The sequence below is a fragment of the Paenibacillus sp. RS8 genome, assembly GCF_041956825.1.
Taxonomy (GTDB): Bacteria; Bacillota; Bacilli; order Paenibacillales; family Paenibacillaceae; genus Paenibacillus_AQ.
Genome location: NZ_CP168131.1, coordinates 2182123 through 2239793, shown reverse-complemented (window position 1 = coordinate 2239793; position 57671 = coordinate 2182123). Strand labels below are relative to the sequence as shown.

57 protein-coding genes and 1 pseudogene (2 of these 58 only partly in view) are annotated in these 57671 nt (G+C 45.0%); 11 read left to right on the top strand and 47 right to left on the bottom strand.

Features of this window, described 5'->3' with window-relative positions:
• The 5 genes and pseudogenes from folE to ACDZ28_RS11425 form a co-directional block, all read right to left on the bottom strand.
• Positions 1 to 388: the 5' portion of a GTP cyclohydrolase I FolE gene (gene folE, locus ACDZ28_RS11445; protein ID WP_375104712.1), read on the bottom strand. The gene continues 206 nt to the left of window position 1, outside the view; 388 of the gene's 594 nt are visible here — the first part of the coding sequence; its start codon is at positions 386 to 388; its stop codon lies beyond the left edge, outside the window.
• A 45-nt stretch (positions 389 to 433) separates the two neighbouring features.
• Positions 434 to 685: a YneF family protein gene (locus ACDZ28_RS11440; RefSeq protein WP_042123938.1), complete on the bottom strand. Its 252-nt coding sequence runs from the start codon at positions 683 to 685 to the stop codon at positions 434 to 436.
• A 144-nt stretch (positions 686 to 829) separates the two neighbouring features.
• A pseudogene (queG, locus tag ACDZ28_RS11435) lies at positions 830 to 2011 on the bottom strand (tRNA epoxyqueuosine(34) reductase QueG); the annotation flags it as partial.
• A gap of 36 nt (positions 2012 to 2047) precedes the next feature.
• A complete protein-coding gene (lepB, locus tag ACDZ28_RS11430; RefSeq protein WP_042123934.1) occupies positions 2048 to 2656 on the bottom strand; it encodes a signal peptidase I in 609 nt (202 codons plus the stop codon).
• A 190-nt stretch (positions 2657 to 2846) separates the two neighbouring features.
• Positions 2847 to 3266 (bottom strand): GNAT family N-acetyltransferase, encoded by a 420-nt coding sequence (locus ACDZ28_RS11425; protein WP_042123932.1) that lies wholly within the window; start codon positions 3264 to 3266, stop codon positions 2847 to 2849.
• A gap of 479 nt (positions 3267 to 3745) precedes the next feature.
• Between ACDZ28_RS11425 and ACDZ28_RS11420 the strand changes: the two genes are divergently transcribed.
• On the top strand, positions 3746 to 4354 hold the full coding sequence (locus tag ACDZ28_RS11420) for a superoxide dismutase (RefSeq protein ID WP_042123931.1): 609 nt from the start codon (positions 3746 to 3748) through the stop codon (positions 4352 to 4354).
• A 427-nt stretch (positions 4355 to 4781) separates the two neighbouring features.
• Here ACDZ28_RS11420 and mutY read toward each other — a convergent pair whose 3' ends face one another.
• Together mutY and acpS are read right to left on the bottom strand one after the other, a co-directional pair.
• Complete coding sequence (mutY, locus tag ACDZ28_RS11415) at positions 4782 to 6065, bottom strand: A/G-specific adenine glycosylase (protein ID WP_341115814.1); 1284 nt, start codon at positions 6063 to 6065, stop codon at positions 4782 to 4784.
• Positions 6066 to 6201: 136 nt separating this feature from the next.
• Positions 6202 to 6600 carry a holo-ACP synthase gene (gene acpS, locus ACDZ28_RS11410; protein ID WP_375104711.1) on the bottom strand — a complete coding sequence of 133 codons (399 nt, stop codon included), beginning with the start codon at positions 6598 to 6600 and terminating at the stop codon, positions 6202 to 6204.
• 208 nt (positions 6601 to 6808) lie between these two features.
• Here acpS and ACDZ28_RS11405 point away from each other — a divergent pair, with 208 nt between their 5' ends.
• The gene (locus tag ACDZ28_RS11405; protein WP_375104710.1) at positions 6809 to 7630 is read left to right on the top strand and encodes an alpha/beta hydrolase; all 822 of its coding nucleotides are present in this window, start codon (positions 6809 to 6811) and stop codon (positions 7628 to 7630) included.
• A 120-nt stretch (positions 7631 to 7750) separates the two neighbouring features.
• Here the strand turns inward: ACDZ28_RS11405 and nadE are convergent, their stop codons facing one another.
• The 3 genes from nadE to ACDZ28_RS11390 all read right to left on the bottom strand — a co-directional run bounded on the left by nadE (position 7751) and on the right by ACDZ28_RS11390 (position 11002).
• A complete protein-coding gene (gene nadE, locus ACDZ28_RS11400) occupies positions 7751 to 8560 on the bottom strand; it encodes an ammonia-dependent NAD(+) synthetase (RefSeq protein WP_042123925.1) in 810 nt (269 codons plus the stop codon).
• A 169-nt stretch (positions 8561 to 8729) separates the two neighbouring features.
• Complete coding sequence (locus ACDZ28_RS11395) at positions 8730 to 9164, bottom strand: BrxA/BrxB family bacilliredoxin (RefSeq protein ID WP_042123923.1); 435 nt, start codon at positions 9162 to 9164, stop codon at positions 8730 to 8732.
• 116 nt (positions 9165 to 9280) lie between these two features.
• On the bottom strand, positions 9281 to 11002 hold the full coding sequence (locus tag ACDZ28_RS11390; protein WP_375104709.1) for a nitrogen regulation protein NR(II): 1722 nt from the start codon (positions 11000 to 11002) through the stop codon (positions 9281 to 9283).
• A 178-nt stretch (positions 11003 to 11180) separates the two neighbouring features.
• Between ACDZ28_RS11390 and ACDZ28_RS11385 the strand changes: the two genes are divergently transcribed.
• Positions 11181 to 12449 carry an NAD(P)/FAD-dependent oxidoreductase gene (locus ACDZ28_RS11385; protein WP_375104708.1) on the top strand — a complete coding sequence of 423 codons (1269 nt, stop codon included), beginning with the start codon at positions 11181 to 11183 and terminating at the stop codon, positions 12447 to 12449.
• A gap of 67 nt (positions 12450 to 12516) precedes the next feature.
• On the opposite strand, the gene ACDZ28_RS11380 is transcribed toward ACDZ28_RS11385, so the two are convergent.
• From ACDZ28_RS11380 to ACDZ28_RS11370, 3 genes are all read right to left on the bottom strand, one after another.
• Complete coding sequence (locus tag ACDZ28_RS11380; RefSeq protein ID WP_375104707.1) at positions 12517 to 13779, bottom strand: ABC transporter permease; 1263 nt, start codon at positions 13777 to 13779, stop codon at positions 12517 to 12519.
• Complete coding sequence (locus tag ACDZ28_RS11375; RefSeq protein WP_156114712.1) at positions 13776 to 14516, bottom strand: ABC transporter ATP-binding protein; 741 nt, start codon at positions 14514 to 14516, stop codon at positions 13776 to 13778. The genes ACDZ28_RS11380 and ACDZ28_RS11375 overlap by 4 nt, the downstream gene beginning before the upstream one ends.
• Before the next feature lie 202 nt (positions 14517 to 14718).
• Positions 14719 to 16062: an MFS transporter gene (locus ACDZ28_RS11370; protein ID WP_375104706.1), complete on the bottom strand. Its 1344-nt coding sequence runs from the start codon at positions 16060 to 16062 to the stop codon at positions 14719 to 14721.
• Between the two features lie 344 nt (positions 16063 to 16406).
• Here ACDZ28_RS11370 and ACDZ28_RS11365 point away from each other — a divergent pair, with 344 nt between their 5' ends.
• The gene (locus tag ACDZ28_RS11365) at positions 16407 to 16874 is read left to right on the top strand and encodes a MarR family winged helix-turn-helix transcriptional regulator (RefSeq protein WP_042123913.1); all 468 of its coding nucleotides are present in this window, start codon (positions 16407 to 16409) and stop codon (positions 16872 to 16874) included.
• A gap of 114 nt (positions 16875 to 16988) precedes the next feature.
• On the opposite strand, the gene ACDZ28_RS11360 is transcribed toward ACDZ28_RS11365, so the two are convergent.
• From ACDZ28_RS11360 to ACDZ28_RS11350, 3 genes are all read right to left on the bottom strand, one after another.
• A complete protein-coding gene (locus tag ACDZ28_RS11360; protein ID WP_339289055.1) occupies positions 16989 to 18497 on the bottom strand; it encodes an MDR family MFS transporter in 1509 nt (502 codons plus the stop codon).
• 24 nt (positions 18498 to 18521) lie between these two features.
• Positions 18522 to 19064: a GNAT family N-acetyltransferase gene (locus ACDZ28_RS11355; protein WP_375105338.1), complete on the bottom strand. Its 543-nt coding sequence runs from the start codon at positions 19062 to 19064 to the stop codon at positions 18522 to 18524.
• A 192-nt stretch (positions 19065 to 19256) separates the two neighbouring features.
• Positions 19257 to 19529 carry a hypothetical protein gene (locus ACDZ28_RS11350; protein ID WP_042123906.1) on the bottom strand — a complete coding sequence of 91 codons (273 nt, stop codon included), beginning with the start codon at positions 19527 to 19529 and terminating at the stop codon, positions 19257 to 19259.
• 227 nt (positions 19530 to 19756) lie between these two features.
• Here ACDZ28_RS11350 and ACDZ28_RS11345 point away from each other — a divergent pair, with 227 nt between their 5' ends.
• On the top strand, positions 19757 to 20236 hold the full coding sequence (locus ACDZ28_RS11345; protein WP_042123904.1) for a GAF domain-containing protein: 480 nt from the start codon (positions 19757 to 19759) through the stop codon (positions 20234 to 20236).
• Positions 20237 to 20438: 202 nt separating this feature from the next.
• Here ACDZ28_RS11345 and ACDZ28_RS11340 read toward each other — a convergent pair whose 3' ends face one another.
• The 3 genes from ACDZ28_RS11340 to ACDZ28_RS11330 form a co-directional block, all read right to left on the bottom strand.
• The gene (locus ACDZ28_RS11340; RefSeq protein ID WP_339289052.1) at positions 20439 to 22871 is read right to left on the bottom strand and encodes a glycogen/starch/alpha-glucan phosphorylase; all 2433 of its coding nucleotides are present in this window, start codon (positions 22869 to 22871) and stop codon (positions 20439 to 20441) included.
• A gap of 97 nt (positions 22872 to 22968) precedes the next feature.
• Positions 22969 to 24072 (bottom strand): glucose-1-phosphate adenylyltransferase subunit GlgD, encoded by a 1104-nt coding sequence (glgD, locus tag ACDZ28_RS11335; RefSeq protein ID WP_042123900.1) that lies wholly within the window; start codon positions 24070 to 24072, stop codon positions 22969 to 22971.
• A 122-nt stretch (positions 24073 to 24194) separates the two neighbouring features.
• Positions 24195 to 25358, bottom strand: a complete 1164-nt coding sequence (locus tag ACDZ28_RS11330) for a glucose-1-phosphate adenylyltransferase (protein ID WP_042123898.1) — start codon at positions 25356 to 25358, stop codon at positions 24195 to 24197.
• 464 nt (positions 25359 to 25822) lie between these two features.
• Between ACDZ28_RS11330 and ACDZ28_RS11325 the strand changes: the two genes are divergently transcribed.
• The 3 genes from ACDZ28_RS11325 to ACDZ28_RS11315 all read left to right on the top strand — a co-directional run bounded on the left by ACDZ28_RS11325 (position 25823) and on the right by ACDZ28_RS11315 (position 28829).
• The gene (locus ACDZ28_RS11325) at positions 25823 to 26506 is read left to right on the top strand and encodes a response regulator transcription factor (RefSeq protein ID WP_042123896.1); all 684 of its coding nucleotides are present in this window, start codon (positions 25823 to 25825) and stop codon (positions 26504 to 26506) included.
• Complete coding sequence (locus tag ACDZ28_RS11320; protein WP_375104705.1) at positions 26503 to 28086, top strand: sensor histidine kinase; 1584 nt, start codon at positions 26503 to 26505, stop codon at positions 28084 to 28086. Before ACDZ28_RS11325 ends, ACDZ28_RS11320 begins: the two co-directional genes overlap by 4 nt.
• Positions 28087 to 28262: 176 nt before the next feature.
• Positions 28263 to 28829, top strand: coding sequence for an FAD-dependent oxidoreductase (locus ACDZ28_RS11315; RefSeq protein WP_042123891.1), 567 nt, complete (start codon positions 28263 to 28265; stop codon positions 28827 to 28829).
• A gap of 293 nt (positions 28830 to 29122) precedes the next feature.
• Here ACDZ28_RS11315 and ACDZ28_RS11310 read toward each other — a convergent pair whose 3' ends face one another.
• From ACDZ28_RS11310 to ACDZ28_RS11255, 12 genes are all read right to left on the bottom strand, one after another.
• Complete coding sequence (locus tag ACDZ28_RS11310; RefSeq protein ID WP_375102427.1) at positions 29123 to 30304, bottom strand: IS256 family transposase; 1182 nt, start codon at positions 30302 to 30304, stop codon at positions 29123 to 29125.
• A gap of 310 nt (positions 30305 to 30614) precedes the next feature.
• On the bottom strand, positions 30615 to 31526 hold the full coding sequence (galU, locus tag ACDZ28_RS11305; protein WP_375104704.1) for a UTP--glucose-1-phosphate uridylyltransferase GalU: 912 nt from the start codon (positions 31524 to 31526) through the stop codon (positions 30615 to 30617).
• A gap of 23 nt (positions 31527 to 31549) precedes the next feature.
• Complete coding sequence (locus ACDZ28_RS11300) at positions 31550 to 32527, bottom strand: glycosyltransferase family 2 protein (protein ID WP_339289047.1); 978 nt, start codon at positions 32525 to 32527, stop codon at positions 31550 to 31552.
• Between the two features lie 78 nt (positions 32528 to 32605).
• Positions 32606 to 34732 (bottom strand): glycosyltransferase family 39 protein, encoded by a 2127-nt coding sequence (locus ACDZ28_RS11295; RefSeq protein ID WP_375104703.1) that lies wholly within the window; start codon positions 34730 to 34732, stop codon positions 32606 to 32608.
• A gap of 206 nt (positions 34733 to 34938) precedes the next feature.
• Positions 34939 to 35484: a DUF1697 domain-containing protein gene (locus ACDZ28_RS11290; RefSeq protein ID WP_375104702.1), complete on the bottom strand. Its 546-nt coding sequence runs from the start codon at positions 35482 to 35484 to the stop codon at positions 34939 to 34941.
• 25 nt (positions 35485 to 35509) lie between these two features.
• Positions 35510 to 36328, bottom strand: coding sequence for a phosphotransferase family protein (locus tag ACDZ28_RS11285; protein ID WP_042123877.1), 819 nt, complete (start codon positions 36326 to 36328; stop codon positions 35510 to 35512).
• A 14-nt stretch (positions 36329 to 36342) separates the two neighbouring features.
• Entirely contained in the window at positions 36343 to 36639 is a 297-nt protein-coding gene (locus ACDZ28_RS11280) for an antibiotic biosynthesis monooxygenase (protein ID WP_042123875.1), read from the bottom strand.
• A gap of 19 nt (positions 36640 to 36658) precedes the next feature.
• Positions 36659 to 37285 carry a hypothetical protein gene (locus ACDZ28_RS11275; RefSeq protein WP_042123874.1) on the bottom strand — a complete coding sequence of 209 codons (627 nt, stop codon included), beginning with the start codon at positions 37283 to 37285 and terminating at the stop codon, positions 36659 to 36661.
• Between the two features lie 124 nt (positions 37286 to 37409).
• Entirely contained in the window at positions 37410 to 38516 is a 1107-nt protein-coding gene (locus ACDZ28_RS11270) for an endospore germination permease (protein WP_375104701.1), read from the bottom strand.
• 25 nt (positions 38517 to 38541) lie between these two features.
• Entirely contained in the window at positions 38542 to 38745 is a 204-nt protein-coding gene (locus ACDZ28_RS11265) for a hypothetical protein (RefSeq protein WP_042123872.1), read from the bottom strand.
• A gap of 8 nt (positions 38746 to 38753) precedes the next feature.
• Positions 38754 to 39908 carry a Ger(x)C family spore germination protein gene (locus ACDZ28_RS11260; RefSeq protein WP_375104700.1) on the bottom strand — a complete coding sequence of 385 codons (1155 nt, stop codon included), beginning with the start codon at positions 39906 to 39908 and terminating at the stop codon, positions 38754 to 38756.
• Positions 39905 to 41455 carry a spore germination protein gene (locus ACDZ28_RS11255; RefSeq protein WP_156114710.1) on the bottom strand — a complete coding sequence of 517 codons (1551 nt, stop codon included), beginning with the start codon at positions 41453 to 41455 and terminating at the stop codon, positions 39905 to 39907. The genes ACDZ28_RS11260 and ACDZ28_RS11255 overlap by 4 nt, the downstream gene beginning before the upstream one ends.
• Positions 41456 to 41678: 223 nt before the next feature.
• On the opposite strand from ACDZ28_RS11255, the gene ACDZ28_RS11250 reads away from it, so the two are divergent.
• Positions 41679 to 41996 carry an MGMT family protein gene (locus ACDZ28_RS11250; protein ID WP_042123868.1) on the top strand — a complete coding sequence of 106 codons (318 nt, stop codon included), beginning with the start codon at positions 41679 to 41681 and terminating at the stop codon, positions 41994 to 41996.
• Here the strand turns inward: ACDZ28_RS11250 and ACDZ28_RS11245 are convergent.
• The 8 genes from ACDZ28_RS11245 to ACDZ28_RS11210 form a co-directional block, all read right to left on the bottom strand.
• Positions 41993 to 42694 (bottom strand): DUF1361 domain-containing protein, encoded by a 702-nt coding sequence (locus ACDZ28_RS11245; RefSeq protein WP_042123862.1) that lies wholly within the window; start codon positions 42692 to 42694, stop codon positions 41993 to 41995. The genes ACDZ28_RS11250 and ACDZ28_RS11245 overlap by 4 nt on opposite strands.
• Positions 42695 to 42925: 231 nt before the next feature.
• Positions 42926 to 44704: a SulP family inorganic anion transporter gene (locus tag ACDZ28_RS11240; protein ID WP_375104699.1), complete on the bottom strand. Its 1779-nt coding sequence runs from the start codon at positions 44702 to 44704 to the stop codon at positions 42926 to 42928.
• A gap of 99 nt (positions 44705 to 44803) precedes the next feature.
• Complete coding sequence (locus ACDZ28_RS11235; RefSeq protein ID WP_042123860.1) at positions 44804 to 45130, bottom strand: metalloregulator ArsR/SmtB family transcription factor; 327 nt, start codon at positions 45128 to 45130, stop codon at positions 44804 to 44806.
• Positions 45131 to 45203: 73 nt separating this feature from the next.
• Positions 45204 to 45581, bottom strand: coding sequence for a hypothetical protein (locus ACDZ28_RS11230; protein ID WP_375104698.1), 378 nt, complete (start codon positions 45579 to 45581; stop codon positions 45204 to 45206).
• Positions 45582 to 45642: 61 nt separating this feature from the next.
• Positions 45643 to 47211, bottom strand: coding sequence for a phosphatidylserine/phosphatidylglycerophosphate/cardiolipin synthase family protein (locus tag ACDZ28_RS11225; RefSeq protein ID WP_375104697.1), 1569 nt, complete (start codon positions 47209 to 47211; stop codon positions 45643 to 45645).
• A gap of 173 nt (positions 47212 to 47384) precedes the next feature.
• Positions 47385 to 47678 (bottom strand): putative quinol monooxygenase, encoded by a 294-nt coding sequence (locus ACDZ28_RS11220; RefSeq protein WP_042123857.1) that lies wholly within the window; start codon positions 47676 to 47678, stop codon positions 47385 to 47387.
• Positions 47679 to 47705: 27 nt separating this feature from the next.
• The gene (locus tag ACDZ28_RS11215) at positions 47706 to 48347 is read right to left on the bottom strand and encodes a nitroreductase family protein (protein WP_042123855.1); all 642 of its coding nucleotides are present in this window, start codon (positions 48345 to 48347) and stop codon (positions 47706 to 47708) included.
• A gap of 36 nt (positions 48348 to 48383) precedes the next feature.
• Positions 48384 to 48812, bottom strand: coding sequence for a MarR family winged helix-turn-helix transcriptional regulator (locus tag ACDZ28_RS11210; RefSeq protein WP_042123853.1), 429 nt, complete (start codon positions 48810 to 48812; stop codon positions 48384 to 48386).
• Positions 48813 to 48975: 163 nt separating this feature from the next.
• Between ACDZ28_RS11210 and ACDZ28_RS11205 the strand changes: the two genes are divergently transcribed.
• On the top strand, positions 48976 to 49755 hold the full coding sequence (locus ACDZ28_RS11205; protein ID WP_375104696.1) for a carbon-nitrogen family hydrolase: 780 nt from the start codon (positions 48976 to 48978) through the stop codon (positions 49753 to 49755).
• A 69-nt stretch (positions 49756 to 49824) separates the two neighbouring features.
• Here the strand turns inward: ACDZ28_RS11205 and ACDZ28_RS11200 are convergent, their stop codons facing one another.
• On the bottom strand, positions 49825 to 50754 hold the full coding sequence (locus ACDZ28_RS11200) for a hypothetical protein (protein WP_052414440.1): 930 nt from the start codon (positions 50752 to 50754) through the stop codon (positions 49825 to 49827).
• A gap of 178 nt (positions 50755 to 50932) precedes the next feature.
• Between ACDZ28_RS11200 and ACDZ28_RS11195 the strand changes: the two genes are divergently transcribed.
• On the top strand, positions 50933 to 51817 hold the full coding sequence (locus tag ACDZ28_RS11195) for a CHAD domain-containing protein (protein WP_375104695.1): 885 nt from the start codon (positions 50933 to 50935) through the stop codon (positions 51815 to 51817).
• Between the two features lie 21 nt (positions 51818 to 51838).
• On the opposite strand, the gene ACDZ28_RS11190 is transcribed toward ACDZ28_RS11195, so the two are convergent.
• The 7 genes from ACDZ28_RS11190 to ACDZ28_RS11160 all read right to left on the bottom strand — a co-directional run.
• Positions 51839 to 53050 (bottom strand): Ger(x)C family spore germination protein, encoded by a 1212-nt coding sequence (locus ACDZ28_RS11190; protein ID WP_375104694.1) that lies wholly within the window; start codon positions 53048 to 53050, stop codon positions 51839 to 51841.
• Positions 53047 to 54138, bottom strand: a complete 1092-nt coding sequence (locus ACDZ28_RS11185) for a GerAB/ArcD/ProY family transporter (RefSeq protein WP_375104693.1) — start codon at positions 54136 to 54138, stop codon at positions 53047 to 53049. Before ACDZ28_RS11185 ends, ACDZ28_RS11190 begins: the two co-directional genes overlap by 4 nt.
• Before the next feature lie 27 nt (positions 54139 to 54165).
• Complete coding sequence (locus tag ACDZ28_RS11180) at positions 54166 to 55911, bottom strand: spore germination protein (RefSeq protein WP_375104692.1); 1746 nt, start codon at positions 55909 to 55911, stop codon at positions 54166 to 54168.
• A gap of 117 nt (positions 55912 to 56028) precedes the next feature.
• Complete coding sequence (locus ACDZ28_RS11175; protein ID WP_375104691.1) at positions 56029 to 56355, bottom strand: thioredoxin family protein; 327 nt, start codon at positions 56353 to 56355, stop codon at positions 56029 to 56031.
• A 38-nt stretch (positions 56356 to 56393) separates the two neighbouring features.
• Positions 56394 to 56786, bottom strand: coding sequence for a MerR family transcriptional regulator (locus ACDZ28_RS11170; protein ID WP_375104690.1), 393 nt, complete (start codon positions 56784 to 56786; stop codon positions 56394 to 56396).
• A 144-nt stretch (positions 56787 to 56930) separates the two neighbouring features.
• Complete coding sequence (locus ACDZ28_RS11165) at positions 56931 to 57566, bottom strand: ThuA domain-containing protein (protein ID WP_375104689.1); 636 nt, start codon at positions 57564 to 57566, stop codon at positions 56931 to 56933.
• A 43-nt stretch (positions 57567 to 57609) separates the two neighbouring features.
• Positions 57610 to 57671 carry the final stretch of an SDR family NAD(P)-dependent oxidoreductase gene (locus ACDZ28_RS11160; RefSeq protein ID WP_375104688.1) on the bottom strand. The gene runs 661 nt beyond the window's last position, so 62 of the gene's 723 nt are visible here — the last part of the coding sequence; its start codon lies beyond the right edge, outside the window — the gene reads right to left on this strand; it ends in the stop codon at positions 57610 to 57612.

Sequence of the window (57671 nt, the reverse complement as noted above, 5' to 3'; positions counted from 1 at the left end):
CTTGCACCTGCAAACGCCGACTCACTGCTTCAACAAGGCGAGCTAGTTTGCTGAGTCCAGCAATACGTCCGCTCGGAACGTATCCAATATGCACTTTACCAAAGAAAGGAGCCATGTGATGCTCACATTGGCTGTAATAGACGATATCCTTCACGATCACTAGCTCTTCATGAGACTCATCAAAAGTAACACCGAGCGCCTCGCGGGGATCTATCGAATAACCGCCGAATATCTCCTCGTACATCCGCGTAACGCGGGCTGGTGTTTCAAGCAGTCCCTCGCGGCCGGTATCTTCACCGATTAATTCTAATATTTTCTCAACGTGATACTCGATTTGCTCACGGTTCTCTGATACTTTACCGTTCACGTATTCATTGATGTTCCCCATGATGTCTCCCCCTTCCGCACCCGTATAAATTCTATCCGGACCCGGTTACTTACTTCTACGTTTATTCCCTTTAGCTGCTCCTGGGCGGGCGCCTGTCTGGTTCTGATTCTTCATCATCTGTTGGGCACGTTGCATTTGTTTCCCATTCAGGTTATAACCCATTTGTTTTGCAACCTTTTGCAGCATTTCAGGATCATTCTGCATAGTTGTCATTTGTCTGCGCAGATAATATACACCGATGAAAAAACCACCGATGAGACCTACGACCAATGTAATAATAGGTAATGCGATATTCATCTAAAGCCCACCTCTACACTCTATTGTCTACATCGCCAAATGGCGCGCGAATCTATCATAGCATTTCGAGAACTGTACAGCAATTGGGAATATGCATCCTGTCTATGATCTTTTTCCTTCATTAACTTCACTGTCCTCTCATGCCTGCTTCGCAGTTAGGAGTACATCCTGTGCCCGGTTCAGCATTTGCCTTACTGTGTCATGCTCCTCGCGTTCTAAAGCCGATTCAACAGCAGCTAGAGCCTGCTCACCACCGATACGTCCCAGCGCCCAAGCAGCAGTGCCTCGCATCTCTGGACGCGGCTCTTTCAGAACAATATCTGTTAGCTTTGGCACAGCCCCCACTTCCTTAAAATTGCCGAGGGCGATGATCGCATTTCGTTGCATCGGCTTTTTGCCTCTCCAGGCAGCCGAGCTATTGCCGAATCTCTCTTTGAATTCACGATTGCTAAGATCCAGGATCGGCATTAACAATGGCTTCACGATCTCAGGATCTGGTTGCATCTGAGGGCGATGATTCCAGTTCTTCCCCCTATTCTTAGGACATACAATCTGGCAGGTGTCACAGCCGTATAGACGGTTCCCAATCTTGGTCATGTATTCGTCGCTCAGAAACCCTTTAGTCTGCGTCAGAAAAGAAATACAGGCCTGCGCATTCAATTGACCCGGACCCACCAGCGCGCCGGTCGGGCAGGCATCAATACACTTGGTACAATCCCCGCAGCCTTCTTCGACAGGCTCGTCCGGAGCAAAAGGAATATTCGTAACCATCTCCCCTAGATAAATCCAAGATCCCCATTTAGGTGAGATGATAGAACAGTTTTTGCCGCTGAAGCCTATTCCCGCTCTTTCCGCGACCGCTCTATCCACCAGTACGCCGGTATCCACCATACTTTCCAGCACAGCCTCCGGTACACGTTCATGGATAAAGTCCTCTAGCTTACTTAATGCCTCTCTCAGCACATGATGATAATCCCTGCCCCATGATGCCCGGGCGAGAATGCCTCTACGCGCACCCGGTTCAGATTTCGGAGGATCCACCATTTTGGAGGGATAGGCCACAGCAATCGAAATAATAGACAAGGGCTTGTCCCCAGAGCTCAGTGCGGGGATCGTCCTTTTATCCAAATCCGGTTCCTCGAAACCAGATTCGTAACCTTTGTCACGATGGTCTTGCAGAATATTTTTTAAATATAAAAAAGGCTCCGCAGTTGTAAACCCGATATCATCAATACCGAGTGATGACGCAGCCTCCTGAATTTCCGCTTTAAGCTGTGCCCACTTGGAAGGCGGGGGAGCATAAGGTGACTGAGATGTATCGTTCATTTCCGCCTTCTCCTTTACTAATAATCTATAAATTCCCTATAGTCCTTTCAGTTTAGACAGCGGCCACCAAATATAATCCGCTCTGCCTACAATCATGTCCTGTGGAATAGATCCGAAATAACGACTGTCCTTGCTTGCTGAAGCATGCCGGTTATCTCCCATGACAAAATAGCTTCCGCTCTCCACAGTTAACGCCGCGAAATCAGGGTCTTCAATTTCGGTATCTATATACGGCTCATTCACTATTTTTCCATTCACATATAACTGGTGATCCTTCACTTCTATGATATCCCCAGGTATACCGATGACTCGCTTCACTAAAAAGTCCTTACGACTGGGCCCCGTGCTCGGATCATGAAGAATGACGACATCCCCGTGTTTCGGGTTTACAAATATCAATGAAAGCTTATTAATAAAAAGCCTTTCACCTTCCAAAAGCGTTGGCTGCATAGACTGACCTTTAACCGTTGATATATTAAATACAAAAATATTAAGAACCGACATCACCGCAAAAACAATTACCGCTGTAAGCAACCAATCCTTCAATTCCGCTACCACTCGACCTCCAAAGCTCTTCTTTGATCTGGAGGATCTATGTCTTTGCTTCCGATTACGCATAAACTCTACTTGGGGCTCCTGGCTCAATATGTCACCTCTTATTCTCGATTATTGATGTTTATACTTGCAAATATTATAACAATAAAAAAGCATATCTCCCAGCCATTAGTAATGGACTTCTGGAAAATACGCTTGAGTATGAATGAAACAGACTATATCATCAACTATAGTTCTTTATTTAGTAAATGTTTCCGCTTACGCATCTGGATGATCAAAATTACCCAACAATGCTCAGCTTCCGGACAGATTTAAAAATTTGATTCTCGTTATATCCCATAGCTTCGTACAATGGCAATGCAAAAGAATTATGCTCATCGACGGCTACAAAGATACCACTAACTTTACGAGCTTGAAACCTGGATTCCATAGCCGATACCAGACTTCTTCCGACTCCTCTGCGGCGATAATCAGGATGTACAGCAATCCGGAAATAACAACCGTGGTTTTTCTCAATCGTACCAATCAGTGCTCCAACAATCTCTTCTTCATCTTCAGCAACTACAATGAGATCGGAATCCCATGAAAGCTGCCTGGAGAAAGGCTCGATAGTGTTCTCGAAACATTCTTCCGATAATGCAGTTTGCAGCAAATCAGTCACAGGGCTAACGTCGCTTAATTGAAAGGAACGAACGTGCATTCTTTAAAATCTCCCTTGTCTATGGCTTATGAATTTAACAAAAAGAAGGGGTTCCCTTAACATTGAGAAAATAAAAAAAGCATCAAATACCGAGGAATACCTGCTTTTAAATCTATTAAAGCACACTTTTCTCGCGATATCATCACTTTTCTTTTGAAAGCGCTTAATATCAAGCGTTTACATTTTGAGTCAGATTCATTGTTTCATTATAAGGGTAATTATAAAGGGTTATGTCTATAGGGTGAAGACTCACGCTTTTTACATTTTAAATACAATTGATATTTCTGTTTACATTCCAATCATACTTTATAAACATTTATGTTTGTTTAGTGTTGCATTATTGATCCAGATACTGTTTAATTAAAGTATCCTATTGGGCGATACCCTATAGTACATATCAACAATAAAGAATTTTGACGATAAACCGCCGAAGTTCTTTATCTATACAAAATTCTAATATACTCAGGAGGGATTTTTCCATGGCATTTCAATTACCAGCACTTCCTTACGCAAACAACGCACTTGAACCACACATCGACGCATTAACGATGGAAATTCACCATGACAGACACCATAACACATATGTGACTAATCTGAACGCAGCTTTGGAAAAGGCACCTGAATTGCAAGGCAAAAGCATCGAAGAACTTCTTACAGATCTGAACGCTGTACCAGAAGCTATCCGTACTGCTGTTCGTAACAATGGTGGCGGACACGCTAACCACACCCTTTTCTGGGAAGTTATCGGACCAAACGGCGGTGGCGCACCAACTGGCGCTCTTGCAGCAGCTATTGATAGCGAGCTGGGCGGATTTGAAAAATTCAAAGAAGATTTCGCAGCAGCAGCAACTACTCGTTTCGGCAGCGGCTGGGCTTGGCTAGTTGTTAAAGATGGCAAACTGGCAGTAACAAGCACACCTAACCAAGACAACCCAATCAGCGAAGGCGCTACTCCAATCCTCGGACTTGATGTATGGGAGCACGCTTACTACCTGAACTACCAAAACAAACGCCCTGATTACATCAAAGCGTTCTGGAACGTAGTAAACTGGGAAGAAGTTGGCAAACGTTACGAAAGCGCGAAATAAGGAATTAAATTTGGCTTGAGCTTATAGCTTAATAGCCTATTTAAAAAGGTATTCCCTAGCCGAATAGGCTGTGGAATACCTTTTTTTATGTTGCTCTACTGGGCAGAGTCCCCAAATAGCCTTGTCTTACTATAATTGAGGAATAACTCCCTAAAATTCAGCGATATGCTCCATAAACACTAGCAATAAGGGAAAACCTCCCTAAAAACCAGCGGTTCTGGAGCATATATAAGATATTCACCGAATTTTTAGGGAGGTTTTCCCTAAAATGATTAAGAACAGGCGGAAAGGGCATGATTTCAGGGAAGAATTCCCTAAAAACAAATTTTGATCACTCTTGAAGTCATAAAACAACAGAACCAAATAGATGTAAGCATAGTACATTCCATACTTTGCTTACATCCCATACTTCTACATCAAACAATCTCTACTTCCCCGACTTCGCCTGCTCTTCCTGCTCATCGAAATAAAGATTCAGCAGCTTCAAGAAGACATTAGGGAACGCATAATTAGCCATATCCTCACGGCTAATCCAGCGTACAGCTCCGCCGTCCTCAGGACTAGCGTTACCGTCCTCGAATCTCTCTACGGGTATGCTGCTGTCCATCTCTGGGAACAGCCCCGTATCCGTGTTATACACTGCTCGTCCTTCTGCCGCCATCGGCAGCGGAAGGGCGTCCTCCTCCCTGCAGCGATACACCTGCAGGGTCCACACAATATGGCTGAAGATATGCTCGGCAGCCATCCAGTGCTCCTCAGGCCGGGCGGAGATCCCGGCCTGCCGCAGTGACCGGCGCAGCCGGTCCAGCGCCGCGGCCTCCGGCAGCCGCGCGCTCTTGGCGCCGCCTTCTGCTGGCGGCGCCTGCCAATGCGGCAGCTCCCACATGCGGGCTAACAGCCCGCTTTGTGGCCGCTGCCGGATGAGCACTTGGCCCGCGTGGGCACCGCGGCCCTCGATTAAGGCCGCCAGCCGCTCCTCAGGGCGCGGCGGCTTGGCCTTGGTCTTAACGGGCAGCGAAGTCTCGCAGCCCGCCAGGCGCGCAGCGCAATGCTCCATCACCGGGCAGGTTAAGCAGCTCGGTGATTTCGGGGTGCATACGAGCGCCCCAAGCTCCATAAGCGCCTGATTAAACGATGCAGCTTCTCCCTCCGGGATCAGCTCAGCCGCCAGGCGCTCCATTTTCACGCGGGTGGGTCCCTTGGCGATATCATCCTCGATGAGGAAATATCGAGACAGCACCCGCATCACATTACCGTCCACCGCGGGCTCCGGCCTGTTAAACGCAATGCTGAGGATAGCCCCAGCAGTGTAAGGTCCCACTCCCTTTAAGCTGAACACCGCCTCGCGATCGTTCGGCACCTGCCCACCATATAGCTCTTTTACCTGCTTGGCTGCATGCTGTATATTACGTGCTCGAGAATAATAACCCAAGCCTTCCCAGCACTTAAGTACATCCTCCTCAGGGGCGTCAGCGAGGGACTCCACCGTCGGAAAGCGTTCAATAAAACGATTAAAATAAGGGATCACCGTATCTACCCTTGTCTGCTGCAGCATGATCTCGGAAATCCAAATATAATAAGGATTGCGATGCCTGCGCCATGGCAAATCCCGCTTCTGCCCTTGATACCACTCCAGCAAATGATAACTGAAATATTGCTTGGCCTCCCGCAGCTCCTGATCTTGTTTATCTTGTCCTTCCTTTAAATCCATCTGATCTTTGCGTTCACACTGGTCTTGTTTTTCTTGTCTCTCTTTTAATTCTTGTCCTTCTTCTCGTTCCTGTAAATCCTGTCGTTCTAGTTGTTTCATTGTAATTCTCCTTGCCCTTCTATAATCATGGTTCAATTCATGAACCTAGCCCCTCTACTACTGCAAAAGCTGAAGCCAAATCACGGCCATGTGTTATCGTAAGATGAATGGTATACTTCTGCCCTTCAGGTAGATCCAGTCTACCCCAGGCTTCACATGATAAGATTACTTCTGGCTTACCTTTAGGGTCAGGTAATATCTCAATATCGTGAAAACCAACTATATTGCCGATGCCGCAGCCTAAAGCCTTCACAACGGCTTCCTTGGCAGCAAAGCGCCCCGCTACGAACTCAGCCAACCTCCCGCCTCGTTGCTCGGCAAGTAGGTACTCTTGCTCCGTTAGGATGCGCTGATTAAATTTTTTCCCCTGTCCCCTACGCATTACTTCTGAGATTCGTTCAATTTCTAACACATCATGTCCGATTCCGTAAATCAAAATTTCACGCTCCTTATGGACGTGTATCCTATATTACTTCAATAATGGTATGATCATTATACAGGTCATTCATTTCAATTTTAAATTATAGTCCTATAAGATTCTTTCTGCTATCTTAAAAGAAAATGCTTTGGAAGTCCATTCAGACGCCTTCGTGATGGACTTACTGATTTACTTCATTTATATATTAGAAAGAGGGGATTACCCTATGCAGCATCGTAATTTCGAAATACCAGCTGGTGAAGACGCTGTAATCCGCTGCTCGCATTTTCCTGCTCAAGGCGTGCCTAAGAGTCTTATCGTTATTGCACACGGTTACAAGGGCTTCAAAGATTGGGGGATGTTTCCTTACATAGCCACTGCTCTCAGCCAAGATCATGAAGTGATCACCTTCAATTTCTCTCATGCTGGAATCGGAGAGGATCTGCTACATTTTACTGAGCTTGAGAAATTCGCCCGCAACACTTTTCGTCGTGAGCTGAAGGACATGGAAATACTGTTGTCCTATCTTAGCCAGCACCCGAAATTTGGCAGCCTGCCATTATTCCTTCTTGGGCATAGTCTTGGAGGGGGAATTTGTCTGGTCTATACACTTGACCATCCCGATGAAGTTAGAGGGGTCATCTCCTGGAACGGGGTTACGAAGCTCGATTTGTTGACGGAAGAACAAAAGCAGGAGATGAAGGAAACTGGGCGTACCCATGTCCTTAATGGACGTACTGGCCAACAAATGCCGTTGGATGCTGTTATTTTAGAAGATATGGAGAACCATAAAGAGCGCTATAACATCCTTGAGCGCATGAAGACAGCGTCTTTCCCGGTAGTCCTTATTCAAGGCAGTCAGGATGGCGCACACCTCCGGCAAGGGTCTGAACAACTCACCATAATTCGACCGGATATTAACTGGGTGCAGATTCCTGAGGGAAATCATACCTTCTGCACTGTGCATCCTTTTGCTGGAACCACTCCACAATTGGAGCTTGCCATTGCTGCAACCATTAATTTTATCACTCAGACGCTTGCCGACTAATTCTTCTTATAGTCTACCAATCTCCCAAGGGGGCCCCAAATATTCTTTCTGATATGTTAAAAACCGCCACGAGTACTGCAACTACGCAGTCCCTGTGGCGGTTTCTAGTTCAACCTATTCTTAAATTCCAGGAATGACATTGCGCTTATGCGCCGTTCTCCGATAATAATTTTCGAGTTTCTCCGCTACCTCAGGGTTAACCTGTTTGCCTTCCAGATAATCGCTATTATCATCATAAGTAATCCCCAGCTCGGTTTCATCCGTCTGCCCCGGCCATAAGCCTGCCGTAGGTGCTTTAGTGACAATATCCGCAGGTACACCGATATGAGCAGCTAATTGACGAACCTGACGTTTGTTAAGCGTGGATAGAGGTGTAATATCTACTGCCCCATCCCCCCACTTGGTGTAGAAACCCGTAATAGCTTCAGAAGCATGATCCGTTCCAACTACAATCAGATTGTTCTCAAAAGAGAGCGCATATTGCATAACCATACGTGTTCTTGCTTTAACATTACCCTTGCCTTGATGCGTCATATGGCGATGTTGTCCCAAGGACTTCAGACCATGTTCAACCTCAAGTGCAATTTCATTTACAGCTTCCTCAATATTAGTCTCCACTGTATGGGTCAGATTAAAAGCTTTAGCGACATCGTAACTGTGCTGGATATCCTCTTGAACACCATATGGCTGGAATACGCCAAGCGTAATATACTCTGTGCCTTCCTGTGCTGACAGCTCGTCCGTAGCCTGCTTACATAGACCTGCTGCTACCGCGCTGTCCACCCCGCCGCTAATAGCGATCAATAATCCTTTGGCACCTGCCTTGAGCACGTACGACTTTAAGAAATCAACCCGTTTACGAACCTCTGCTTCTACATCAATCGTTGGCTTCACGCCAAGATCAGCAATAATTTCTTTCTGTAAACTCACAAACCACACCCCGTTCCATCAGAAATGGTTCCATATCCATCAAAATATCCATACCAAGTGAAGCACTATGCTTCTAAGTATATTCTATCCCATTATCGCTCTTATATTTTGAAAAATCCCGCAACAGCCGAATTACCGACTGATGCGAGATTGTATGGAATAACTTTTTTTACTGGCAAAAACGTTCAAAGACTTCTTTCAATTCAGCAGAAATTTCAGCAGCCGAACGATTCTCAACACTATGACGTTCAATAAAATGAACGAGCTCTCCATCCTTCATCAATGCTATGGAAGGGGAAGACGGCGGATAAGGAGCAAAATATTCACGTGCTTTAGCAGTGGCTTCTTTCTCTTGACCTGCAAACACTGTGAACAAGTGATCCGGAGTAATCTCATTTTGCAGTGCCTCAGCTACACCAGGACGACATTGTCCAGCGGCACAACCACAGACCGAATTCACAACTACAAGTGCCGTACCTTTTGCAGTAGGAAGAGTGGCTTCCACCTCTTCTGGAGTCATAAGCTCCTGAAACCCAATGCTTGTAAGGTCATCACGCATAGGCTGAATTGAATCTCTCATATATTGATTAAAAGACATGGACATTTCTCTGCACTCTCCTTCACTAATTACTGTTTTGTCAGATAACATTACAGCAGTACTTACTAACTTTATTATACATTCATACTCTGTGAAAGCAAGAGATGCTACAGTAACCTGATTCAATCTGTAAGCGTGGCTCCGCTATATTCTTCCTTTACTAAAGGGAATGAGATGGTAAACACTGTACCCTCTCCTTCTACAGACTCTACATTTATTTTTCCGTTATGTCGCTCCACAATACTGAGACACAAGGATAAACCTAGACCCGTTCCCTCCCTTTTTGTTGTGAAAAAGGGTGAAAACAACTTCTCTCGTTGACTTTCCGACATGCCGATACCCCTGTCCCTTACAATCAGCTCCACTTTATCCTGAGTACTGTGTGTTTCCAGTGTTAGAATCCCCTTGGGTCCCATAGCTTCCATGCCGTTTCTTCCTAAATTAAGTATGAGCTGTTTTATTTCCCGAACATTTAATTCCATTTCATGAATGGATGCGTTCAGCTTTAGCTCAACACTTTGACCGCGAAGATTAGCATCCGCCCACAGCAGCGGACTGACTTCTTCTATAATACGATGCAATAGCACCTTCTCTTTATCTGAAATCCGGCTCTGGGCCAGTGATAGGAAATCGTTAATAGTACTATTCGCCCGATCCAGCTCCTCTAACACGATCTGATAATAAGAATCCAGATCATCTGAACTCTTTTCTCTCATCAGCTGCAAAAATCCACGAACTACCGCCATAGGATTACGAATCTCATGGGTAATTCCAGCAGCCATCTGTCCTACTAAGCTTAGACGTTCTACATGATCCAGCTCTGAGCGGAGTTTCACTTCATCCGTAATATCCTGCGCAATGAGTACAACCCCACCAGATAATGCTGTGTTGGTATTCACTAGCGGTGCTGAATAAATTTGATAAACTCGCGACTCATGAGTCATTCGCTCATGGGAACGTCGTTTTCCGCGGATGTTATCCCCTACACGCTTATACGCCTCAGCATCCACCGAACCATTAAAAAATGCCCTCACTGGCTTGTTAATGATATCCTCTCTTCTCAAATGAGGATAATGAGTTCTTATCATTCCCAACATACAATCGTTTAGTTCGGTCACGACTCCGTAATCATCCAGAGACATAATACTTATAGGGACTACGTTTGTAATCTGCTGCAGCTTCTCAGACTCCCACTGAAAATTATCACTTTTAGTTTCCATATGTACCTTAGCCCGCCACCTACTCCAGACCATTTCAACAAAATAAACAAAAATACCACCAAGTGCGATGGTGAAAAACAGATACAAAGTAATCAAAAGTGACTCGCTAGAATTAGACTCATATATATTTTTACCGCCTATAATAGGTACAAGTGCAATGAATAACATATTTGGACAAAGAACCATCCATAACATCCCTATCTTCTCTACCACTGTGCCCTTCTTAAAAGGCTTAGCTAGCCCAAACAGCAACGGATATAATAATATTCCTGAATTTAATATCATATTACTTATTCCTGTCGGCTCTGCGATGAATATATTACAGACGAGCAAAAAGATGGACAGCAAAATACCTGAACGTACAGTTCCATATAAAATACCGATATAAGCAGGGATCATCCCTAAATTCAAATAAGCAATACCGAATAAAGTCGTCGAAAGAAGAGTGCACAGAATAAGGCTTAATGTACAAGCCATAACCAAAAAAGTTTGATTATCCGGGAAACTACCTTTTTTTCGAGCCACAAGCCCTTGGTCTACCCACCATTGAATTAGAAAAAGAAAGGAGCATGCTGCCGATATTTGCAAAAATATATCCTTGATTGCGCCAATAATTACAATCACACCCCAAAATGGACAAATTCCCCTACATGTCTAGATTAAAGCACAGGTTTACTCTCCTGACAACGATAATCACTAAGCAGAAGGAGAAGACTGGTTACATGAGAGTCAGAATGGTATGATTCCGTTAGGAAAACACGGAGCAATACCCGTGTCTTAACATGTAAAGGAGTAAAATTTCATGAGCAACTACGATGTGATCGTCATAGGTGGCGGCCCTTCAGGATTAATGGCAAGCGTGGCTGCAGCAGAACACGGGGCATCCGTACTACTGATTGATAAAGGAGCTAAGCTTGGACGAAAGCTTGGCATATCTGGTGGTGGACGCTGCAATGTAACGAACGTCAAGGAGAGAGATGAGTTGATCTCCCATATTCCCGGAAACGGGCGTTTCTTGTATAGCGCCTTCGACCATTTTAATAATCAAGATATCATCGCCTTTTTTGAAGGCTTAGGCATTGCATTAAAGGAAGAAGACAACGGACGGATGTTTCCAGTTTCCGATAAGGCCTCCAGCGTCGTCTCCGCCTTAATTAACAAAGTACGAAGTCTGGGCGTGCAGATTATGACGGACAGTCCTGTCTCACATGTAATATATGCAGAAGGGACTGTTAAGGGCGTTCAGCTGAGCTCGGGTAAAACGATTTCCACTGCTGCTGTCATCATCGCCACCGGTGGGAAGTCCGTGCCTCAGACCGGCTCTACTGGAGATGGGTATCCTTGGGCGGAAGCCGCAGGCCACACCATTACTGAGCTGTTCCCGACAGAGGTACCGATTATTTCACGGGAAGAGTGGATTAAATCCGGTGAACTGCAAGGATTGTCGCTACGCGATGTGGCACTTGCTGTTTGGAATCCTAAAGGAAAGAAGGTTATCTCTCATCGTGGAGATATGATTTTCACTCATTTTGGATTATCTGGACCAATTGCTCTGCGGTGCAGTCAATTTCTGAGACAAGTCCAACGTAAATCCGGCACAGACACTGTCGAGATGTCCATCGACCTCTTCCCTGATCTGAACGCACAAGAAGTGGAAGCTATGGTGCAGGACAAGTTGGAGCAGGAACCGAAGAAAGCGATCCGCAACTCGTTGAAGGGGCTGCTGCCAGAACGTCTCATCCCTCTCTTATTAGCTAAAGCTGACCTAGATGGAGATATAACGGGCCATCATGTATCCAAGAATGGGTTGCTTACTCTAGCAGGTATCTTGAAACGGATGCCCGTCTATGTTCACGGTACCCGTTCCCTGTCCGAGGCCTTTGTTACCGGAGGCGGGGTAAATCTGAAGGAGATCGATCCCAAAAGAATGGAATCTAAGCTTATGCAAGGACTATTCTTCTGCGGTGAGGTGCTTGATATCCATGGCTATACCGGTGGCTACAATATAACAGCTGCCTTCTCTACCGGTTATACAGCAGGCAAACATGCCGCAGATCTAAGACTTAACTAAAACGATGCAACTAAAAACAGCGTGATTTGAGAGGCTTCTCAATTCACGCTGTTTTTATGTCTATCTATCATTCTTTCCCTAAACGGAACGTACCAAATATTCTGCTAATAAAGAGTCCTACCATGTATCCAACCGGAACAAACAGGATGATCCCCCACCATCCATACAAAGAGAGACAGATTAGTGCGGAGGAAACCATTGTAAAGGGAAGCAATAGAATAGGGACCGCATGCATCCCCGCTTCAGCCTTTTGTTCTTTCGTAAATGGTAGTATCCCAATGTAATCATCACCAACAAACAACGACCAGAACGAGAACAGCCAAAAAGTCATGAGTGATGTTAACACTACAAATCCCAGCCATTTGAAACCCGATGGAATAATAAGAATCGCTACGGCGGACACGGCTGTAAAAGCTAAGTAAAGCTTCAAATGGGCCGGATTCCGTACGAGTGCCTTAATCGCTGCCGCAGAGAAACGACTCTCGGCAGTCTTTGATTTAAGCAAAGGCTGTGACTTCCGGAAAATCCACGGCTTATGACGAGTCGGACGAGGTTTATCCAGAACATTGCGGAGCAGAATGGCTGCAATCTTCATCCGCTGCTTGTAGTCTTCGCGCACATCGTTCATAAATGTCCCGCGCATCAATAAGCGCCAACGGAAAGCGATAATCGCAACGACTGTAAATACAACCGCACTCAGCAATATGAAGAGCGGGCGATCATTCCAAAGGCTAGCTACTCTGAAATAAATAGCGTTTGGGACGGAGATCGCCAGGAATAGCCACAACCAGCGCCGCCAACCTTGCTTCTGTACTTTTACAAGATGCCCAAGTAGCTTAACACACCAGCTGCACGCCAAGGTCAGAGCGAAGAGCGACCATACCTCAAATGAAGTCATTTCAAATCCCCGAATCAGAAAGGGCAATAGCAGTGCAAAAGCAACACAGAATTTAAGCGAGGTTACAAACAGACTGTAGAGCAATCCGCGAAATACGATCGTATTAACCCATCGCTGCCGTTGTCTAAGAAATAATAGGTCCCCTTCCTGCAATAATAGCACCAATCCCCCATTGCAGATCAGGAGCACTAATAATGAAGGAATGAACATAAACGGCAGATTCACACTCCAAGCCGGTAGCGCCTCATTCCAGAAACCATAATACAAACGCCCTCCCAGCAATCCCCCGGGAATAAGAATATATAAGAGAACGGTCCAATCAGCCGCTGTACGAATAATAGCGGATTGCTCACGCCAATGAGAGAATAGCCGCCGTCTGAATAGTTGTTTGGCGTTAGAAAAAGCAAACGTCCGCTGTCCCTGCTTACTCATGTCAGTTCGTCGAAGCAATCAAACAACGACGCCTCCGGCAGTCCAGCATAATCACGTATATCTTCGAGTGTTCCCGAAGCGGCAACCCTTCCCCCGGAGATCAGTACGAAATCATCGCATATCTTCTCTGCAGTATCCAGTACATGCGTAGACATTAATACACCCGCCCCTCGCTTCCGCTCTGCTTCCAGAAGTCGCAAGAAATCTTTAGTGGCGCGAGGATCTAAACCGATAAACGGCTCGTCCACAATATAAACATCCGGCTGTACCAAAAAGCCAAGCATTAGCATCATTTTTTGTTTCATGCCCTTTGAGAACCCGGCTGGAAGATCATTGCGCACATGGCCCATACCAAACTGCTTCAGCAACCCTTCTGCAGTTTCTTCGAACTGTTCATACTTCAGTCCATAAGCAGCGGCTGCTAAATCCAAATGCTCCCACAACGTCAAATCCTCATAAAACACAGGCTGCTCCGGTACATAAGCGTAAGATTTATTGACTCCGCTAAAAGACACCTTAGCCTTGGTATTCTTCAGCAAACCAAGCAGGGTCTTAATGGTTGTACTTTTTCCTGCACCATTAGGTCCGATCAGTCCGAGCAACTGCCCTCGCTTCACCTGAAAAGAAATATCGAATATGCAAGGATCTCCCGCTTCATAGCCAGCTTCATCGATCTCAACATCGAGCACAATGTCGTCATAGCTCTCGGTATCCACTATTGTTTCTTCTTTTTCCATACTCTCCATCTCCTAGATACTTCTAATAAATACTATTATAGATTGCATTCTCTATAACGTATATGAATGATATTCGAATGGTCAACAGAGGCAATCGAAACTTATCTAATCGTACTATATATTTTTCCTGAAAATAATCAAGCTGCTTTTTTCACAATAATAACTTAAGCTCTACTCAATAGCGAACAAAAGAAACCTCCCATTAAAGGGAGGTCTGTCCTACAAGATCCATGTTATTCGCCGCTGCTGCTCCCTCCAGCTTCTTGAGAGCCGCCTCATCTCTGCGCTCAATTTTGCCACGCAGCATTAACAACCCCAGCCCCAGAAGTCCTGTAAGTAGACCAGATAGAATAAAGGCAGACACTGGGCCAGATGCTGTCACTAAAGCTCCACCGGCTACGGGTCCTAGAATGACGGCCGCGCTAGTCAGACTGCCTATGGTCCCAAACACACGTCCCGTGTATTCTGCAGGTGTCCGTTGCTGGAGCATCGAATTAAAGGGTATAAACGCTAGTCCTGCACCCACACCGGCAAACATGAAGGACCCAAACAAAGCAATGTTCATCCAGATTCCTGCCTGACCGTGAGCTGTTACGATCCCTGCACTCGAGAAGACAGCCCCCATGATTACAGCCCCTAATCCCATAAAGATGAGCGGATGCTTGCCACTGCCTACACGGCTCACAAACAGCGCTGATAGTAAGGTTCCAAGGCCACTGGCTGCTACACACCAACCCAGCAAATCACCGTTTACACCTGGAATCTCCCGGAATAACGTTACAATCTGAGAGTCACCGATCTGCAGCATTAACAGTACCAGTACCAACGTAACAATGCCACACAGCACTACAGGCATTCCTGCGATCACCTGCAGACCTGCGGACATTTCTTGGCGGAAGGATTTACGCACCTCAGTTTCCCCTGTGCTTACTTCTGCATTCTCCTTCTTCACAGCAGCTATTCGCGGTAATCCAAGTAAAATGATCGCCGATAAAATGAAAGTAGCAGAGTCAATCATGTAACAAGCAGCTATGCCGAAGGCTGCCACCAACAATCCCCCGAGAGCAGGGCCCACAATTTTGGTTATCTGTTCTATAGATGAACTAAGCGCCATCGCTTTATCCATCTGGGCCGCGGGAACAAGTTCCTTAATCTTTCCGCTTTTGGCTGGAGAGAATAGCACATCCATACATCCCTTTGCCAGCAGCAGCACATAGACTTGCCACAGCGAGCCTGCAAATACTAAGCAAATCACAATCGCTGAACGTGCTATATCCGAACCAATCATTAGTGCCTTTCGGTTGAAACGATCACTTAAATAACCAGCAAAGGGGCCTCCTAACAACAGAGGTACAGCCATACATAAAGATATAGCCGTAATTTCCCACGGTGTAGCATTCCATTTGAACCCTACCATTGTTAGTAGCGCTAGGATATGTAACCAGTCTCCTACATTCGATACAAGCTGTGCGGCAATAAGCAGCATGAACGGCTTATTTGCGGTTAGCTTACTTTCTTTTAAATCATGAATTCGATGTTCCTCCATCTTTACTTCACTCCCCGTTACTATTTCTCAATGAAATAATAGTAAAATATTGGAGATTATCATTCATCCGTCTGGAGGCGTAAATAGTACTTGAACCGGGGGATGAAATTGAGATCCTATCAGAGACTGAGGTCAAAAAACATTCAATTTCAACATCTTCAAAAAATTGTTTGATTTTTAATAATTAAAAGTTGCTCATTGTGACAAATCACATGTTCTTCATTCAATCTTTCACGTATTCTATTGTTATCTCAAAGTTCGTTGCACAGGTAAACCGTGCACTAATTAATATGATTACAGACGTGCGACGAGTTCACATGATTAACGATAGAGGGTGGAGAAGCATGATACAATCTTATGAACGTGATACACAATTAACACTACATTTGTACCGGGTATTTGCCAAATCATTCAAGAGTATTAATGAGCATGCTGTTACCGGCAGCAAAATTGAAGGTTTTAATCCTACTGCCTTTGCCGTCATGGAAGTGTTGTACTATAAGGGACCACAGCCCATTCAACAAATTGGTGCTAAACTGCTGCTACAAAGCGGCAACGTGACTTACGTGATCGACAAGCTCGAAGAACGTGGCTATTTGCAACGCAAGCCTTGTCCAAGTGATCGCCGTGTGATTTTCGCAGAACTGACAGCGGAAGGCGAACGTCTCATGAATGAGATGTATCCGAAATACTCAGAGCGTCTTCATCTTGCTTTCAGTGGACTGAATGATGAAGAGAAGGAACAAATGATCACTCTGCTCAAGAAGATGGGCCTCCAAGCTGAGAAGCTTTCCCCTCTTCCCCGTAAGTAGAACTAGCGTCTAGGCTGCTTTTCACTTCATATTTGTTAGACAAGCTGTTATCACACGAAGAAGCCCGACCGGCAAATGCCTGGTCGGGCTTCTTCGTGTGATTTAGAGAATGAATTATGCCTTTTTCAAAGACGAGGTAGCGTCCTCTACCGAAGGTACGCCCTTGCGCAAACCCCAAGATATTACTAACGACAACACCGCGAAAACTGCCATCATGATAAATAACGAATGGAGTCCCCCTTCAAGTGCACCACGCAAACTGTTTGATACTTCACCAGACAGATTAGTTCCTGTATGCGAGCCAAGCAACTTATTAATGTCATCACCTGTAACGTTTGAATCTGGTTGTTTTCTCAACAGCTGATCGATATTCAAGTTCAGCCAGGAACCAAATATAGCCACCCCAATGGTCTGACCCAGTGACCTTGTAAATGCATTAAGCGCTGTGGACGCGCCACGTTGATCATACGCAACCGAGGACTGCGCGATAATCGTGAAGACCGTAGAGGAGTATCCGAACCCTACTCCACAGACCAGCATCAAGCATAAGAGGATTAACTGAGAAGACTCTCCGGTCAAGAAAACCAGACCAATAGCTCCGGCAGCAATCATCATCAATCCAAGCATTGCAGTTCGGCGGGAACCTGCCCGCAGAATCATCCGCCCACCTGCGATTGACCCAAACATCCAACCTACTGACATTGGAGCAAGCAGCAAGCCTGAGATCGCAGCGCTTTTTCCTGATACGCCCTGCACCCATAAGGGAATATACGTAGAAAGTCCAATAATTAATGTACTTACCAGCAGATTAGCACCCGTTGATACCGCGATGTTACGATTTGAGAATAGATTCAGCGGAAGCATAGGCTCTGGTGCACGGCGCTCCACAAACAGAAACAGGATTAGCAGGATAACCGCTGCACCCAGTGTTGCCAGTAGTAATGGAGAGGTCCATGCCAGGTTCTGCCCTCCCGTAGAAAGTCCAAAGAGTAGAGCCCCCATCCCTGCTGCAAAAAGAAGAACGCCTGCCACGTCGATTTGTGTCTTCCGACGCACCTTCTCTTCCTTCAGGTAGCGCGCAATAAATATCATTGCCAACACACCAAATGGCAGATTAAATACAAATACCCAGCGCCAGCTTAAGTAATCGACAACATAGCCCCCAAGCAGCGGCCCTACCAAAGAGGAAATCCCCCAAACAGAGCTTAGCAACCCTTGCGTCTTTGCTCTTTCTTCAATGCTGTAAATATCACCGATAATCGTAAAGGTCATTGGAATAAGTGCACCCGCACCGATCCCCTGTATCGCGCGAAACAGGATCAGCTGTTCCATACTTTGCGATATGCCGCATAATAATGAGCCTAATAAAAAAACAGCCGCTCCCCACATGAATACAGGCTTGCGTCCGAATAGATCACTGATTTTGCCGAAAATAGGTGTTGTAATAGCCATTGCCAATAAATATGAAGTAAATATCCAGCTCAGCCACTGCATTCCCTGAAAGTCGCCAACAATCGCCGGTCCCGCTGGCCCCGTTACAGTCCCCTCAATAGCGGCCAGAAACGTAGCCAGTAGTACCCCTGTTAATATTAGTTTGCGTTCTAAATCCCCTGTTGACTTCAATGTTCCAAACCCTCTCTTTATGTATTAAGTAAATTGCCACTCCTCGCGCAGTAGAGCATGGAGAACAGTATCCTGAAAGCCGGAATCAATCTGCCGATATTGACGCAATACCCCTTCCTTCTGAAATCCAAGCGCATATACCAGCTTCTCCGCACGGATATTATCAGGATGACAAAGTGCTTCTATTCGATTCAAGCCCATAATATTGAAGCCAAAATCGAGTACAAGCTCAAGTGCTTCTTTCATATATCCAAGTCCCCAAAAGGCAGGTGACAGATCACAGCCTATTTCACCACGGTAAGCTCCCTGAAGCTGCCAATGGTTATAACCACAGCTACCTATGACTTCCTCCCCAGGTCCAATAATACTCCAACGTAAGCTCTCCTCTTCCTGAGCCATTTGTGATAGTAGTTCAATAAGCTGTTTCGTCTCTTCTATAGAAGATAACGCCGGTGCACCCAGCCAGAGAGAAACGTCCGGATGAGACCATACCTGAAATAATGCTGAAGCATGCTCAGTAGTCATAGCACATAATTTTATTCTTCTACCAAACAGTGTAGGTGTCACTCCATTGCATAGATACAATTCTCCGCTCCCCCTTCAACTTATCAATTATACATCATTCAAGAGTATATCCTTAAGCTAAAAGTTCTAATTTTTTAACATCTTATATTGTAAAAAGCGCCCGGATCAGGCGGCACACTCACCACTTGATCCAAACGCTTTTTAATAACCTTACCGATTAATGATTCCATTCCGTCAATTTACGACTTCACTACACAACACCTGAAGTTTGGCTCGAATATCCTTGAACTCTTCAATACCCGTGCCAGTGATACTGTACCCTTCACTATGTGCAGTCAGAAAGTTGTCCAGCGTCAGCTTTTCCAATTCCTGTTTCACTTCGCGTTCTCCTACACGATACCCCATGTCTTCCAGTCCGAGCAGCATCTCCGAGATCGTCACATCTTTATCATGTGCACAATAAAGCATGTGAATTCCTATGAACAAGTTCTGTACATCGGCGCGCATATTCCACTCCTTCTGGCTACAAAGCCTTCGGTATTTACTCTTGCATTACCCTATGACAGTTCATTGGAAACATCATCGTAAGGGCTCAACACTTTATACAGATCATAGCGTACTACAAAATATTACAAAACAATGTTGTGTCTTGACGTACCCCGCATAGCTGTACTATGTTGTTAGTTACAGTTATGGTTTCATATTGACTTTAAAGTACAGGAAGGTGATGCTTCATGTTTCAAGCTATGCCATATGATGGAACGCGCAGCGAGCAGTTTGAAGCCGTTCTAACCCAACTCGAAGCATTGATGAAGGACGAACCAAGTGCTACAGCCAATCTAGCTAATGCTTCGGCACTGCTTAAACACGCTATGCCGGATACGAATTGGGCTGGATTTTATTTATTTGACGGTAAGGAGCTAGTACTTGGACCCTTTCAAGGCCTCCCTGCATGCATTCGAATTCCACTATCCCGCGGGGTGTGCGGAACGGCAGCAGCAGAGCGACGCACGCTTGTAGTAGGAGATGTACATGCATTCCCAGGTCATATTGCCTGTGATGCAGCCTCTAACAGCGAGATTGTTGTTCCTTTAATAAAGGATGACCGCTTGCTTGGCGTACTCGATATCGATAGTCCGCTCAAGGATCGCTTTGATGATGAAGAACGCCGGTTTCTGGAGCGGTTCGCAGCATTAGTATCGGAAGCTATCTAAAAAATCCTCTCACAAATATATACTTTCTGATAGGTCAAGCATAAACGCCTTCGTCGTCCTCATAAGGACGGTAAGCGTTTATGCGAGAAATATAAGACATAAAGTATGGTGTGAAACTTATACTTTATGTCTTATATATTTTTAAAAAAGCTGTCTTATTTGTAGGAGTTACCTACTTATAAGACAGCTTTTTTCCGATGGCTTACAGTCGAACTGGGCTTATATTCCAAATCTCTGCCGCATAACGACTAATTGTATTATCGCTGGAGAATTTACCGGAATGACCAATGTTAATAATGGACTTCTTTAGCCATTCCTGTCGGTTACGATATGCCCGATCAATTTCAACGTGCGTCTCAACGTAACTAGCGAAATCTTTAAGCACAAAGAATTCATCGTTATTATCCAGAAGAGAATGGAAGATGCTCTCAAACTCCGTAGCATGACAACATATAGGTCCTGGTTTGATTAACTGATCCAGTACTTCTTTCACACGACTATCCCCATTGTAAATGTCACGCGCATGATAACCGCCATGTTGGTAGTAATCCATGACCTGCTCGGCACGAAGTCCGAACAGGAACATATTGTTGTCCCCCACCATCTCATGCATTTCCACATTAGCGCCATCCATCGTACCTACCGTCAATGCACCATTCATCATAAACTTCATATTCCCGGTGCCTGATGCTTCTTTGCTGGCGGTAGAAATCTGCTCACTGATATCCGCCGCAGGAATGATCTTTTCTGCTAGGGATACCGAATAATTTTCAAGGAAAAAGATACGAATCTTTCCTTTAACATCCGGATCTTTGTTGACTACCTCTGCAACTGTATTAATTAATTTGATAATCCGCTTCGCCAGATGATAGCTTGGTGCTGCCTTTGCTCCGAATATAAACGTGCGTGGGACCATATCCATCGAAGGATTATCTTTGATTTGATTATACAAATGCAGAATATGCAAAATATTAAGCAACTGGCGTTTGTAGGCATGCAGACGTTTCACCTGTACATCAAAGATAGAATCGGGGTCTACATGTACCGAATGCTTACTATAGATGTACTCTGCAAGACGCAACTTATTCTGACGCTTAATACTGGCTACTTGTTCCTGGAAGGAAGCATCTTCACAATATTTAATCAAGCCAATCATTTCTTGAGGATGACTCACCCAACGGGTCCCTATCGATTGATTGATCAAATTAGCCAGGTCCGGATTGGCATGCAGTAACCAACGCCGATGGGTAATTCCGTTGGTCTTATTATTAAACCGGTGTGGGTACATTTCATTAAAAAGTCGCATTTCGCGCTTCATTAATATTTCTGTATGCAGCGCCGCTACTCCATTGACACTATGGCTAGCTACAATGGCCAGATGAGCCATCCGGACCTGATCATCATGAATAATCGCCATCTGTGCAATTCGATCCTGATCACCCGGATAACGACTCATAAGCTCGCCACAGAAACGCGCATTGATCTCTTCAATAATTAGAAAAATACGTGGCAGTAGCTCCCTAACCATTTGAATAGGCCATTTCTCAAGCGCTTCACTCAGAATAGTGTGATTGGTATAAGAGACCATACGCGTCGTGATACTCCATGCCTCATCCCATCCTAAGCCATGTACATCCATCAGAATCCTCATCAATTCAGGAATCACCAGCGTTGGATGTGTATCATTAATATGAAGAGCTACCTTGTCTGGCAGCGATTCAATAGGGAGCCCAAGCTTGGCATAAGTTCGCAAAATACTTTGCAGCCCCGCGCTGCAGAGGAAATACTGCTGCTTCAAGCGAAGCAGCTTGCCTTCGTATTGAGAGTCATCTGGATACAGGAACTCCGAAATGGATTCTACAGAACGCTTATACTCCAGAAACTTATGATAATCCGTCCCAGCAAAGGAACCAAAGGTTCTAGAAGGCTGTGTAATGGATTCCGCACTCCAGTTTCGCAGTGTATTCACATGCCGGCGGTCTGCCCCAATGATAGGAACATCATATGGAACTGCACGAACGGCCTCATACTGACTATGCTCAAAGATAAGCCGCCCGTTCTCTTCGCGGGTCTCAATAACCCCCCAGAACCTAACTTCAACCTGCTTGTCTTCGCGGCGCACTTCCCATACATTATCATTCTGCAGCCAGTAATCAGGCAGTTCCACCTGATACCCATCGACGATCTTCTGCTCGAACAGGCCATATTTATACCGTATGCCGCAGCCATGTCCTGCATATTGCAGAGAGGCGAGTGAATCCAGGAAACAAGCGGCCAAACGACCTAGACCTCCATTCCCTAACCCAGCATCCGCCTCCTCCTCCTCGATATCCTGCAAACAGAAGCCAAGGTCCGCTAAGCCTTCACGTACTACTTCCAGTACGCCCATATTCAGCAGATTGTTCCCCAGAAGCCTACCGATCAAGAACTCCATTGAAAAATAGTAAACCTGCTTATCTTTATCGATCTTATATTTCTGGTTGGTTTCTGCCCAATTTTTCCCGGCGTTCTCGCGTATCATGTTGCCTAGTATTTTATAGACATCGGCATTCGAGGCTTCCTCAAGTGGTTTACCTAATTTACCTATGAGGGTCTCACGGAATACCTGTTTGAAAGATTCTTTATCGTTAAACAACAGTAGGTCCTCCTGACAAATGCTTTTTTTAGAAGTGCAGTAGACTGTGCCATTAGATCAGATAGGTTAATACTGCTTAGTTCATCTAATCCAGTCGTTAGATCTTGCTGCTCTTGGCGATGACGAATGGACGCTTGCTATCTCCAACAAGAATTCGATTCTTACTCAAGTGTACGTCTTTATCCATAATCACGTTCTCAATGACTGCATTCTCTTCAATGACGCACTTTTGCATAATTACAGAGTTGATGATTTTCGCGCCCTTACGTATTTGAACCCCCCGGAAAATCACGCTGTTCTCCACGGTTCCACCAATAATGCAGCCGTTAGCCACCAGTGAATTGCTGACATTAGCACTCTCCAAGTATCGGGTTGGAGCCTCATATTTAATCTTCGTCTGTACCGGACTTTCTTTGAACAAACTGAAGTAATTCTCCTGCTGGAGCAGTTCCAAACTGTTCTTATAATAACTCTCTAATGAATTAATTACGGCATGATAGCCATGATATTCGTATGCGGCAATATTAAATTTGTGTCGGTTCTTCTGAATTACATCACGAAAAAAATAACTCTCTCCATGCGCAATGCAATGCTCCACCTGCTCCAAGAACAGTTTCTTCTCCATAATGAAGATATCCAGATATAAATTAGGATGGTCCTTCTCATGATGGATATTGGTTACCTTATTCTCTTCATCTACTTCAATACGCTGGCATAGATCATGCTCTGGCTGCAGTTCCTCAATCTTTTTATACACTACTGTAACGTCGGCGCCCTTCTCCAGATGGTAGCTGTACAAGTCTTGGAGGTCGATCGTATTGATATGCTGGCTGCCGGAAAACACGATATATTTAGCAGATCCCCGTTTAAAAAGATCCAAATTGTTATGATAATGCTGTAAGTCCCCGAGAGAAGTATCCGTTGGATCGTTCCAGTCCGGAGGCAAAATGAATAGGCCCCCATGTTTGCGGTTCATATCCCAGGATTTACCGTCACCCAGATGGTCCATTAGAGAACGGTATTTACGGCGGACGAACAGACCGACGCTCTCTAAGTCTGCACGCATCATATTAGAAAGCACGAAATCAATCAACCGATAACGACTGGCAAAAGGTACGGCTGCACCACAGCGGAAATAAGTGAGTTCATTTAGTTTATCGAGTTCATGATCCAGATTAATTACACCCATGAGTTGCTTCATCGGAATCCACCGTCCTCTTATAATTTATAAGAAAGTATAAGTTTCACCATATACTTTATCCTTATAAATCTCGCATAAACGCTTACCGTCCTTAGAAGGACGCCGAAGGCGTTTTAGCTTGATTATATGGTTTTGGCTACAACTGATTTTCGCTTCTTGCTTTTATTGTCGATCAGCAGAATTTCATTCTCATTCTCCCGTTCGATGCCTATTTCCATATAATCGTCGATTACCGTATTCTCGCTTATAATCGCTTTATGAATGCGTACGTTCTTGCCAATCTTAACCTTAGGCATAATCACAGAGTCCGTAATTACACTTCCCTCACCCACTTCTACGCCATAAAAAAGGACCGAGTGATTCACTTCGCCATGCACAATGCAGCCTTCATTAATAATGCAGCCTGACACTTTCGCCCCAGGGGCGACATATTGGGCAGGTTGATTCGGATTACGTGTAAAAATGCGCCAGCTGGGATCGTTTAGATTAAGCGGTGGGGTATCGCTCAGCAAATCCATATTTGCTTCCCATAAGCTGGTTACAGTACCTACATCTCTCCAATATCCTTCAAAAGGGTACGCAAATAAGGAGTTTCCGTCCTCCAGCATTAAAGGAATGATATCCTTGCCGAAGTCATGGGATGATCCTACATTCTCCCCGTCCTCCAGTAGATGCTTACGAAGAATCTCCCATTTAAAAATATACACACCCATAGAAGCTAGTGTGCTTTTGGGCTGAGAGGGCTTCTCCTCAAATTCGTAAATCTTCAGATCGTCCTCCGTATTCAAAATTCCAAATCGGCTGGCTTCCTCCAGCGGAACGTCAATTACAGAAATCGTGCAATCGGCGTTTCTTTCCTTGTGGTACTGAAGCATAGCGTGATAATCCATTTTATAAATGTGATCACCGGACAAAATAAGAACATGCTCTGGATCGAACTGATCCACAAACTTAAGATTCCGATAAATCGCATCGGCTGTTCCCCGATACCAACTGCTTCCATTCTCGCGTTCATGCGGTGGTAATACGAATACCCCACCGTTCTTACGGTTCAAATCCCAATCACTGCCTACTCCGATGTAAGAATGCAGGATAAGCGGCTCATATTGAGTCAGCACACCAACTGTATCGATACCTGAATTGGAGCAGTTACTTAGAGGGAAGTCGATGATCCGATAGGTCCCTCCAAAATAGACAGCGGGCTTGGCAAGCGATTTGGTTAAACCTTTCAATCTTTTGCCTTGGCCTCCAGCCAATAGCATGGCTACCATTTCCTTTTTCTTCATGGAAAAGCCTCCCTTGACTTATGGGTGATATGAAGTTCAGCAAGCACAGGTTGAATGAACAGAAGTTCCAGAAAGAAGTGAAATCATAGGAAATACACTTGAAAGAAATGAGCCTTGATAGGAAGATGGACAAAGTTGAATAAAACGTGGAAGGAAATATAACACGATCGGATGATCTAACCTAAAATGGGAATCTTCCGCCAAAATCAGGAGATTATCCTTATTGTAAAGTGTTCTATATCCGCCGTCAAAACCCTTTTATCACATTTTCGAAAATCCGAATTTTTTAACCTTGTTTGTTATTAAACACATTAATATTACTTATAACTAAATTAACCCCTTTGAATCAGCACGAAAGAAAAAATGACTCATTTAATCGTAATGCATAGGGACGGATCTTCAGCAAACATTCAACCGAATATGTCATAATGTAGCTATCTATCACTGATTTGGAGGTACCTATAATGAAAGCAGCCCAAGGCGTTCGACTACTGCTCGTAGATGATGAGCCTCATATACTACAATTTCTGGAGCTAGGTCTCCTTAACGAAGGGTTTGAAGTCAGAACCGCACCCGACGGGATCACAGCTATCTCTGTCGCTGCTGAGTTCAAGCCACATGTAGCCATCCTAGATGTCATGATGCCCGGCATGGATGGATTCGAGTTATGTCATTACCTTCGCTCGGAAGAGACGGAAATTGCCGTCATTATGCTGACTGCAAAGGATGAAGTGGACGATCGGGTCAAGGGACTCACTATTGGTGCTGACGATTATATGGTCAAGCCCTTTAGCTTCGACGAATTGCTTGCCCGAATTCAAGCGCGGCTACGCAATCAGTTTCCGGGTCTGCTAGGGGAGGTCCGCTGCGGTCCATTCCGCATTGACAGCCGCCGAAAAGAAATTCGTTTCAAGGAAGAAGTGCTTGAACTCTCCCCCACGGAATACGAGTTACTGCAGTATCTCGTTATTAATCACGGTCTTGTACTGAGTAAGCCCATGATTCTTGATAAGGTGTGGGGCTATGATTTTGGCGGTGAGGAAAATATCGTTGAGGTCTATATCCGTTCGCTTCGCGAGAAGCTCGGGGATAAGGAGCACCGTATTATCCGTACCCTGCGGGGAGCAGGCTACCGGGTAGATCTATGAGTACGCGCATCTCTAAATGGTTTCGTAAGCTGCCTGCACCACGTTCCCTGCGCAAGCAGCTGCTAGCCATTTCACTGCTCATTCTATCAGGATTGCTGCTACTAATCGGAGTACTACAATATATACTCATGAGAGATTTCATATACAGCAATAGAGCGGAGTCTATGGAAGCGCAAATACGTTCTGTTCCTCGTGAGATGTTTTTCAACTTTTTCAATTCCTATGACGAGGACATCACAACTCCGAATGAGGGAAACACCGAGCATAGTAGCAATCTCCCTTTGGGAAGAGAAGGCATGAATAAAATGCCAAGCGAACTTCGAACTGGCGAGAATAGGCGTCCGCTTCTGCTTGATGCCCACACGACCCTCGCCATGTACAGCTCGGAGGGTATCTTCCGGGATTTACAGCAAATGACCCTCTCGGATATAGCTGCACCAAGACTGACAAACGAACAATACGATGCTCTGTTTACTCACACCACCGATAGCGCAACAGGAAATTATAAGCTCATCCAAGCTGAAGACGGCACTGAGCATCTAGCGATATTCATGAATCTCTATAGACCCGGAAATACTAGACTGCTGGTACAAATGAGTGTGAGTACGGGGCCATTGACGGATGTGATCATGCAGCAGCTGCTGATCTACGCAGGCTTGTCAGTGATTGCTTTAATGGCTGGCTTCTTCCTATACTTGCCTGCTCTTCGAAAGACGCTGGTCCCTCTTTCAAACATGGGAGAGTCCGCCCAGATCATTGATGCCGGCAATCTGGATATTCGGTTTCCAATTAATCAAGGACAGGCCGAAATCGACAAGCTGGCTCTTTCATTCAATGGTATGCTCGAGCGTCTCGAAATATCCTTTCATAATGAACGGGAAGCCAAGGAACAGATGCGTCGCTTCGCTGCAGATGCTTCTCACGAGCTGAGAACGCCGCTGACCTCGATCCACGGCTTTCTGGAGGTCTTACTGCGTGGTGCCGCGGATAATAAAGAACAGCTGTACAATTCATTGCGAAGCATGCATGGCGAATCGAAACGAATCAACAAGCTGGTAGAGGATTTACTTCTACTCGCTCGAATGGATGGCGCCCCTCAACTGCGGATGACAGACTTACTCCTCGGAGAAGTGATTTCCGAAATGAAGCCACATCTGCTCTTGTTGGCGGATCAGCGTAAGGTTACCTTTGATATCTCCTATGGTATCCGTGGGAAATATGAGCCCAATAAGATTAAGCAGGTGATTCTGAATCTGTTCCACAATGCAGTTCAGCATACGGATGCCGAATCTGGCACCATACATCTCTCTTTACATGCTAGAGAACATGAGGCCGTTCTAACGGTACGGGACAACGGCTGCGGGGTCTCTGCGGAGCATATCCCGCATATCTTCGATCGCTTCTACCGCAGTGATTCCTCTCGCACACGTAAATACGGTGGATCCGGACTCGGCCTTTCTATTACCAAGTCTATCGTCGAGGCACATCACGGCAAGATTAGTGTAAGCAGCACCCTCGGTGAGGGAACAACCTTTAGGGTAACCCTGCCTTGTGAGGAAGGATTAGCCAAGAGAGAGTAACAACCGTTATAATAGGTGATAGACTTAAGCCCATGTCTACGATGCCAGTTTTGCTATGTTGTCCATTCTAAGGAGCCACGCTCCGCAAAACTTAAGCGTATGCTTACGATGCCAGTTTTGCTATGTTGTCCATTCTGAGGAGCATCGCTCCGCAAAACTTTGAGGAGGTCAAAAAAATGTACGAAATCGCCGTAATTGGAGCCGGCCCTGCCGGTGCAAGCGCAGCCCTGTTCGCCGCCAAGGCGGGCAAAAAAACGCTGCTGATCGACAATGATAAGGGCATGACCCGCAGAGGATGGTTCGAGAACTTTTATGGAATTTCCGAAGTAGGCGGTCCTGATCTCGTAGAAACCGGACATAAGCAAGCCGTTAAATTTGGCGCTGAGCTGGTTTCAGAACAAGCTATCAACCTCACATCCAGCGGCAACGGATTCGTGATTGAAACCGAAGACGGAATCATTTATGAAGCGAAGCATGTCATTCTTGCAACGGGTGCCCTTACGGATCTAGCCGCTAAAGCTGGCGTGGAGACAAAAGATGGTACAGAGCCTAGAATCAAAACTGTAGTCGCTGTTGATGCAGAAGGCAAAACAAATATCCCAGGCATTTGGGCTGCAGGTACCGTTGCCGGAGTAAGTGTACATGCCATTATTACAGCAGGTGATGGCGCGAAGGTAGCGATCAATGTGATAAGTGAGCTGAACGGTGCACGTTACGTGGATCATGATGTGCTAAAGGCTTAACCAATGACTTAAAACATAGATCCGGAGACGATTCTTAGGAATCTGTCCTCCGGATTTTTTATATCGCAAAATATAACTGCACTTGGTGCAGCTATTTCATACTTTAGCTCCCCTATGACTTTTTTAAGTGTAGTTTGTGCAACTAAAACCAGTCGAAAAGTGTATTTCCGGCAGCGTCAAGAAGTTTGTGTAAGAGAGTAGAAGGTAACTTCTCGGGTGTTCGTTAGTTAGTGCAGATGTTCCTTGGGGCGGGGGCCCCGCCCCAAGGGAAAAGGGAATTCGAGCTACTTGTTTTACTCTGCCTGCGGTGGATATCGTGCTTCAAACATCTCATTTAGTTTCTTCTTTACTTCTAGATCGCCGAAACCGCGAATGACCCGTTCGCTAAAGCGTTCGTTGTAGTCCATCACGTCGAGGTAAACAATTTTCTCTGCTGCATCCATATTCGTGAGGCTATTCATGGGTTTCAGACGCTTTCGGATTTCCTTGTTCATTCGTTCAATTGGATTGGACGTGTAGATGGCTTCCTTTATGAGCGCAGGATACTTGTAAAAGGTCAGCAGCGTTGGCAACTGTTCTTCCCAAGACCGCATTTCTTTCGGGTAGAGCTTGCCCCATTTGGCCTTCACCGTGTCAAACGCAGCCCGAGCCAGATCGTGGTCTGCAGCCGTGTAGATCGTCTTCAGATCTTCAATGACTTCCGTTTTGTGCTGAATCCGAATTTTCGGGAAGGTCGAACGCACTTTGTGGACGATACAATGCTGCACATCCGCCTTCGGATAAGTTTCACGGAACGCTGCATCGAGTCCCGGAAGCCCATCAAACACGCCCAGCAAGACTTCCTGGACACCACGGTCGTAGAGGTCTTTGAGCACCTCGCGCCAGCCGTTTGCGCTCTCCTGGCCGCCTACGTAAAAGCCAAGGATCTGGCGGTGACCGTCTTCGTCGATCCCCATGGCGAAATAAACGACTTCTCCGCTAACGGTGCTGCGCTTGAGTTTCACATATAGGCCATCCAGGTAGATAACGGAGTAGCGTTTGTTTAACGGGCGCTTCTGCCACTGATGAATGTCGTCAAGTACCGTAGCTGTAATGTTGCTAACGGTCGTGGGTGAATAGTGGCTGCCGAACATACTTTCAATGAACCGGGCCACATCTCGCGTTCCCATACCACTTTTGTACATCTGGATGACAGCCTCCTCTAGCCATCCATCTCGCCGCTGGTAGGGCTCGAACAACTGCGTTTGGAAGGCTCCTTGACGGTCCCTAGGAACGGCCAGATCCTCTACATTTCCGTATTTCGTGTGTAGATCCCGGGTGTAGTATCCGTTGCGGCTGTTGTGGTTCCCGGCTTCTTCACTGGTCATGAATTGCTGGATTTCCGCTTTCATAATGGACTCTAGATTATCTTTTACAAATTGGGTGACAAGATTTTCAAATAGATTATTTAACATGTTTTCGGGTAGAATAGTCATCGAGTAGGGTTCCTTTCTTAGTGGACTTCGACAATCCCGAGAATACCCTACTTTTTTGTTGCCTGACTAGGCTCCAAATCTTGGTACACAACTTACTTTACGCCATCGTATTTCCGTTGGATTACGAAGAAATAAGTGTATCAAGTGCAACTAAGTCGATACATAGCCGAATGATACACTTTTTAATTGTATAAAGTACACTTATCTGCTCACTCTCTTTACGCGTCACGCAAAAAAACTGCCCCAAACCAACCTAATCTCACCGCTGAATAACGATGTTCTGGTCGTTTGGAACAGTTTCCTTCAATCCCTAGCGTGTACCCCAAGGTAACGCCCCCACTTCTTCACTTTCCCTCAGAGTAGCCGCCAGCTTCTGCAAATACGGAACTAGCAATGGACGCAGCTCCTCACGCATCAAACCGACCTCCAGAGTAGCCTGAATATAGCCAAATTTATCGCCGATATCATAACGTTGTCCGATTAAATCCAACGCCAGCAGACCTTCATTACGACATACCTCGTGCAAAGCATCTGTCAGCTGATATTCGCCGCCTGCCCCACGCTCAAGCTTAGCCAGCACCGAAAATATCGAAGGCTCCAAAATATAACGCCCCATAATCGCATTCTCTGAAGGTGCAGTTTCTGGGGAGGGTTTTTCTACTAAGCCTTTTACTTCGTGAACGCCTTGTAAAGAACCGCTAGATGAAATAATCCCGTATTTATGAACCTCCTGCCGAGGCACCTGCTGAACACCGACGATGGTCTTCTCCTCATGTTCATACAGTCTCATCATTTGCAGTAGCGCCGGGTCCTCCGAGACCATGATATCGTCACCGAGCAGAACAGCGAAAGGCTCATCTCCAATGAACTGTTCCGCACAAAGGATAGCGTGACCTAGTCCTAGCGGCTCTTTTTGCCGAATGTAATGAATGCTGGCCAGTTCGCTAATCGCTTGGACTTCACGAAGCAGCTCCTCTTTTCCTTTTTCCAAAAGCGTCTGTTCCAGTTCCACTGATTTATCGAAATGATCTTCAATCGACTTTTTGTTGCGGCCCGTCACGATAATGATGCTCTCAATGCCGGATCGAACAGCTTCTTCTACGATATATTGTATCGCCGGTTTATCCACTATGGGCAGCATTTCCTTTGGCTGAGCCTTAGTTGCAGGCAAGAATCGAGTGCCTAAGCCCGCGGCGGGAATAACCGCTTTTCTAATCTTCACGATGAATCCCTCCCTTGCAGTTATTAACGATGAATGGCTTGCTGCTCGCGAACGCTCTGCTGCTCCTTACCCCCATAGAACTCTTGGACAATATAGAGCGGACGTCCCTTTGTCTCATCATAAATCCGGCCGACATACTCACCCAGAATCCCTAACATAATGAGTACAAACCCATTAAAGGTTAGTGTAATCCCAATCATGGATGCCCAGCCCTTAACGGCTGAGTCCGTAAAAATCACCAGATAAAGCACGTACATCAGATATAGAAAACCAGAAGCCGACAGCAATGCGCCAAGATATCCTGCCAGCTTCAGCGGCTTATAAGAGAAGGAAGTAATTCCATCCATAGAGAGCTTGATCATGCGCTTCAATGGATATTTTGTCTCTCCAGCCAGTCGTTCATCACGCTCATATTCAATAGCTTTTTGACGGAAACCGACCCAGCTGACCAGGCCGCGAACGAATCGATTCTTCTCTGGCAGACGTTTGAGCTCTTCACATACTTTACGATCTATGAGACGAAAATCCCCCGTATCCACAGGGATAGAAATGTCAGTTGAATAACGAAGCACTCTATAAAAGAGGCTGGCCGTCCACTTTTTGAACAAGGATTCTCCATTTCGCTTGATCCTTTTGGCATATACAACTTCATAACCCTGCTTCCATTCCGCAATCATGTCCAGAATCAGTTCCGGCGGATCTTGCAAATCGGCATCAATAATGACGACTGCATCCCCTAGGGCATAATCCATCCCAGCTGTAATAGCGATCTGATGCCCAAAGTTACGCGATAAATCGATCAGCTTCACACTTTCATCCCAGTAACTGTATTCCTCAATCATCTGGGCACAATTGTCTGTGCTGCCGTCATTCACAAAGATCAGCTCATACACTTCACCCGTCAAACCCATTACTTTTTTGATCCGGCGATAAGTCTCCTGAATAACCGCCTCTTCGTTAAACATCGGTATAACAATGGAATAGCGCACGTTGGTACTCATGAGCAGCTCCTCCTTAAATTTGAATAATGAAGCGTGTTAGATTCATCTCATAACACGCCTCATATTATGAACATTCGCCTAATTTAAAGTGACTTTGTATAATGTCCCGCTGTTTCCTGCATCGTTACCTGCCCAATCAGCTGTTGGAACTTCTGTACCATTCTCCGTGATCCAAGTCGTCAACTCGGAGTTCCCCCCGCGTCCACCACCCATACCACCGCTATTGATCAGGAAGTATTTTACCTTTCCACTCTCTACAAAGGCCTTTAAGCTATCTTGGGTATATACGGTGTCTGAGTTAGAAAATCCATTCAGAATTACGACTGAAGCACCCTTATCAACGATATACGGAGCTGCTGTACCATAATCTAAGGTAGCAAAAAGATAAGGCTCACCCGTATTGTTTTCCTCCAAATAGGACAACAGACTCTCATTCGCACTTGTGGCGCTATTACGTCCAAAATTGCTTGAGTTGCCGCCCATCCCCCCTTTACCCTCACTACTGCTCGGGCCTGCCTCAGGGGTTTGACTGTTCAAGCCATAAGTAATTGGAGTAGCTGCCCAGTAGAGCGGCCCAATTAACAATACTAATACGGCTGTTATGCCTGTCGCATAAATAAAGGACTTCTTCTTGCCTTTAAGAACTAACAGCACCAGTGAAACCACTATGCCTGCAGCTAAAATACCAATGGACCAGCCACTGCCAATTGTATCGTCATAAGGATGAACAATGTACCACTCGAAACCTGCTGTAACCAGTGTTGCAGCGGGCAATAGCCAAGACAGCCAACCAGAGTGCTCGCGATATAGCGTCCACAGCTTTGACCATCCTGCACCAACTAGCGCAGCAATTGGCGGAGCCATCATCACCAGATAATATTGATGGAAGAAACCTGCGATACTGAAAAATCCCATAACGGGCACCAGCCATGCTAACCAGAAGATCACTTCCTTATGAGCTTGGGTAAAGTTCCTTCTCCGCAGATTGGCAAATAATCCAATGCAACCAAGCAATACGAAAGGTAGCAGCCAGCTAGCCTGTCCTGACAGCTCTGATTGGAACAGTCGCAGCGGGCCTGCTGTTCCCGTATTGAACATCCCGCCTCCACCGCCACTCATGCCGCCGCGATCTCCTCGCCCGCCGCCGTCGTCGCCTCCGAATTGCCGACCTTGATTGTCTGATCCACTAGGAGGTTGACCTGGTGAGCCTCCATCATCCTCGCCAGTCTGGCTATTCGTAGGCGAATTTGTGCCTTGCTGACCCGAAAATGCTCCACGTCCACCATCCGTGCCATTATTACCGCCTGCCCCATTCATGGCGGGCATCTCGCCATTCATGTTTGGCATTTCACCATTCATATTCGGCATCTCGCCCCCGTTCATAGGAGGCATCCCACCTCCGCCGCCTGTCCCGCGATCCCCTGTCAATCGGGCAACGCCATTATAACCAAAGGCAAGATTCAACACTGAATTCGTGCCGCTACTGCCGATATAAGGCCGTTTGCTGGCGGGAATCGAATCCACAATCACTGCCCAGGATAAGGAGACTACAAGCAATATTGCTGTGGAGGCCGCCAACACCCCCGTCTTCCTCTTCCAGTTCACTTTGGCAGCCAAGACATAGAAGAGATAAAAAGCCGGTAGAACCATGTATGCCTGCAGCATCTTCTCATTAAACCCAACACCGATTAATGCAAATGCGGTGAGAAGACTGCCCATCTTGTTGCTCTTCGTTCCTTTGAATAGAAACCATGCCGCGAGCAGCAGTGTAAACACTAGCAATGCATCAATATTGTTTGTCCGGCTGACAGCTGCTGCTACCGGAGTAGTCGCCATGACTAATGCTGCTATACGTGCTGCCGCTCTACCGAAGGTAGGCTTTACTAGCAGATATACTAGTAATACAGAACCAACGCCCCCAAGGGCTTGAGGCAGAATCACACTCCAGCCATGCAGCCCGAAAATGAGTGCGCTAAGCGTCTGAATCCAAAAGGTAACCGGTGGTTTATCCACCGTTACTGAACCCGCAGAGTCCAGTGAAGCGAAGAAGAAATTATGAAAATTCTGCAGCATACTTCCCACCGCGGTGGTGTAGTATGTATTCACATAATGGTCATTCCAAACCCCATAACCGTACAAAAAAGCAGCAAGTAATAAAATGAGCCACAGTATAAGATCCGAACTGATTTTTTTGACCCCACTCATCTCCATCCACTCCTATCCTTTGATCATCTATATACCGGCAGTTCTGTGTTCCCGGCTCAATCTTTCCGTAGGTGTATTATTTCACCCTTACCTTAACTCTCAATGAGTGCACGCTGAATGTTTGCTGAATAAATAAAGCTCCCGGAACGCAAAAAAAAGCCCCACAACTGTGGCGCCTTTCTGTTCAAATCGCAATCAGAAATAGACTATTCCATCCTGCCCATAGTAATGAGCTTATTCACCGTATTCCAATTACGTGCTGTAAGCGTCATACCCAATATTTTGTCAAAAGGAACCTTGAAAAGCGGCGATTGGCTCACACTGACCTCATATAACATGTACATCTCTCTGCCGACAAAACGCACTTTATCTGGTCCATCCTCATAAATACGCAGCTTATCAAGCGCCTCGACTGAAGGCTCAGCCGGTAAAAAGGAGACATACCATTTCTTGAACGCCTCTGGCTCGGATAGCTGAAAAGGATTGTTTGCGAGTACTTTCTCCATCTCAGCCAGTGTACGAATTATAACAGAGACTTCAAAACCAAACACCATATGAATCTGACGTTCAATAACTCCGCTAAGAAAGCTCTCCGATTCCTCATCACTTTCAAATATTACATTTCCACTCTGAATATACGTCCGTACATTGTGAAAGCTAAGGGATTGCAACATTGTCTTCAGATCCTGCATCTTAATGATTTTGTTGCCGCCGACATTAATGCCACGCAGCAATGCAATATAGGTAGTCATGAGCACACTCCGTTTCTTATCATGATCAGCTTGGGACCTCGATTATGGCTTGTAGACGTTTACGAACTTCTTTTACTATTAGCTCCTTCTCCGGTGGCGGAAGTCCTTCCACCAGACGCGCGGCAGCGATAGGCAGAATCCAGCGGTCTATGTCCTCATAAGTACATCCTGATAAATGGAGATACTCCCGAATGTATCCCTTGGTTAATTTCTTTCTAATAAAACCTATCATCATTCTCGATAAGGCAGAGGCACCAGGGGGCATAGCTCCCATACTGAACATCACTACGGATCGAGCAGCATCGGCCGCCGGTTCTCCCACCACTCCTGTCATCCAGTCGATTACCCAGAGCTGATCGTCCATAAGCACATTGTCAGGATGGAAATCACCATGGCATAAATGAGTTCCTTGTGGTAGCTTCTCCAGATAGCTCAGAATGATTGACTTCTCATCTTCACTAAGCATTGGAGCCCCCATGATATTCCACTTCAACATATCCTTCTGCTGTCCGATCTCCTCAGTAATTTCAAGCTTATGCAAATCATAGTGAAGCCTAGCCATCATTCTGGCATACATACTAACTTTCCAAGGCTTCTCACCCATCACCTTTAGCAGGGAGGGACCTTTAATTTGTTGAAATACAATACCTTGTCTTGATTGTTCAGAAATGAGTTCAAATGGCTGTGGCGTCCGGACGCCCTGCGAGTGCACAAACTGGCTGATCTTATATTCTCGGCTAATATTCTGCTCTGAAACATCCTCTAGGTACAACTTTAGAATCTTCTGATCCTCATGCTGCCAGATCTCAGCTGTTCTACCTTTCCCGACAAGCTTCGCCTTCACTCGAGTTCCTCCATTTAGTCCAGATTAATACGGGTAAAGTGTTCAACTACCGGAAATGGATCGTAGTAATGGTGAAGTAGCGCCTTCCATTCCTGATACTGGCTCGATTCTCTGAATCCTATGGTGTGATCTTCAAGCGTTCTCCACTTCACAAGAAGCAAATACTTATGATCATCCTCCAAGCACTGTTGCAGTTCATGCCCCATGTAGCCTTCTATTGAAGAAATTAAGCTTGATGCCTCCTTGAAGCTCTTTTCAAAATCAGAAGTCAAACCAGGCTTCACTTGTAGCATCGCAGCTTCCAAAATCATGTTCAGCATCCTCCCAAGATTATGTACTTAATGCATCGCGGAAAAATTCATGATAAAAATTAATAATAACAAGCAGAATGGCCAGTGACTCGTTGACCTGATCTACCTCAAGACTATGATTAGCATCATCGATTCTATACACTTTTAAATGATGAAGTCTACTAATTTCACCGGAATGCTGCTCACTGAATAAAGGATCGCCCCCGCCATAAATTACAGTCCCGCGACTTTGCTGAATCAGAGGAATCGCCTCAGGTAATGGTGTTATAAATAGATGGGACGTCTTTTTCTGTATTTCCAGCTCTTCTGCAATTCTCCCTGCGATGACCGCCCCCACACTTTTGCTGATAAATAGAAAGTTCTTGTAGTCAGGAAGCGATGCAATGGCCGCCTTACACTCCTGAATGAGAATAATCATTTCATCGCGCTTAAATCCTACTCTCGCACTCTGGTAGCCATACTCAAGCAGCAAGACATCGCAATGATGTTCCCGAGCTGCTTTGGCCGCATAATCTAGCAGAGGGCGTTCAGTCGAGTAATTTTTACCTGGAAAAATAACAGCCAATGTCTTTGAGCCTTGCGTGATATATTTATGTCTAACCTCTCTACCCCAATAAGAGGACATAATGATGTTGCTGACGTTCATACCTGTTTCCCTCTCTTCTAAAACAACCATTCTATGTATCTATCATTATAGCTAACTTAGGTACAGTTTAGAAATCAAAGAATTCCTAATCTCATCAAGAGATCAGGAATGGTCGAACGTAGTTCTATTGCTGTGTAGCTACCTGCTTATGTTTATTTCTATTAACCATAATTTCAGCACAAATCCACAATACCAGTGGAATAATCACCTGAAATGGAAGTGCATATATAGGATAAATTGTATAGGCAAAATGTTGCATCTCCATAATATCCTTGAAGATAAATTGAGAGAAATAAACCACAATCAATCCCAGCTGAAGCACAACGGATCGGTAACTCTTCAATTTGAATAACTTAGCAACTCCAACACTAGCCACATATAAACATATGCTGGCCTTTATAAATATCGTGATTACAAATCCAACTGCGGAGGATGCCTCCATTCGAGTCAAAAAATCCCCTATATTAATCCGACTAACCGCTACATAAGAGGGGAAGTATAAGCTTTGAACAATATCAGGATTGAGAATCAGTAAATTCCGCAGAGAAACGAGCAAAATCACCCCACCAGAAATCAACAATCCGCTTAGCAGAATCTTTTTGGCTGATTCTTTTGCCGGCAAATGACTGAATACTCCCATAAAAAGAACAATTTCAGCAAATGGAAAGGTAAATGTTCCCCATGCATCTGCAAATACCGGTGACCATCCAGTATCAAGAAAAGGCTTCAAATAGTGATACTTGAGCTTGGGGATCGCTAAGATTTCAATAAAAAAAACCTCAGCCAAAAGAAGCAGTAGAAATAGCTTAGCACATCTCCCAATCACCTCAATTCCTGCCTTAACCACCCAAATACATAACAGTGCCATGCATAACATGGGTGCAATCATAGGCGTCTCTGTCAAGGCAACCGTTTTACTAAATTCCCCAAAATTCCTTAGGACGAGCGCCCCCATATGCAGCGCATACCATATATACGCACAGGAAACTACTCTCCCGAAGATAGACCCAAATACCGTGATCAATAGATCAAATAGATCCTTACCCGGAAAAAGCACATGAAATCTGGCGTACATAAACAGCAGGGGAACCGTTAGCGATATGGCCATAAGCAGAGCAATCCAGCTACTGTTGCCCGATTTTCCCGGCAGTCCCATGAATAGTGAGGTCCCAATAATAAATAGAACAACAATACTTATAGAATGCCCTGTGGGTATGATCTCTTTTTTCATGCTTAAATCTCCTCTTGGCTTGTAACTAGAATAACTTGCTGATCCAGCTTACAATTAAAGGCGAAGGACTAGGAAGCTGCCATTTCATGGCCAATGCAAAAGCAATACAGAATGAAAACAGACACAGTGTACTACACACATAAAAATCACGTTTCATCCCTTGCTTTAACAATCCGTAAGGGTCCAACAGTACAACAAAAAAGTAGATCAGCACAACGATAACAGCCAATTAATCACCTACTCTTGATGGATCTGGATAGATCTTGAGTTTTGAGCACTGCTCTCAATAATTATTGTTGAATTTACAACCACATCTAGATCAGAGAATTCCCGTTCCCAATCTTTATCTAGCTCGGACCAGGTCTTAGGCATATTCTCATGGATTTTCTCCCCAAATCCAAAAATATCGGTATGATAATCCGACTGCACCCTCTTAATTACAGAGCGCATATTCTCCTCTAATTCCTTTGCAGCACGCTTTTCTATAACGTTCTTACTATTTAGACTCGTAAATCCTTCAGTAGTCATCACCTCATCAAGCCCGGTATGTGTGATCGTTTGAATCTGTAATTGGAGCTTACCGTTGACCCAAACAGGCTTTATCTTTGTTTCATTAGAGAAAATCTCAAGTGTAAAGTCGGGGGTTCCCTCTTCATTATTCACGGTTAACACCCCTCCCTTAATATCATCTTTAACAAACAACATGTACTTGGTCTCATCACCGCTTAGCTTGCCAATCATTTTGTCCATTTTGAATATAGCTGTTCCACTAACACGTGGATTCTTCTGACCGTTTTTTTCATGAATATATACAAGAGGAGCTATAGCACAATCCCCGGGTGTCTCCAGCTTTTCGATAAAGTCCCAAATCTCCACAACCGGAGCCGTACTCACATTTTTTTCAATCGCCATCTGCTGCGCAAGACCATATGACATAATAGTCTCTGTTGAGCTGTTTAAATTGATTACTTCCTGAGCCTTCTTCCCTTTAGACACAAACACGTAAACATCCGACCGAGTTTCTGTATCTCTGTTATACCAATCAATCACTTTTACAGCCCCTTCCTTTGCTACCTCCTCACTGAGAATGATCGCCTTGGAATGGCTCCAAAATAGTTTCTTTCCCGTTATTGAAATCATGCTTCGTACAATATCAAACATCGTTTTACCTGAAAGACTAACCATCTTATAACCCGCTTGACTAGATTTCATCCCCTCTTTCGTATCCACGATTTCGACCGTCGCTAACAGCTTACCGTCAGAATCTTTATCGATGCCAATGCCTGCTACAACTGCCCTATCTTCAATCTCGGCGTAATCCCAACAGCCTAAGATACTGATCAGAAATAATAGCGATATACAAGCTAGCAATCCTCTTTTCATTTTTCTCATGACCGATTCCTTGCTTTATTTGTCGCTTTTCTCTTTCGATTACGTGCCCCAATCATCGCCGGACGTAGATACATATGCCACCACGGCGCCCTTATAGCTGTATCCTTAATGTCTTGCGGATGAATAGAGCCTATTCCAAGCATGTACTGGACCCCAAAGGAACGTAAACTCATCAAATGAATCACTAGTCCGATCACACCCAGAAAATACCCGTACAATCCTAGAAAAAAGGTTGCGAACAGCAAAAGTGACCTTACCACGATTAGAGGTCCCGTCAATCTAGGGTTGAGCAAAGCCATAATTCCCGTTAGACCTACTACAATAATCATAGGAGCGCTGACGATTCTCGCTTCTACAGCCGCCTGACCCAGTACAAGCGCACCTACGATGCTAATCGCCTGACCAATGTAGGTCGGTATTCGTTCTCCTGCCTCTCGCAGAATTTCAAATATCGTTAGCATGAACAAGACCTCCACCACAGTCGGAAAAGGAACGGCTACTCTCGACGTTGAAATACTGAGCAACAACATAGTAGGCAGCATTTCCTGACTATAGGTAACCAACGCTACATACAAAGCAGGAATACTAATAGACAAAAAGGCCCCAAGTACCCTTATCATTCGGTTAAATGAACCAAAGTAATAGTTAATATAATAATCAGCACTAGCCTGAAAATTCTCCACAAACAAATAGGGCACTGTCATTGCATAAGGACTGCCTTCCATTAATAAGGCAACTCTACCTTCCATCATTTTGCTCACTACAGAATCAGGACGTTCTGTGCTTCCCGTCATTTCAAAGGGTGAAAAGGGTTCATCTCGAATAAGCTCCGAAAGAATAGACGTATCCAATACAACATCTATGTCCACCTGCTGAATTCGGTTCTGCAGCTCTTTCACAACATCCGGTGAGGCCAAACCTTCAATATAACAAATACATGTTTCTGTTTTGGAACGAACCCCGACCTGGCCATAAATCAACTTTAAGTCCGGACTTTGCACCCTTCGGCGAATGAGAGTCAAGTTTACAAGCAGCGACTCTGTAAAACCTTCTCTTGGACCCTTGACGCTTTTTTCCGTCAAAGGCTCCGCGATAGCCTTCGTTTCCCACCCCTGTGCACTAATGTTTAGCGCACCCGCAAAGCCATCCATCAGAAATAGTGTTTTTCCAGCTACGACCCCGCTAACCATCTCATCCAAACTCGTAGAGCAGACTACATCGCTAATGTTAATAACCATCGTCCGGATTTTTTCCATCAGTTCAGCTGTATTCCCGCTATCCATTGCCGTAAAATCAAATTTCATTAGGGGCTTAATCACTCCGTACTGGATCATTTCCCTGTCAACCATCCCGTCAACATAAACTAACCCGAAGCGAAGAGCTTCACTGCCCTCATTATTTATCACTCTGATTCTAAGGGTTCCATCGTCCTTAAATATTTGCCGAAACAGGTCCATCATTTCATCCAGTGACGTACTTAGAGTCTGCCCAGACTTCTTATTTTGCTGAGAATCTTTGCGGTTATTCTCTGTCGTCTGTTTCTCCAAAGTAGCCACTCCTGTCACAATAGGTTTCCTAGAAATTATCCCCAGTCTCACTAAATACTATCCGCCAAAATTATACTGAAAAGGGATCAACTCCTACGCGAGGGAAAGAAAACTTCATCCTTTGAAAATAAAAAAAGCCGCTTTAGCAGCGACATTGTTGATGGTTTATGATTATAGTGATCATCTGGTATAATTTGATGAAAATAAGAAATAGGAGCTCCCTATGACACCATTTACGGAACAAGTGATACGTATTATACAATCCATACCTGAAGGTAAGGTGATGACTTACGGAGGAATAGCACGTGCGGCAGGAAGCCCAAGAGGCGCGAGGCAGGTCGTTCGGATCCTTCATTCCATGAGTAGAAAATACAAGCTTCCCTGGCATCGGGTCATCAACGCCAAAGGAATGATCTCCTTGACTGAAGATGAATCCAGCTCCCTCCAGAAGCTTTATTTGCAGGAGGAAGGGATTATTTTTAATGAAAAAGGTGTGGTAGATCTGAAACAATACCAATTTGATCCCGAATTTATGGATTAACCACGAATGCTCTTAGCGCCCCTTCCTCTTTCACTGGTTCCAAGACCATTCAGCAAACAGTACATCGTAGCGTAGATAACCAGTAATACAAACGCAATAAACAAGCTGAAAAATACCGATTGTCGATTCAAGCTGTCCATAACCAGTTGGTACAACTGATGCCGGTCCGTCAGTACATCCCAGCTATTCAGCCTGTAGACTCGGCCAAGCAGAACTCCATATCCCCCAAGCACACATGCCGCGAGTACGAATATCCAAGAGAACAGCAGGCTGCTCTTGCGATAAACAACCGTCTGGAACTGGTATAAAGAGAAGAACCCGGTTAGCCAACCGCTCCAAGTGAACAATAAGAGAGTTACCAAGTCATACCAATACCGATTCTGAATGGTGCCATCCACGATATATCTACTTTTTCTTATCGTCAGATGCACCAGATCCGTCATGAGATAAGGCGCGTTCGGAAAGAACAGCAGCCAAGCGACGCCTAGGGGAATAAGCAGCAAGCCACCTATCTTCCTTTTATCCAGTTCATAAGCAGCCATAGAGAACAGGAACGGAATCCAAGCCAGGAACAAATTCCAGATTAAAAATGCATAAAACGAATCCGTCTGTAGTGACACTACACGATATACGGCCAATGTCGCCACAGACAGACCTGCCAAGAGCATAAACACCTTCGGATAATTCAATTCCTTCATGAGCTTATATTCTCCTTATCGAGATAGTTTACATTTAACTTATACCCAATTGTACAAATTTGGCATTCTCAAGTCCAATCTCAAGCATAAACGCCTTTGTCGTCCTTATTAGGACAATAAGCGTTTAAGCGAGAAATATAAGGATAATATATGATGTGAAACTTAAATTCTTATATTTGAACAGAAAAACCCGGACACAGAAACGCCCGGGCTGACTCTTGTCTATTTAACTCAGAGACCACCATTTAGTTCAGGTGCTATTACAGGTTTCTTACGCCCCTTTAGACCGCGTAGGTTTCCCGCCTCTTCCATACACGAGAACGCTGTACACTCCCTAAAAGCGGCATGGCTACATCCAATACACTTATTGTAATCGATACTGCTAAGTGCATCATTAATCGCTTCCCCAGTGTGCTGATGAAACTGCGCCTCACCTATAGTGTCATACAGTCCAGTTCTCTTGAGCAACTCAAGCGGCTGCGACTGTATGCCGGAGATCATTAGTTTCCCTCCAACAGCTTGTAAATGCCGCACCAGTTCTGCCAAATTGGATTCTCCTGTGGTATCCATGAATGGTACTTTCCCCATACGCATTAATATAATTCTGGGTTGATCTGAGCCATAACTTGGCATAGTATCATCGAATCGATAGGCTGCGCCAAAAAATAGCGGACCCTCCACCGTGTAAATACCAATTTGCGGACAATCATGACTCTCCGTGACCATATGTGCTTCTACCTTAACGGAATTCGGATCAGGCAGTACTTTGGCCACCAAATGAACCTCTCCCATTCGTTTCACAAACAGAATGACTGCAAGAATTAATCCCACCTCTACAGCCAACGTTAAATCCGCAAAAATTGTTAACAAGAAAGTGATGAATAATACCAAGGAATCGCCGGTCTTGATCTTAAGCAAATGAAGGAACTCTTTGCGCTCACTCATATTCCAAGCTACTACCATTAAGATAGGTGCCATCGCAGCTAAAGGAATACTCGAAGCATAGGGTGCGAACAACAGGAGAATTAGAAACACTACCACACCGTGAACGATCCCTGAGATCGGAGAAACAGCGCCACTCTTGATGTTCGTCGCTGTTCTAGCAATTGCTCCTGTTGCCGGTATGCCTCCGAACAATGGAGCAGCAATATTCGCGATCCCCTGACCGATTAGCTCACGGTTGCTATTATGGCGGCTGCCTGTCATTCCATCCGCTACAACAGCGGATAACAATGACTCTATAGCGCCTAACATTGCAATGATAAATGCCGGACGAATTAGCAGGGTAATCCGTTCCCAAGTAATGTCCGGAAATCGAAAGCTCGGTAAGGTATTCGGAATGTCCCCGTAAGCAGAGCCAATCGTAGTCACTTTGCCGCTAAAGAATAACGCAGCAATCACAGTCGCGCACAGAAGACCTACCAATGATCCAGGCACCTTTGGAGCGAATCGAATTGCTAGGATGACCACGGCAAGACAAATCACAGCGGTCAGAATACTATACCCATTCACCGTCGATAGATGAAGCCCTATTTCTTTCATGTTATCTACAAAGCGCTCATGCCGTTCTATATCCCTTAATCCAAGGAAATTAGCAATCTGTCCGGTAAAGATAATGACCGCTATTCCCGCTGTGAAACCAATCGTTACTGGCCTCGGAATAAACTTAATCAGTACTCCCAGCTTTAATAATCCCATGAGGACTAATATAACCCCTGCCATCATCCCTGCGATAAGCAGGTTCTCATAGCCATACTCCATCGCAATGGCAAATAAGATAGGGATGAAAGCACCTGTCGGCCCGCCAATTTGAAATTTTGATCCTCCGAACAATGAAATACATATGCCGGCAACGATCGTCGTGTAAATGCCATACTCCGGTTTAACACCGGAAGCAATAGCAAATGCCATCCCCAAAGGAATGGCAATAACACCGACGATTGTCCCCGAAATCAAATCCTTGCGAAAAGCATTCATGTTGTAGCCTTTATACCGGCCCCACCCTGTCATGATCAAACCTTCTTTTCTTTGAATATCTGATTATTTGAATATAAGAAAAACATTACTCTAGGACGCGACTGTTGTCAACGCCAAAATAATGTTATTCATTTATTCTCCGCGCATACCCTCAAGCAATGAAATGGTATTCACCAGATGGTTATCAAATATTTGTTTAGCTACGACCAGAAGATCTTTAATCAGTGGATCACGTAGCGAATAAATCACTGTGGTGCCTTCTTTTACACTGGCTACTACATTCTTGGCGCGTAAAACAGCTAACTGCTGAGATACAGCAGAGCCTTCTGATCCTAGAATCGCTTGCAGCTCATTCACATTCTTCTCACCTTCGCTGAGCAGTTCCAGGATACGAATACGCATCGGATGAGCCAGCGCCTTGAAGAATTCGGTCTTAAATTGCTGAATTTCGGTGTTCATAGACTTCTACTCCTCATAACTTACTTCTAAATCTAGTGTTATCTTTGTATGTTATCTTAGTCCCTGATAAGCGTCAAATACTCAAGGGGTAGATGCGCACATCACGGACCTGCACTTCTACAAAGACACCAAGCGCCATAGGCTCACCGAGACACTCGAACATTACTAGACTTTCACCTAATCGCAAAAATCCAGTTCCGTCCTCTTCAATATTCTCCAGCACACCGGTAAAAACAACTTTATCTCCCTCTAATCTGATGTCGAATTCAGTAGCAGGTACAGGTAGAATATCCACCCATCTCATGAGCAGCTCCGAAAGCTCGAATTCCACATCCGTTTCCGTATCTGGCCCCATAGGAGCACCGCACCAGATCCCCCTACCCTCACCAAACTCTGTGCGAAAAAATACCTCATCCTTTTTCAAGCTACTCTTTGTAATTTTGATTTTCATAGCTTTTATTCCACCTTGATCATTTATAACGATCATTATACATGACAACGAACCGATATTATCAAGTGTAATTCTGAGTAACCTTGTTCAGATAAGTACTAGGATGCAGCCAAGGATGCTTAAAGAACTCACTTTTCTTTGTAATCTTTCGTGAAACGCCTAGATCATAATCAATCATAGACTTTATCCGCTCTGCGAAAGCCTCTCCTTTCACCAGCATTCCCAGCTCGAAATCATGGCAGGCGCTTCTCTCATTGATGTTATAGGAGCCATGAAATACAGCCTGTGATCTATGGTCATAGGTTATTTTCCAATGTGAAAACCGACCTGTGAAGCTGTAATCATAAAAGGAAACCCCATTGATAAACGGCTTATACATATTGCCTCGTACCGCCGCATAATTGGTAGGATGATCATTAACCTTCAGCGGATTGCAAATGCTCAGATGACTGGAACAGTCTGGCCCTAGCTCCCCTAGCCGATCCCAAAACTCTTGATCAATCAAATAAGGATTTACAATCACCGTCTCCTCAGTCGCATAGGTAATTAAATCTAAGTAATATTGCTGAATGAAGTTAACTGGGTTGCCCGGAAAACTTGCAAACAGCGTACATTCTTCCTCTCCAAAATGATAATTCACATCCGGATGGTAGAAGGCATCCTCTACGTCAAAAGGATCGCCGCCCAATAGCAGCCAACGGGAATGAAACATAACATTCAGAGTCTGCGCCGCCGCGCCACAAATCCGGAAGCATCCATCATGCCACTCCTCTTTTTTACTAGGAATTCCCTGTAGATGTCCTTCTATACTGACCGCAGATGAAACCTGAACAGGTGTCACGTATGTGTACTGATCGCCAATATTCAGGCTGCCAATAATAGAGGTCACCCCATCAATGACCATAAACTTCCGATGATCAATGACATTCAGTCCTGTGATCTCTACATCCTCTTGCACTTTATCCTGTAAGAACAGGATACTTTCCGGTACGCCTTGCTGTTCCAGAACCTTCCGCTTCACACGCCATTCTACGGCTGTATAATACGAATTGAAGGTATCTAGCAGCTTAGCTCCTGCATTCTCGAGCCTTTCAGAAATTTTAGAGAATTGACCGAGCGCCAGATTATTCTCATATCCTAAAGCTGTCAGCCTGTAGTTGACCATGATCCGTACCTTCACCCCCCGTTTTAGAGCTTGAAATAATTCATCTGCAACCAGATTGCCTGAACGGTCATTAAAGAAGAGCATCACGGACAGGTGAATATAATGCTGTGCCTTCTTCATTTCTTCCAATATCATCCCAAGGCACTCGGGTCCGTTCACGTAAGGATCTACTCGATTATTCCATGTGGTTTGTGGGGCCAGAACTTTTAGCTTGTCTGAATCTAATCTGCCTAATGCTTCAGTAAGTTGCCCCAGCAATCTTGGGCTAAATCCAGGAACCCGAAATAGCTGCTGACTCTCCGTGATGACTCCGCCAATGGACTGACGGTATGCTTTGGCTGCCTCCAAGTTGATCTCCTTTAGCCAACGCTCCGCCTCTTCTCCTGCTTTGCCAAACATACGGACAAGTGAACCGCCTGATAAATAATAGTTCAAGATATCGATCATATTTTTCTGTATTTCCATATGTAAGATCCCCTATCTTTATTGTGAGTGCGCATGTATCAAGGTAAGGATAGATACCCTTGAACTCCTCCTTATAAACGGGGAACATAAAAAACAGAGATGCCCCGCAGCCAATGTGGCTTTGGAACATCCCTGTTTAAGATTAACCAGGATTCACTAAGAATCGAGATAACTTATTTCACTTGCTCTGCGCTAAATACCTTAACGTCGAGCGGCGCAGCCAAGAATTCAGCTGCTTTAGCTGAGAACGCGGTAAAATGTGGACTTGTATTGTGGCTGGATACGGCTTCAGCGTCGCGCCATGTCTCCACCATAATAAATGAATTTGCTTCTCCGGCATTTTCATACAGTTCATAAGAGAGATTTCCCTCTTCAGCATGAGTAGCAGTGAGCAGTGTTTTGGACTCCGCCAAGAACTGTTCGCGACGTTCCGGATTTACTTTAAGCACAGCATGAATAATGATCATTGTATTTTCCTCCTAAGGTCTAACCTATTATTTCCACTCAGCAATCTTATCGATAGGCAAACGGACCGATGCATAACCTGCATCAACAGCCTTACCAATGGAAAGTAACATTACAGGAACATAACGATCTTTTTCCATGCCAAACGCTTCTGCGATTTGATCTTTCTCGTAGCCACCAATTGGGTTTGTATCGTAACCATGTGCACGGGCAACCAGCATCAACTGCATCGCAACAAGAGCGCCGTCGATAAGCACAGTGTCTTTGTTAACTTCACGTGGCAAGGTAGCAAAGTGAGCGGACAATCTAGTCAATTGGTTTTCTTTTACTTCAGCAGGCATTAGTCCACGTTCAACAGCTGTACCATAAATCTCCTCAGCATAATCGAAATTGTTCAAATCACCGAAGATGGCAATCATAGCTGCAGAGGTTTCAACTTGTACGCCATTAAAGCGAGCAAGAGGAGCTAAAGTAGCTTTAGCTTCGTCACTTTCAATGACAAGAAACCGCCAAGGTTGCATATTTACTGAAGAAGGTGCAAGGGTTGCTTCCGTAAGAATTTGTGTCATCTCTTCTTTGCTGATCTTAACGGATGGATCATATTTGCGGATAGAGCGGCGACCCGTAATAATTTCTTTAAAATCATTGGTTTGTGTTTGTGTAGCGTTCATATGTGTATATCTCCTTTGAGTTTGTATTTGGTGTTGTTATAACAAATTGATATTAGATTGCAGACGATTAAGCATATCTATGAGCACTGTTCGCTCCTGATCGTTAAATCCAGTAAGCAGAGTAGCGACAAATCGTCTCTTCTCTTCGCTATATTGAATCATTCTTTCCCGCCCTTGATCCGTTAATGAGACCAATGTAACCCTGTTATCTGCTGGGTTGTTGCGGCGAGTGATCGTACCGCTCTCTTCCATCCCTTTCAAGTGCCGAGTAACGGCGGCCGCATCTATATCCATGCCCTTTTGCAGAGTAATTTGGCTGACTTCATCTACCTGGAACAGTTCATGCAGGAGGCGAAGCCGTGTGGGACTGATCCCAGCACATCGTTCGAATTTCGGACAGATTCCCTTGTTTAATGCCTGCAGCAGTTCAAATATGCGGTCTTCCTCAGGAAAGTGCTCCGTCAAAATATACCTCCTTTATAAATTTAATTGCATACAATTGTTTTGCATAAAATTATATTAACTGATAATCATTGACCCGTCAACTAATATATCAAATCATTTTTTAAAAATCAATATTGCTTATCCCCTTAAGGTGCTATAGTCTTGAACAAAAAGGAGGTATCCTATGAGAATCTCCCTGATTCAGACGGATATAGCATTTGGCAATCCTGCTATGAATTATGCTACTGTAGCAAATAAAATTAGTGAAGCTGCTGCTGCATCGCCCGACTGTCTTATTCTCCCTGAGCTTTGGACCACCGGCTATGACCTAACCCGGCTAGATGAAATTGGCGATCTAGACGGAGCAATAACCAAAGAATTCATCTCCAGCTTAGCTAAACAATACAATATCAATATCGTTGCTGGTTCAGTCGCTAGCAGGAATGCTTCCGGGGTAACTAATCGGATGTTTATATTTAATCGAGCTGGGGAACTCGTTGGTGAATACAGTAAGCTGCATTTGTTCCAGCTAATGGATGAGCATCTGTATCTGCAGCCAGGAGAAGCCAAAGGACTCTTCTCTATGGAGGGCACCTTATGTGCCGGATTAATCTGTTATGATATCCGATTTCCAGAATGGGTTCGTGCCCATACCGCGCAAGGCGCAGAAATCTTGTTTGTTAGTGCAGAGTGGCCATTATCCAGGCTATCCCATTGGCGTGCGTTACTCATCAGCCGAGCGATCGAGAACCAATGTTATGTAGTAGCCTGCAACCGTGCTGGAAGCGATCCTAACAATACCTTTGCTGGGCATTCTATGATAATCGATCCTTGGGGAGATATTTTAGGTGAGGCTTCTGAAGGGGAAGAAATCCTAACGGGGGATATCGCATTACATAAGGTGCGTGAAATCCGATCACAAATCCCGATTTTTGCAGACAGACGTCCGGATTTATATGAATAAAAGGACGCAACAGAAGCTGGCCTCTCGCCAGATTCTGTTACGTCCTTTTTTACGATGCTCAATATCCATTTATCCTTGGGCATAACGTTCACGCAGGACTCGCGCAGCATCCAGAACACGCGGATCCTCGTAGTCCAAGAAATATCCTGTCTCCTGCTGTAGCCTGTCAGAGGATTTAAGCAACACTCCACGGGCAGCTAATGCTTGTCTAATCCCTTCGGCAAATACTTCAGTAGTATTCGGCCCACCTAGTTCACCAAGCCCAGCGATCGTCTCTGGACGAACCCGCGGATAAGATAATGCCGAGTCTCCTCCAGAGGCATGCTCATAGAATTTATGAATGAGTTCACCGCGTTCCTGTCCCGAACCCGAAACCACTACAAATGCATGTACGAAATAAGCATTATTTTGTCTGCGCTGAGCAATGCCGCAAAATTTCCGCCCATTAATCGCCAAATCGAAGTCCCCCGGGCAATAAGAACCAACAATCTCACCAGCCTTTATTTGAGCCGCAGCCTGTGGATGACTCATAGCAACTGCCTCAGTGATCAGAGAAGCCAGAAGCCTAAAGTCATCATGAAAATCCAGCTTTCCGCGTCCTTTGGGTAGCACTAACGAAACATTAACAATTCCATCATCCAGAGGCACCGCAGCACCACCGGAATGTCTTACCGCTGTACGAATTCCTTGCTGCTCCAACTTAGCCATCGCTTGGGCAGCGTACGGAAGCTTGCTGTCCCGTAGTCCAAGCGCAACACCTCCAGAATGGCTCCATAGGTGCAGGCTAGGAGGAACGAGACCCGCTCCAACATCCCTGCAAAGGGTCTCTTCAAAGGCGAACGGGATCAACAGCTCCCCGGCCCCCGCTTCTTCTACCTTTTTACTATTATCCTTTAAGATCAAATGCTGGAAGAGTCCCATTTCTGCAGGAAGTCCGATAGCTTCCTTAATTCTATTAATAGATCCATTGATCATTGCATCGTACTCCCGAGTATCCACCGATTCCCCTCTTTCCCGTATTATCCGTGATATTGTAATCGATCTGCCTCGCTAGTGCGAAATCAGAATTGAAATGAGGTTATGATAACGCTATCCTTATAGTATACGAACATGCCCCAGCTCGAATAGGGGGTAGCCTTAGGTTCATGCTATACACAACGTTAAGGAGTGATGCCGCATGACAGTGGAAGTGATGAAGGAACGACAGTTAACCAAGACAAGACAATGGGAACAGGCACTTAACCTGCTGTATATTGATTTCTGGGATTACTGCCATGATGCAATTAGCAAATTCGATGACGAGGACATTCACCAAGCAAGAGTGAACTGCCGTAAGCTGTTAACACTGCTTTCCATTCTCGACCCTGGTCATACTCTAGGGCTATACCCCATATTTGAAAAAGCCCAAAAGAGATTAGGCAAGGTCAGAGATGCAGATGTTCTGATTGAATCGTTCAAGACTAAACGTAAACACGCCAAGGAAAACGGCGATACAAAGACAGCAGAACTGTTGAAGGCTGTGATCGACCACCAAAAGGACAAGCGCAAAACTTATCGTAAGAAGCTGGCCGATGAGCTGCCTAAGCTAATCAATGAAGATCTGGATGATAAGTGGAAAGCTTTCCTAAGTGAACAGCTTGAGGCCCTGGTAGCGAAAAAAGATGCTAACGTTGTCATGCGCGAACTTGAGGTAGCTTACGAGCAGAAGAAAAAAGCTTGCAAGGCTATATTTCGTGGACAAGATGCCGAATCAGAAGCAGCCTTCGACTCACTGCATGAGCTGAGGATGGCTGCTAAGGAACTGCGATATACCGCTAGTGCAGCCTCTTTTGCGTTAAATCAAAAATTTCATGCCCATGAGGAAATATATAAGCAGATCCAAGATCAGCTCGGGCTGATAAACGATAAACGCCTTTGGCTGGAAACACTACATGCTATTGGGCGAGAAGAGCTGAATGTCGGCAAAAAAACATGGAATACCTTTACTGAACAATTAAAAACCGAAGTACTCGATGCGTTACACCAAAATGATATCGTGCCTGTTACACTTCAGACGAAATAACGCTGAACGTTTACAATCTCTCTATTCAGCGGTTGTATCTGATGCACCGTACTCTTCAATATTCAGGTTTATTTCATAGGTAATCGGAATTTGGCTGAAGGTTTCGTCCCAGTTATCCTTGACGCTCCGCCATACGGCTGGATGCTGATTATGCAGACTGGTGCCGAAACCGGCAGCTTCGGTATGCAGGTCCTTTTGCAATTTTGTTACAGTAGTTTGCACCAATTCTAGGACACGCTTCTGCAGCAAAGCTTTATCCTTCTTTACAATGCCGTCATGTAATTTTTTCGGTTTCTCGGCAAAAACCTCGGCATATCTACCTGTAGATTTTATTTTCACATTAAAAGAAATCTGCCCGTTGTTCACATTAGCTTTGATCTTGCTATGCATGGATTTAACTTCATAGGTTATGAGATTATTGGTATCCGGATCATACGTCTTAAGCACTCCCCCTAATCCCTTTCCGGTCAGCCAGGCCATCCCCTCCAGCTCCGACTCGTCCAAAAAGCCGATAAGCTTCCCCGTTGTCCCTTTGAATACGCCTGCTCCTGCTAGCTTAGTCTCCTTATCAATAGCGAGAACATTTTGCACTAAGAAACTTTTCTTTCCTTGTAACAAGCCAACTACTTTGGCCAGTGTTACCGGCTCCCATATCCCCATATTCCGGTCTCTGTTATTGAAGATCCCTTCAAGTACAAATGCAGGGGTCTGACCCGGCAGTGCATTTTCCAATACATCTTTGGCTTTTCCTTTGCTGACAAATAACATGACACTTGGACGAATATCATTATCCCGTGTAAAGAAGTCTATGAGTTTAGTAAGGTTATTGGAACGCGCCAGTTCCTCACTAATCACAATAATCTTAAGGTGATGACCAATCGGAGTGCGTCTAGTACGCAGTGAAAGCTGCCGCATCGCTTCAAAAATGGAATCGCTAGTTTCACTCATATTATAGTAATTCTTAAAAGAGGAGGAGGATGAACTGCTAGAAGACTTCATAACGGCTCCACCCGACCCTTGTGGAATCGTAAATTGATAGGTACTTATTATTTTTGGATGTTTCGAATGATTCCCAACTCCTGACTTAGCAGCCTCCTCATCTTCTGACGCATCCACACTGTCAAGTGCAACACCAATCTCCATGTTTAATTCCTCTATAGGTGAACTGCTCCAGCAGCCGGACAAGAGGCTACATACTAGAGAAAGTACGATCCACATCCTCCATTGTTTCATGAAACAGCCCTCCGGAAGTATGTAATGATTAATAGTGGCAACGGAAGCAATCCGAATAGAATAAGCATACTATCACCAATACCTGTCCCAAATGCAAACAGAGCATTCACATTTGGAGGAATCCTAGAAACTACATAAACAACCGGAAGTAACGCCAACAAACAGCTTTTAAAGTTTTTATGAATGATTTGAGACAAACCTAACGCCGCCGCATAAATCGCAATACAAAGGGTACAAAAGATCTGCATAATCCAGATCACCAACAACAAGGACTCAAACCTTTCAAAGATGAGATAGTTCACTTCAAAGCTTCGAACAAGATCGAGAAACGGCCAAGTTCTTGTGAGAACCCCATCGATAGAAAAGGCACCTATAGTCGCTACAACAGCCAAGACATAAAATATCGTCGATATACAGGTTCCAGCTATAATTACTTTTACTGCTTTTTGGGGCTTATCCATAAAAGCAACAACAAACAGCATCGCTTCACCAGCTGTAAAGGTTAGGATGGTTGGCTTAATCCCTTTCCACACGGGTTCCAATCCATCTCCAAGTACTGGAAGCAGATTGTTGAGGTCGAAAACTTCGAAACTAAGCAGACAAACGCCTAAAAACACTGTCCAGGTAATCGGAACAATAAGTCTGCACATGCTAGTGATCGCATTAATGCCTCCTCTGCATAAATAGAAGGCAATCCACATAAAAGTAGCCACTATCGCCCAAGGAGGTGTACCTTCCAGTAGGAAAAAAGAAGTCACTTCTTGCACAGAACGTATCTCAAAGCCGGCGATACTGAGAAAATATCCAATGACTCCTAATGAGAGAACCGTTCCGAGAGGCTTGCCGATGATCTTCCCGATATACTGAAAGAAAGTTTGGCCTGGGAACCGTTGACTAAGTTTTACGATGATCAATCCAAACAGAAAGGAGGCCACTCCTCCTAAAAAAACAGCTATCCAAACATCTGGTGCACCACTAGCTTCTACAATTGTCCGAGGAAGCGTAAGTACCCCTGCCGCAATCGTATAATTGGCTAGAATGATCGTCGCTTGAACAGCAGTAATCCGGTCCTTTACCTCGGCGCTCATGTTCTCTTCCTCCTTTACCTAGACTTTTTACCCTTTACGCAAAGGGTCCTTTGGTTTCAACAACGTAGGCCGCCCAGTTAGAAATTGCAAAGGCATACGGAATATAAAATCTTTCCAATTGACTGACTTATTCGGAACTGCCAGACCAAGATAGGGAACACCAAAGCTCTTCAGCTTAATTAAATGACTACTAAGCAAAAGAAAAAACAGTACCACTCCGTATAATCCAAAGATTGCTGCAAAAAACATAGCTGCAAACCGGAGCATACGAAGCGTCATCCCAGCACTATACATGGGCATAGAGAAGGAAGAAACAGCCGTAATTGATACGACAATGACTAGGATTGGACTCACGATTCCAGCTTCCACCGCAGCTTGGCCGATGATCAGACCGCCGACAATCCCCATTGCCGGGCCGATAGGTTTAGGCAAGCGAAGTCCAGCCTCCCGTAAGATTTCAATCGAGGTCTCCATAATCAAGGCTTCGATTAATACAGTGAAGGGAACACCTTGCCGAGAGGCAATAATAGAAATGGCTAGCTTAGTGGGAATCAATCCCGGCTGGAACGAGAGGAAGGAAATATATAGTGCCGGGGCAAACAGTGATATCGTTGCCGCAAAAAAACGTAAAAGGCGCAGCAGTGAGCCTACCATCCAGCGATCATTATAATCCTCTGGCGATTGCAGTAACATCCCGAAGGTTACCGGCATAATCAATGCAAAGGGTGTACCGTCAAGTAAAATGGCTACTCTTCCTTCCAGGAGTGCTGCCATTACACGGTCCGGTCTCTCTGTATTTTGAATCTGCTGGAAAGGACTGTAGCTATTATCTTCGATTAATTGCTCAACATAGCCAGATTCTTGAATATCATCTAAGTCTATCGTTTCAATTCTTCGTTTGACCTCTTCTACAAGTTCATCATTCGCAATATCCTTGATATAGGTTAAGATGAGTTCCTTCTGCATTCTCTTTCCTACAGTAAAAGAAATCATAGCTAGTTCTGTACTCTGTCCGTGTCTACGCAGCATTGCCGTGTTGTCGCTTAAGGTCTCGTTAAATCCACTTCGTGAGCCCCGCAGGACTGCTTCAGATTCTGGCTCCTCTATCCCTCTTGTAGCCCCCTTCGGACTACTGAGCACAAAAGCCTCTGATATGCCCTCCACAAGCAGCACGGCAGATCCAAATAACACCTTTTGAAGAGAGAGGTATGCATTATTCGTAAGCTCCACTTCCGAGATAAGCAGGATCTCATGAATGAGAATATCTTGTAGATCCTTTGCTGCCGGTACCGAGTTCATATCCTTAAATGGCTGATACGCATTCATTAACGGCTTCAATATATTCCGATCCATTTTGTCTTTGTCTGTTAGTCCGTCTACGTACAATAGCGCTGCTCTTGTCTTTATGCTTCCGATTCGCAGCTCCCTTACATTCACATCATGCATATCGGCGCTGATCGCTTTAAACTTCTGCAAATCATCCTCAAAGTGGCCGCTATAAGTGATTCTCTTTCCCTTATCCTTAGTTACTACATCCGAGCTAGACTGCCCCTGGGATCGTTCTAATAGGCTTGTTTTTCCAGATGCTGCTTCTCCGTAAGGAACCCCTCCACCCTTACTGCCAGTAGCTTTTTCCGCTCTAGTGGTTTTCCTGTCTTCTTTGGCTTTAGCCCAGCTTATTGTACGAAGTAGGAAGAAAGGGACACAGAAAATCATAATCCCTTGGAAAATCACACCCCAACTCGGAATTAATTCTATTACCTCGTTCCACACCCCTAACCCCTCCTTTATAGCTGTGACCGTATTTTTTACCGAAGATGGATAATTCATGCATACAAAGAAGACCCCACAATATGGGGTCTCCCTAAGATCATCTTTATAATTATTCCCCTATGCTTGAATAACCTTGTTTAATACATCTTGGTAGGCTGCTATCGGACGTAGGCCTACCAACTTTTCCATGGGCTGCCCATCTTTATATACAATGACTGTAGGCATTCCCATAACCCCGGCTTCCCCAGCCAGATCCGGCAATTCGTCACAATTCACCTTTACAATAGAAACATCGTCTCCATATTCCTGATGAAGATCTTCCAGAAGAGGCAGCAGCACCTTGCAAGGAGGACACCATGGCGCACCATAATCTACCAATACCGTTCTACCGCCGCCTATTTCTGCTCGTACCCAATCAGCACTATCTGCATTTGTAATAGCCATTTGTCATTCCTCCTCATAGTTTTCAACACCGGCAGTACTTACTCCAAGTTCTCCAGTGTACAAGTCCCTAACCTACTTTCGTTCTGCTCTTGCAAGATAGATGCCATTCTTTCTTCCAAATTCCGTTTGATCTGATTCAGCTCTACAAGCTGACGTTCAATATCTTCAAGTTTACTGCGGTATAGTGGCATCACTTCTGCGCAGAAAGCTTCTTTGTTCATCAAGACACAATGTAGAAAGCCTGCAATCTGTTCAGTTGACAGACCCAGGTTCAAATATAATTTGATCGTTTCTACCGTCTCCACAGCGAGTGAAGAGTACTCCCGATATCCGTTGGCCTGACGGATCGGAGAGATTAATCCCTGACTCTCATAATAACGAAGTGAACGGACGCTTACGCCCGTCAGTTTAGCAAGCTCACCTATTTTCATAGCATTCTCCCCGGGGTTCATGAGAATTGTTCTACACCAGTATAAACCCTGACACCAATGTAAGAGTCAACAAAAAAATCCAACCGTAGTTATCCCACAGTTGGACTCGTTTTTCATTCTATAATATAGATGTCCACTTATAACCTACAATAATCCTGCTGCCCAAAGTCCACCTCTACGAATCATTTCACGGAATGGCTCTACCGAAAATGAAGGCAAATGATGCCCTGGCATTAAATAAACCACCCGACCCAAACCAAATTCGTGACACCAAGCTGCTTGTCGCATAGCTCCTTCATGCGGATATTCTGCAAGCACCGTCGTTTCGAAATACGGATGCATCTCAAAATAATACGGCTCATCATCAATCACAAATTCTTCAATTCCCTGCATAATGGGATGCTCCCGTGCGGGTATGGACATCTTTAGCGTAGTGTATTCTGGATGATGGGTGAAGTGTGCGCCCAGCATAGCACCCAACTCCTGATTGCGTTGTAAGGAAATTCCGTTATGTACTACTAATAGTCCGCCCCCCTCAGCCACATAGGACAGCAAAGCACCGCTTTGTTCCGCCGGGATTTTATCATCAGAAAATTCGGTGTAGGAGATTACCAGCTTGTAGTCAGACAACGTTTCTTTATGAAGCAGCGCATAATCCTCTGATGAAAAAACCTGTAAGTCATTAGCAAGTATTTGTTCGATCTCCCGGTCCACACCAGCAAAGGGGTGATATTTAACCTCCGAGTAGCTTCCGAGTGCGAGTGCCTTTAGTGTTGACATGTTATCATCGCCTTTCTTCTAATCCTATTTTGAGATACCCTTTCTACCAAGGCCACGCACTGCCATCCATATCCAGATAGGCCGGTTCCTCGCCCAGATATTTTT

Bases quoted from the DNA above. Each gene is read 5' to 3' on its own strand.
- ACDZ28_RS11440 (WP_042123938.1), bottom strand. From the start codon at position 685: ATGAATATCGCATTACCTATTATTACATTGGTCGTAGGTCTCATCGGT.
- ACDZ28_RS11425 (WP_042123932.1), bottom strand. From the start codon at position 3,266: ATGCACGTTCGTTCCTTTCAATTAAGCGACGTTAGCCCTGTGACTGAT.
- ACDZ28_RS11420 (WP_042123931.1), top strand. From the start codon at position 3,746: ATGGCATTTCAATTACCAGCACTTCCTTACGCAAACAACGCACTTGAA.
- mutY (WP_341115814.1), bottom strand. From the start codon at position 6,065: ATGGATTTAAAGGAAGGACAAGATAAACAAGATCAGGAGCTGCGGGAG.
- ACDZ28_RS11405 (WP_375104710.1), top strand. From the start codon at position 6,809: ATGCAGCATCGTAATTTCGAAATACCAGCTGGTGAAGACGCTGTAATC.
- ACDZ28_RS11395 (WP_042123923.1), bottom strand. From the start codon at position 9,164: ATGTCCATGTCTTTTAATCAATATATGAGAGATTCAATTCAGCCTATG.
- ACDZ28_RS11385 (WP_375104708.1), top strand. From the start codon at position 11,181: ATGAGCAACTACGATGTGATCGTCATAGGTGGCGGCCCTTCAGGATTA.
- ACDZ28_RS11380 (WP_375104707.1), bottom strand. From the start codon at position 13,779: ATGAGTAAGCAGGGACAGCGGACGTTTGCTTTTTCTAACGCCAAACAA.
- ACDZ28_RS11375 (WP_156114712.1), bottom strand. From the start codon at position 14,516: ATGGAAAAAGAAGAAACAATAGTGGATACCGAGAGCTATGACGACATT.
- ACDZ28_RS11370 (WP_375104706.1), bottom strand. From the start codon at position 16,062: ATGGAGGAACATCGAATTCATGATTTAAAAGAAAGTAAGCTAACCGCA.
- ACDZ28_RS11365 (WP_042123913.1), top strand. From the start codon at position 16,407: ATGATACAATCTTATGAACGTGATACACAATTAACACTACATTTGTAC.
- ACDZ28_RS11350 (WP_042123906.1), bottom strand. From the start codon at position 19,529: ATGCGCGCCGATGTACAGAACTTGTTCATAGGAATTCACATGCTTTAT.
- ACDZ28_RS11345 (WP_042123904.1), top strand. From the start codon at position 19,757: ATGTTTCAAGCTATGCCATATGATGGAACGCGCAGCGAGCAGTTTGAA.
- glgD (WP_042123900.1), bottom strand. From the start codon at position 24,072: ATGAAGCAACTCATGGGTGTAATTAATCTGGATCATGAACTCGATAAA.
- ACDZ28_RS11330 (WP_042123898.1), bottom strand. From the start codon at position 25,358: ATGAAGAAAAAGGAAATGGTAGCCATGCTATTGGCTGGAGGCCAAGGC.
- ACDZ28_RS11325 (WP_042123896.1), top strand. From the start codon at position 25,823: ATGAAAGCAGCCCAAGGCGTTCGACTACTGCTCGTAGATGATGAGCCT.
- ACDZ28_RS11320 (WP_375104705.1), top strand. From the start codon at position 26,503: ATGAGTACGCGCATCTCTAAATGGTTTCGTAAGCTGCCTGCACCACGT.
- ACDZ28_RS11315 (WP_042123891.1), top strand. From the start codon at position 28,263: ATGTACGAAATCGCCGTAATTGGAGCCGGCCCTGCCGGTGCAAGCGCA.
- ACDZ28_RS11310 (WP_375102427.1), bottom strand. From the start codon at position 30,304: ATGACTATTCTACCCGAAAACATGTTAAATAATCTATTTGAAAATCTT.
- ACDZ28_RS11300 (WP_339289047.1), bottom strand. From the start codon at position 32,527: ATGAGTACCAACGTGCGCTATTCCATTGTTATACCGATGTTTAACGAA.
- ACDZ28_RS11295 (WP_375104703.1), bottom strand. From the start codon at position 34,732: ATGAGTGGGGTCAAAAAAATCAGTTCGGATCTTATACTGTGGCTCATT.
- ACDZ28_RS11290 (WP_375104702.1), bottom strand. From the start codon at position 35,484: ATGACTACCTATATTGCATTGCTGCGTGGCATTAATGTCGGCGGCAAC.
- ACDZ28_RS11280 (WP_042123875.1), bottom strand. From the start codon at position 36,639: ATGATTTTGGAAGCTGCGATGCTACAAGTGAAGCCTGGTTTGACTTCT.
- ACDZ28_RS11275 (WP_042123874.1), bottom strand. From the start codon at position 37,285: ATGAACGTCAGCAACATCATTATGTCCTCTTATTGGGGTAGAGAGGTT.
- ACDZ28_RS11270 (WP_375104701.1), bottom strand. From the start codon at position 38,516: ATGAAAAAAGAGATCATACCCACAGGGCATTCTATAAGTATTGTTGTT.
- ACDZ28_RS11260 (WP_375104700.1), bottom strand. From the start codon at position 39,908: ATGAGAAAAATGAAAAGAGGATTGCTAGCTTGTATATCGCTATTATTT.
- ACDZ28_RS11250 (WP_042123868.1), top strand. From the start codon at position 41,679: ATGACACCATTTACGGAACAAGTGATACGTATTATACAATCCATACCT.
- ACDZ28_RS11245 (WP_042123862.1), bottom strand. From the start codon at position 42,694: ATGAAGGAATTGAATTATCCGAAGGTGTTTATGCTCTTGGCAGGTCTG.
- ACDZ28_RS11240 (WP_375104699.1), bottom strand. From the start codon at position 44,704: ATGACAGGGTGGGGCCGGTATAAAGGCTACAACATGAATGCTTTTCGC.
- ACDZ28_RS11235 (WP_042123860.1), bottom strand. From the start codon at position 45,130: ATGAACACCGAAATTCAGCAATTTAAGACCGAATTCTTCAAGGCGCTG.
- ACDZ28_RS11230 (WP_375104698.1), bottom strand. From the start codon at position 45,581: ATGAAAATCAAAATTACAAAGAGTAGCTTGAAAAAGGATGAGGTATTT.
- ACDZ28_RS11225 (WP_375104697.1), bottom strand. From the start codon at position 47,211: ATGGAAATACAGAAAAATATGATCGATATCTTGAACTATTATTTATCA.
- ACDZ28_RS11220 (WP_042123857.1), bottom strand. From the start codon at position 47,678: ATGATCATTATTCATGCTGTGCTTAAAGTAAATCCGGAACGTCGCGAA.
- ACDZ28_RS11215 (WP_042123855.1), bottom strand. From the start codon at position 48,347: ATGAACGCTACACAAACACAAACCAATGATTTTAAAGAAATTATTACG.
- ACDZ28_RS11205 (WP_375104696.1), top strand. From the start codon at position 48,976: ATGAGAATCTCCCTGATTCAGACGGATATAGCATTTGGCAATCCTGCT.
- ACDZ28_RS11195 (WP_375104695.1), top strand. From the start codon at position 50,933: ATGACAGTGGAAGTGATGAAGGAACGACAGTTAACCAAGACAAGACAA.
- ACDZ28_RS11190 (WP_375104694.1), bottom strand. From the start codon at position 53,050: ATGAAACAATGGAGGATGTGGATCGTACTTTCTCTAGTATGTAGCCTC.
- ACDZ28_RS11185 (WP_375104693.1), bottom strand. From the start codon at position 54,138: ATGAGCGCCGAGGTAAAGGACCGGATTACTGCTGTTCAAGCGACGATC.
- ACDZ28_RS11175 (WP_375104691.1), bottom strand. From the start codon at position 56,355: ATGGCTATTACAAATGCAGATAGTGCTGATTGGGTACGAGCAGAAATA.
- ACDZ28_RS11170 (WP_375104690.1), bottom strand. From the start codon at position 56,786: ATGAAAATAGGTGAGCTTGCTAAACTGACGGGCGTAAGCGTCCGTTCA.
- ACDZ28_RS11165 (WP_375104689.1), bottom strand. From the start codon at position 57,566: ATGTCAACACTAAAGGCACTCGCACTCGGAAGCTACTCGGAGGTTAAA.